Source organism: Enorma shizhengliae (assembly GCF_009676995.1).
Taxonomy (GTDB): domain Bacteria; phylum Actinomycetota; class Coriobacteriia; order Coriobacteriales; family Coriobacteriaceae; genus Enorma; species Enorma massiliensis.
Genome location: NZ_VTFZ01000005.1, coordinates 57,672 through 115,342 on the forward strand (window position 1 = coordinate 57,672; position 57,671 = coordinate 115,342).

Consider the following 57,671-nt stretch of genomic DNA (forward strand, 5'->3'; position numbering starts at 1 on the left):
GATGCAGGGGTGTCCGTCGCCTGACAATGGCCACTCTGAGCGGTGGTTGATGGATGAAGTTGCGCCCCGTCTGCGCAAGACGAGGATGCGTAATCGTGGTGTGACATACGTGCTCCGATGTAAGTGTGTTTATATGTCGCCCTTCGCATAAGGATAGCGCATTCCACCGCGCTCTGAGGCCCGAGTGGGATATTCATCGCTCCTCCCATGCGTCGCAACTCGCCCTTCATGCAACGGCTATACTTTTGGAAGCACAGCGCGCACCAAAGCAGGAGCAGCGCGTTCAGGCAAACCCAACGTGAGGAGCTTTCATGGCACAGACACTTGCACCCCAGGATACCTGCGTTCTCGTTACCGGCGGAGCTGGGTTCATCGGCTCCCACACCGTGGTTGAGCTGCTTCAGCGCAACTACAAGGTGGTCGTGGTCGACAACTTCTACAACGCGAGCCCCGTTGCCCTCGACCGCGTGCGCGAGATCGTTGGGCCCCAGGCCGCCGAAAACCTTGTCTTCTACGAGGCAGACGTGAATGATCGCGACGCCCTCACCAAGATCTTCGATGCCGAGCAGCCCTCCCGTGTCATCCACTTTGCCGGCTACAAGGCCGTGGGCGAAAGCGTGCAGAAGCCCATCGAGTACTATCAGAACAACATCGGCAACACGCTCACCCTTGTTGATGTCATGCGCGAGCACGGCTGCAAGGACATCATCTTCTCAAGCTCGTCGACCGTCTACGGCGACCCGGACAACCCGCCCGTGACCGAGCAGGACCCCAAGAAGCCCGCCACCAACCCCTACGGCTGGACCAAGTGGATGATCGAGCAGATCCTCATGGACCTGCACACCGCCGATCCGGAGTGGAACGTCGTGCTGCTGCGCTACTTCAACCCCATCGGAGCGCACCCCTCGGGCCTCATTGGCGAGGATCCCAAGGGCATCCCCAACAACCTCGTGCCCTACGTGGCGCAGGTGGCCGTGGGCAAGCGCCCGTTCGTGCAGGTCTTCGGCGACGACTACCCTACGCCCGATGGCACCGGCGTGCGCGACTACATCCATGTGGTCGACCTCGCCTGCGGCCATGTCGCAGCGCTTGAATGGATGAACGGCCGCTCCGAGGTGGGCATCTTCAACCTGGGCACGGGCACCGGATCCTCCGTGCTGGACGTGATTCACGCCTTCGAGAAGGCCTGCGGCAAAGAGCTGCCGTACCAGATCTGCCCGCGCCGCGCCGGCGACATTGCAGCCAACTGGTGCGATGCCACCAAGGCTGAGCAGGAGATGGGCTGGAGGGCGCAGTACAACATCGACGACATGTGCCGCGACTCCTGGAACTGGCAGTCCAAGAACCCCGACGGCTTCGCCACCGCCCAATAAGTCATATGGGGACGGGGTTGTTTTGGCTCAATGAGTCAAAACAACCCCGTCCCATTTTGCACCACGAATGAAAGCTTGCACTATGGCCAACGCCTTCGCCGCATACCTCGCCGAGCACCACCATGATCTGGACGCGTATCTGGATTCGTTCTTTACGGAACAAACCCAGCATGCGGACCTTGAGCGCTACCTGTACGCACCGCTCGCCGCCTTTTCCGCCAACGGCGGCAAGCGGCATCGCCCTCTCATCTGCATGCTCGCGGCACGCGCCGTGGGCGGTGATCCCGCTCGCGCCCGAAGCGCCGCGGCGGCAATCGAGCACTTCCAGAGCGCGGCCCTCATTCACGACGACATCGCCGACAAGGGCCAGCTGCGGCGCGGCAAGCCTTGCATGTACCTCACGGAAGGCGTAGGCCGCGCCATTAACTGTGGCGACTACGACATCACGCTTTCCACCGACGCCGTGCTCCGCGACGAAGCGCTCGACGCCCCCCTCAAGCTCCGCGTACTCGGCGAGCTGACCGCCATGATGCAGCGAACCGTCGAAGGGCAGGCACTCGACCTGGGCTGGGTGCAAAACGAGCGCTTCGACCTCACGGTTCAGGATTACCTCACCATGGCAACGCTCAAGACCGCGCACTACAGCGGCGCCGTGCCGCTCGCGGTAGGAGCGATGGTGGGTGGAGGAAGTGAGCAGCAGGTAGAAGCCTTGCGCAGCTTTGGCTTGGCTACCGGTCTGGCTTTCCAGATCCAAGACGACCTTTTGAACCTTGTGGGGGATGCGGGCGACAAGGATTTCCGCAACGACATCACCGAGGGCAAGCGGACCCTTGTAGCCGTTCATGCCTTGGAGCACGTCGAATCCGAGAGCCGGCGTGAGCTTGTTGAAATCTTGCGCAGCGGCACCCAAGATGCCGCCCTACTCGAACGCGTTGTGGAAATCTTCGACGAGACGGGCTCGATCGCCTTTGCCCACGACTATGCCCTCCGCCTGACCGAACGCGCCAAGGAGGAGCTCTCTGGCATCGAGCTCGAAAACGACTGCCGCGAGCTGCTCCTCTCCATGGCCGATTTCTTCGTCGAACGCCTCAGCTAGCGCGTGGGGCGCGTGGGATACGCGGGTCGCATGGGGGGTCGATGACTCACGCGACCCACGCGACGGAGGATGAATCGCGCACACCTGGTGTCTGCGTTTCATTTCTGAGCAGACGGACCGCTCGAGTTTCCGCGACCTGCACTTTGACGATTCAACACCGGGTGTCTGCGTTTCATGCTTAGCGCAGGCGCCGGCTCACGAGAACGCCCACTAGCGCTAGCACCACTGCGACTGCCAGCGAGATGCCCGTAACCAGATAATTGCCCGAGCCAAAGGACGATGCCGCAACCGTCGACGTGACGATCGAGGGGATGCGACCCACCGTGGTGATGAGCAGGACCGGAAGAAACCGCGCTCGGGTAAGGCCGGCGAAGTACGTGAGGAAATCCTTGGGCGTGCCCGGAATCAGGAAAACGATGAACATAACGAGCTCGAGCCGGCGCTCGTCGCGCAGCCACGAGAAGCGGTCGAGCATCGAGCGGTCGAAGAAGAGCCCCACGACGCGCCAACCCCAGCGATGGACGGCCCAGTATACCAGGCTTGTTGCGAGCGCACTCGCCACCAGGCAAAGCGCCGTGCCCTCCCAGAAACCGAAGGCATAGCCGCTCGCAAGCTCGATGGGCTCACCCGGAAGGAACGCGAGCACTACCTGGATCATATTGATACCGATCATCGCAAGGCGGCTCAGCACGCCCCATTGGTCCACGAAGGCGCGCACCGCTCGGGCATCCATGAGCCACGCGACAGCACCGGGCACGTAGCGCCAGCAGGCAATGCCGAGCAACGCACCCATGACAACCAGCACCGCAATCGCGATGACCCGTTTGCGCCGAAGAGCCGCAGGACCTCCCGCCTCAAGCTCCGCTGCCGCGCGAGCGGATCCGGGCGCCTGCGGGATGCCCGGCGCACGATTCTCCACCTGCTCCATCATCGGTTCTCCTCGTTCGTATCCACGGCGAACGTAGCCGTCACACAGGCGCCGCCGCCCTCAAGATTTCCCAGCTCAACTGCACCACCGTGCAAGCGCGCGAGCGTGCGCGCGATGTTGAGCCCCAGGCCGAAATGCTCGGCCGATTTGGCCTCGCTGTAGAAAGGATCGCACCCGTGGTGCAGCGCCTCCGCCGTGAAACCGTGGCCATCGTCCGTGACCACAAGCTCTAGGCGCACGTCGCCGCGCGCTCCTGCAGCGAGCGAGCTCTGCTCGGGCTGCAGCAAATCAACGCTCACCTCCACCTTCGAACGCGCATGGTCGCAGGCATTGCCCAGCAGATTGCCAAGCACCTCCTCAACCAATTGCATATCGATGGAGAGGGGCTCGGGGCACGACTCGGCAGCGCGTTCGGCATCCGGCACGACGACGTGCCCGTCACCCGCGCCGGCGGCACCCCCGGCATCCGGCGCGGCAACGCTCCCGTCACTCGCCCCGGCAGCGCGCATGGCGTCGCCCAACGAGAAGAGCAGCTTGCAGCCGTTCCCGCGCGTGGCAACATAGCCCGCCGCCTGGCGCTCGAGAATGCGGGCAACATCGGATGGGGCGCATGCCGACCGCATGACCTCGCGGTCTTCCAGCTTGGTAACACGGCTCATAAGCTGCGCGTAAGATTCCAGGCGGTCGGCTTGGCCGGAAAGCGTGTCGAGCGTCTTGCGCACGTCCTCCCCACTTCCCGCACGATTGGCCTTCATGCGCGCCATTTCGAGCGTTCCCTTGAGCACCGTCACCGGCGTGCGCAGATCGTGCGCGAACGCGGCGTTAAGACGCCTGCGGTCCTCGGCCGTGCGCCATAGCTCGCGCTGGGTGGCGAGCAGCGAAGACCGCATGCCCCCCATCGCCGTTCCGAGGCGCCCCAGCTCGCGCCCGCGCACAGCACCAATCTGAAAGTCGAGGTCCTGCCGTGCAATGCGGTCGGCCGCCGCCTCCAGCACGGAAAGCGGGCCCCCGATGTGGCGCCGATAAAACCGGCGGAACAGCAGCACCGCGAGGCCTCCAAAGGCAACGATGGGCACCCCCACGCCCGCCACCAGCCGCAGCGTCCAGCCAATCCAGGTGAGATAACTCGCCTCGTCGAGCGACACGTAGTAAGCGACATTCGAGAGCACGACATCTTCGCCAAGGTTCGTGTTCGCGAACTCCTCAACCGTTTGCAAGCGCTCGGCACGCTCGCGCGCGTCATACGCGGGAAGGTCGCTCACGCTCACCGTGGCCTCGGGATTGTATGGAGTGCCATCGGTCTGAAGGTAATCGTTCTCGGTATAGTTTCCGCCCCAATCGGACACACGGTACGAGGGATCGCTGCGAAGAAGCTCCATCGTCGCGTCCACAGCCTGCATATCGCGATTCCAGCCTCCGGCCACGACACCCGCGGACGAATAGCTCTGCGCCGAGTTGACAAACGCTACGAACACGACCTGCTCGTAGAAATCCTGCAGGTATACGGGCGTCGCTCGCAACAGCTCATCGGTCTGTGCGTCGTAGATGTACGGCCCCGCGTTCACCTCAACATGCTCCGACCGGTGCTCTTCCGACACCCGGTAGTACACCTCCATGAGCGCGTCGATAGCAACGAGCGTCACCGCGCTGGCCGCCACGAGCCACACGAGCGCATACACGAAAAACGCCCGCATGATCGAGGGGTTGCGCCACCAAACCCGCAGCCGGTCGCGCAGGCGGCGAAGACGGCCTCCGCGCTGCGAATCGCCGGCAGCAGAAGCCGTCGCCCGCTCCGCTTGGCCTTGCTCCCGCAGCCTATCGTCCTGTCTTCCGCTCATCGCGCAGCCCACCTATAGCCAACGCCCCACACCGTCTCGATGACTTCGCCATCCACTCCCGCCTCCGCAAACTTCTTGCGCACTCGACGAACATGCTCGCGAACGATGGATGGGTCGCCCGTTGCTCCCCACCCCCATACCTGCTCGTAGATGTGCACGCGGTCGTACACGCGCCCTGGGTTCTTGCTCAGCAGCGCGATGATGTCGAACTCCGTGCGTGTGAGGTCAAGCGCGATGCGAGCATCCCGGGCCGAGACCTCGACCGTACGCTCCGCATAATCGATCGTGAGGTCATGGAAGATGCGGACGCTCTGTGGCCTCGACGCGTCGCGCCGCGCCTCACGAGCCAGATGCGCACGCACGCGACCGCCCAGCACCTCGAGCGAGAACGGCTTGAGCACATAATCGTCGGCGCCGGCAGCGAACCCGTCGAGCTGGTCGACGTCCTCCACGCGCGCCGTAAGGAAAATGATCGGGCAGCTAAGGTGCTCGCGAATACGGCGGCAGAGCTCGAACCCGTCCATGCCGGGCATGTTCACGTCGAGCAAGGCGAGGTCGATCCCGGCGTGCTCCTCCGTCAAGCTGCGGTTGACCGCACGAAGCGCCTCCTCGGCGCTTTGCGCGCACACGGTTTCATACCCTTCCATGCGGAAGAACTCCTCAAGCATCTGCACGATCGAAAGCTCATCGTCCACGATAAGCAGTCGCTGCTCTGGCCCCATTCCCATCAACCCCACATCGAACTCACTGCATCCGGATGCCGGAACCCCTGTCTTGCCAGCGCGCCCAAGGGGCTCGCCACCTTTTCCGCCGCCGTCGTGCTAGGCCGCGGGTTTTGCCAACACGCCGTCGCACTTGGCAACGAGTCTCGCCCGCACGCCGTCGCGCTTGGCAACGGATCCCACCTGCGAGCCACGCGCTCGGCCGCGGGTTTTTGCCCGCACGCCGTCACACTCGGCCGCCGCCCGCGCACAAGCGACCAAGGCGCCCGCCGTGTCGCCGGGGTTTCCGCTATCATCATGCCAAGTAAATGTCGACAATCCATCTACCATTCCGATGTTTTTCAGGCGGAAGCACGCCCGCGGGCAGCGATGCGCGCAACTTGATAGACTATACAAAGAAGATGAACCAACGAAACCACGCCGCAGCGTCGGCGCAGGGCAAGCATAAAGAAAGAAGCAGCATGGAAGCAATCACCTCGGGCATGCAGGGACCGGCCGTCGAAGACGTGCAGGCGCGCCTCACCCGCTTGGGCTACACCATCGATGCCGCAGAGCTTGAGGCTCAGGAGTTCGGCCCCGCCACCGCAAAAGCGGTTCAGGAGTTCCGCGCGAACATGCAACTCGATGCGGGAGATACCGTGGATACCGCATGCTGGAGCTCCCTCGTCGACGCCTCGTACGCGCTCGGCGACCGCACCCTCTACCTGCGCCTTCCCAACTTCCATGGGGCCGATGTTATGGAGCTCCAGCACGCGCTCAACACCCTGGGCTTCTCGTGCGGGCGCGCAGACGGCTCGTTCGGCCCGCACACCGAGGCGGCCCTCCAGCAATTCCAGGAGAACGTAGGGCTCTTTGCCGACGGCATGGCCTTCCAGGACACCTTCAACTACATTCACCGGCTGCGCCACGTGTGGGAGGGCAAACCGCCCGTCGTGGACGCCGAGGAGCGCACCGGTTTCGCGCGCGCAGCGAGCGTGCTCGAGCGCAACCGAATCGCCGTCATGGGAGTGGACCCCATCGCGCGCAACGTCGCGTCGCGCATGTGGAACATCGCCACTGCGACGACAGACGGCAGCGGCATGCAGCTGTGCGACAGCGAAGCGCCCGACGACGTCGATATGATTTTCGAGCTCGCGAGCTCGGAGCTTCCCGAAGATGCCGCACCGCGCGCGACCATCGTGCTGGCAGACTGCCCCAATGTATCGCGGCGCATTCGTACCGCACTCGCTGCTTCCACCACGCGGCCAACGCTCATCCGGTTTGAGCTTACGGGGATCACGAGATACGGATCGTTCACCTCAAGCGATGCACAGGCACTTGCCGTGCAACTGCTCGATGGCGTTTGCGATGCGCTGAGCGATTAGGTACACTGATTGGGCTGAGCGCGCCTTTGGGGCGCCGGCTATGCTTTGGGGCATCGTCCAGCGGCAGGACCCCGGTTTTTGGTGCCGGTTACGGGGGTTCGAATCCCTCTGCCCCAGCCATGCAATACGTGCAGTTCAAAGTATCTAACATGCTTTGAACTGCTTTCTTATCTCGCTCATGCGAAACACCAATGCGAAATACTTGCGGTAAGCGTTTGGATTTGCCAACAGGCTCAGCTTCTATCGAGAGCCGCCGCAGCCCGATTTCCGCCACGGGGCTCGCTGATGCCGCGTACGGGTATCCGTCCGGCCCGGCGCATGTGCCCCAAAGCCCAAAACATGGCCGTCCCACAGCCCAGCATCCAAATTTGCGCTAAATCGGTCATGTATACTGGAATTCGAGGGTGCGTTTTTGTCATCGTGCAGGTAGACGGCCTCTCGCACCCCACACTACCTGGACGGTTACGAATATTGACCACCGTTTCCCAGATAAAAAGACCGACTTAGCGCAAATTTGACTACCCAAATCACGCCAATTAACCGAAGCATACTTTTCTATACATTTCGGAAATTTGTTACCTGCGTTTATGTTTCGTTCTATTCATCAAGATTCGAGAGCGGCTCACCTGTTCATGCTCCCTTTGCTGTAAAGCACAACGTAAGGGTTCACCACGCCGTCAACACAGCCTGCAAGATGGGCGCTCATCTCCTCTGGAAGCGCGACGCGCGACGCGCCCTCCTCGCTCGGCGCGCTCTCCCCATGCCATGCGCCCTCCTCGTGCGGCACACTCGCTCCGTCACTGGCATCTGCAGGGGCTCCCGCCGATGCAAGCACGCGCAAATCCTCGGACGAAGCCTCAACCTGCAAGGACCCCTCAATCAAGCGCGCCCGAACCTGATGAAGCCCATGCTCATGCAGATAGTCCTCGCAAGCGCGCACGGCGGCGAGCTTCCGCTCCGTAAGCGGCTCGCCGCACGGGATGCGCGTCGCCAAGCATGCGCCGGCCGGCATGCCCCACATCGGGATGCCCCATTCACGCAGCAGCGCACGCTCCTCATCCTTGTGCCAGCCAGTCTCTAGAAGCGGGGAACGCACCCCAAGCTCCTCGAGGGCGCGCATGCCAGGCCGATAATCGCCCGCATCGTCCGCGTTGCTACCATCCACGACCACCTCGATGCCGCGCGCCCGCGCCTCGGCCAAGATTGCCGAAAATCCAGCCAACTTACAGTAATAGCAGCGGTTCTCGTCGTTTCGAACAACGCTTTCCAAAGAGAAGGGATCGAGGGGAACCGCGATGAGCGGCAGCCCGAACGCCGACCCGCCAGATACTGCAGCCCGCTCAACCGACGCCAGCTCAGGCGTTGCCGAAAACGGAGTCTCGATATGCATGAGCACCGCTCGACTCGGCACCGCTCGCGCGCAAACCGCAGCCAAAAAGGTGCTGTCGACACCCCCGGAATATCCGACGGCAACCGATTTCCAAGAATCAAGCAGCTCTTCGAGCGCCTGCAGCTTTTCCCGCGTTTCGCGTTCCACGTCATCCTCCGACTTCTTCGCGGTTTCCGGTCCCTCTTGTACCCATCGCAGGCCTGCTCTGGCACAATAATGTGGTCATCTCGTCGACGGTCCGTCGGCCCGTCACATCGGCTCGCCCATGCAATCGATGCTGACCCGCCACACGACCGTAGCAGCACGCTCGCGCTGCCGCCGCTGGCCTAGCCAAACATTCGCAGCGACAGAGCATGAACCTTCGTGAAGGGAACCCCTATGATTAAAGCGGTGCTTTTCGATCTTGACGGCACCCTCGTTGACACCGAGCTGCTCAGTGCGCGCGCATGGCTGGCATCTGGCGAACGCCTGGGGCTCGATGTGAGCGAAGAGCTGATCAAAAGCTTCGTAGGACGCACGGCCGATGCCGTTACCAACATGCTCGTCGAACACCTGGGAATTACCGAAGCAACTGCCCACGAGCTCTTTTCGCTCCATCGGAGTATCAAAGAAGAGCTCATGGAAAACGAGCTCGCAGCCAAGCCCTTTGCCGCGAAGGCGCTCTCCGTGCTCAAGGATCATGGCTTCGCGCTGGGACTCGCCACTTCGTCGTATCGTCCGGTTGCGGAGCGTGAGCTCGAACCGTTCGGCATGCAGGCGTATTTTGACAGCATCACCTGTGGCGATGAGATTGAGCACGGCAAACCGGCCCCCGATATCTACCTGCTCGCCGCCGAACGCCTCGGCATGCGGCCCGAGGAGTGCGCAGTCGTCGAGGACTCCCCCAACGGGGTTCGCGCAGGAGCCGCAGCTGGCATGTCGGTCTTCTTGGTGCCGGATACGATTGAGCCCACGCCCGAGATTCGATCGATGTGCGTCGATGTGCTCGGCTCGCTCGATGAGCTCGCGGGCGCAATTAGGCTGCGCAACGAGGAGATTGCGTAACGCCAAACCCGCAAAAGCCGCTAAAGATACGAGCCCATGTCGAGCTCGGCAAACGCGCGGACCGCTCCGAGCCCAGAAAGCTCCGACCTATGCGCCGCCCCCTGCCCGACCGTGCTCGCTCGCTCCAGCAAAAAGGGCCGAACGAGCTCATGCGTGGCCTCGCCGCGCAGCACGGCAGAAGGCCTCACCGCAACCCGGCTTGTGCCGCTTCGGATGGCATCAGTGCTGGAGGCGCCGCCCGAACCTTGGGCGCCCCGCGCACCCTCCGCGCCGCGGGTACCACCCACACCCAGGGTGCCACTCACTCCCAGGGTGCCACTCACTCCCCGGGCGCCACCCGTGCCGTGGGCTTCGGCCGCACCGCGGGCACTCCCCCCGCCATTCCGGATGCCGATCACGCTGCCCTGAGCCCCGACCGCACCGCTCCGGCCGTTCTTCTCTTCCATAGCCGCGATTTGGCCCACGAGCATTTGGACCCCTTTGCGGCCAATCTCGTATCCAGCAGGCGAACAGGTGGTCAGCGGCACCGCCCCTCCCCAGGCAAGGGGGTTTCCATCGCACCCTGCTACCATGATGTCGCCCGGCACATCGCACCCTGCCGCCTGGACACCCTGGATGGCTCCCGCCGCGATAGCATCTGCCAGGCCTATGATCGCATCCGGCCGCTCGCGGCTCGCACGCTTCGCAAGCTTCTCCCCCAACCGAGCACCATCAGTAGATCCGCAACGGCTTCCCTCATCAAGCACTTCGAACGAGCATTCAGGGTGCTCGGCACCAACGGATTGTATGCCCGCAAGGCGCTCGGCAAGCGGAGGCAGCGAAGCATATCCGATCACGGCAACCCTGCGTGCCCCGCACGCGACGACATGCTCTGCAATCAAGCGGCCCTGAGCCCGATAGTCTGCCGAAACCGAGAGCACCTCACGCGGCGCACCCAGGGCACCTAGGTACACCACCGGCACCGAAGGCGCATGCTGGGGCGGAGACACCCGATACGTCGATGGCTGCACCAGCACGCCAGCAAGCTGCATACCAGTACAAAACCGCAGATAGCGCCTTTCAACCTCTGCGTTTTCGTTTGAATTCATGATGACAAGATCGAGGCCCGCGCGCTCGGCTTCGTTGCGGGCACCGCTTGCTATCTGGACGCTGCAACCATGGTTGAGGCGCGGCAAAACGAGCCCGATTACCGCGTTGGACCCCCCGGCCAGCAGGCGCGCGCTTTGGTTGGGAAGGTAGCCCAGGCGCTCGATGGCCTCTTCGATCAGCCGACGCGTCTCGGGGCGCACGCGCTCTGGGTGGTTGATCGCATTCGATACCGTTCCCAGCGAGACGCCCGCCTCGCGTGCCACGTCGCTGATGTTAACTCGCGCCATCTTGCTCCCGCTACTTTTCCACATCGTGTATTGCCGATTTCGGCATGGTATCTCAGTATAGCAACTCTTTGAAACGCTTTAATGGCGGACGGAGCCTTGGTATACAATGATGGCGCAACGCATACCGTCACCAAACTCCAAGTTCGTGACGAAACGACCGTAGGGAGGCCCATGCTCCTCGCCATAGATATGGGAAACACGCAAACGGCGCTCGGCCTCTTCGACGCCGACGAGCTCGTACGCTCTTGGCGCATGCCAACCGACCGCACGTTCACTGCGGACGAAATCCATGTTCGTCTGCTCGGCTACCTGCGCATGTACGGCCTTACCCTTGAATGCGTAGACGAAATCGCCTTCGCTGGCGTGGTCCCGCAGCTCACCCGCGAATGGCGCGCCTTCGCTCAGCGCATCGCAGCGAGAAGCATCGCCGTGGGAGCGGACACCGCCGCCGTTACATGCATCCACGCTCCACATCCCGAGGAGGTGGGCGCCGACCGTATCGCCAACGCCGTGGCCGCTGAAAAGCTCTACGGAGCGCCGTCGATCGTGGTCGACTTCGGCACGGCGACCAATATCGACGTGGTCGATTCCGACGGCTACTACATCGGCGGCGCAATCGCCCCGGGGCTGCGCATCTCGATGGACGCCCTCGTTGCCCGAGCCGCCCGAATTGCAAGCATCCCGCTGGAGACGCCGCCCCACGCCATCGGCCGTACCACCGAGGAGGCCGTGCAGAGCGGCGCCGTGCTCGGAACGGCTGCTATGGTCGAGGGGCTTGTTGGCCGTATCCGGGCCGAGCTGGGGGCGCCCGAAGCCCGCGTCATCGCGACCGGAGGGCTTGCGAACATCGTGGCAGATTCAACCAACGTATTCGATGTTGTCGACGGGCAGCTCACCCTCAAGGGCATCTGCGAGATAGCTCGACGCATGCGCGACCGCGTACCGCGCACGGCGTAAAACGGCCCGCATTCCTAGCCTGCTCGGGCAGACAGGCACGTGCCGCCGAATTAATCCAGTTTTTCAGACTCCCGCACCAAGGGAGCAATCAAACACCCATCGATACCTGCGGTATTGTGAGCATAAGGGCCGCGCCCATTGGACACGGCCCTCAGAAATCGGGTTTAATCGACGCGGCTGCCTTCAGTGTCACGCAACGGAGCCCTCGTCTCCCTGCATGGCGTCGTCCGCAGCAAGCCGATGCGCCATGACATCGCAGGCAAGCGCGCCCACCACCGTTTTAGCATCCTCGATTTTGCCATCGAGCACGGCATCCACGAGCTCCTGCACATCGACCAGCTCGACGTTCAGGAATTCGTCCTCGTCGGGCTGGGCCCCCTCAAACGAAAGCTGGGTAGCAAGGTAGATATGGATGAGCTCGTCGGTAAATCCACCCGAGGTGGCGATGGTCGTGAGGTAGGCGATGCGCCCCGCTACAAAGCCGGTCTCCTCCTTGAGCTCGCGCTTCGCGCAGTCGAGCGGCTCCTCGCCGGGGTCCATCTTGCCCGCGGGAATCTCCACCGTCACGCGGTCGAGCGCCGTGCGGTACTGGCGCACGAGCGCGATCTTTCCGTTCTCCGTGAGGGCAACGATGGCTACGGCCCCGCAATGGCGCACCACGTCGCGCACGGAACAACGACCGTTCGGAAGCTTGACCTCCATGCGTTCGACATCGAAGATCTTGCCGCTCCACATGGTCTCTTGCGTCAAGATTTGCTCGTGCAGCTCGGCGTCGTGCTCGCCTTCGTCGCCGGGAACCAGATGGCCTCCGTCTTCGGCAGAGGGCACCTCCTCTGGCATCGCGTCCGCATAAGCATCTTCCAGGTCGTCCGTAGTTGAGCTATCGACCATTTTTTCTTCGATCTCTGCCATGTGTCTCCCCTTCGCTCAGCGCGCGTGTAGTGCGCAGTCACGTCAGTTGTACCCAACAACGCATCACGCTACGCCGGCGCAGAGCCTTCTGAATACCCGCCGCATACAAGAGGAGAAAGGGCCCCGGGAGCAACCCGGAGCCCTTGATGAATCGCAGGCACCCGGTATGCGCGATTCATTCAAACGAAAGGAGGCCCCGAGGGAATCCCCCGGGGCCTCCTATAAGGAGCTAGAACTCAGGCCTTAGACCTCAGCGTAGACATCCTTGAGCTTCAGCAGGTGCTGATAGCGGGCCATTGCGGCCTCCTCGTTCTCCTTGAAGAGCACCTCGGCGCGCTCGGGGAACGAACGGGTGAGCGAAGCATAGCGGGCCTCGTTCATCAGGAACTCCTGATAACCGCCCTTCGGCTCCTTGGAGTCGAGGGCGAACTTCTTGCCCACCTCGGCGGCGGGGTTGAAGCGGAAGAGGTTCCAGTAGCCGCACTCCACGGCCTTCTTCATCTCGGCCTGGCAGTTCTGCATGCCACCCTTCTTGATGGAGTGCATCTCGCAGGGGCTGTAACCGATGATGAGGGACGGACCGTCGTAGGCCTCGGCCTCCTGGATGGCCTTGAGCGTCTGAGCGGGGTTGGCGCCCATGGCAACCTGGGCCACGTACACATAGCCATAGCTCATCGCGATCTCGGCAAGGCTCTTCTTCTTGGTGGTCTTGCCGGCCGCGTCGAACTGGGCCACCTGGCCGAGGTTCGAAGCCTTAGAGGCCTGGCCACCGGTGTTGGAATACACCTCGGTGTCGAACACGAAGACGTTGACGTCGTTGTTGCTGGCGAGCACGTGATCGAGGCCGCCGAAACCGATGTCATACGCCCAGCCGTCGCCGCCGAAGATCCAGAAGCTCTTCTTGGTGAGGAAGGACTTGTCGGCGAGGATCGCCTTGGCCTTGTCGCAGCCGCAAGCCTCGAGGGCCGCGATGTAGGCAGCAGCGGTGGTCTTGGATGCCTCGGCGTCCTTGCGAGCGTCGATCCAGGCCTTACCGGCAGCCTTCACGTCCTCGGGCGTACCCTCGGCAGCGATGAGCTCCTCGGTCAGCACCACGAGCTTGTTCTGAACGGCCTCGTAACCGAGCGCCATGCCCAGGCCGTGCTCGGCGTTGTCCTCGAAGAGGCTGTTGTTCCACGCCGGACCATGACCGTCCTTGTTGACCGTGTACGGCGAACGGCCAGCCGGGTTGCCCCAAATGGAGGAGCAGCCGGTAGCGTTGGAGATGAACATGCGGTCGCCGCAAACCTGGGTGACGAGGCGCGCATAGGCGGTCTCGGCGCAGCCGGCGCAGGAACCAGAGAACTCAAGCAGCGGCTGCTTGAACTGGCTGCCCTTGACGTTTGCAGCCTCGAGCACGGGCTTCGGCGAGACCTCGGCCACGCAGTAATCGAAGGTCTTCTGCTCCTCGAGCTCCTGCTCCTGCGGCACCATGGTGAGGGCACTCTTCGGGCAGACCTTGGCGCAGTTGGTGCAGCCCATGCAGTCGAGCGGGCTGATGGCCATGGTGAACTTGAGGCCGGTGTCCTTCGGCATCTTGATGTCGAGCGTGCGCATGCCCTCGGGCGCGTTCGCAATCTCCTCCTCGGTCAGGCCGAACGGGCGGATCGTGGCGTGCGGACACACATACGAGCACTGGTTGCACTGGATGCACTTGTCGGCGTCCCAATGCGGCACCATGACGGCGACGCCGCGCTTCTCGTACGCAGAGGCACCCTGCTCGAACTGGCCGTCGGCGTGATCGACGAACGCGGAGACGGGGAGCTCGTCGCCCTCCATGCGGTTGATGGGCTCCATGATGTTCTTGACCTGCTTGACGAGCTCGGGACGGCCCTTGAGCTCGGCGGCGGGAGCCTCGTCGGCGGCGTCGGCCCACTCGGCAGGAACCTCATGCTTCACGAAGGCGGTGGCGCCGGCATCGATGGCCTTCCAGTTGGCCTCGACGACGTCCTGGCCCTTCTTGGCGTAGGACTTCTCGGCAGCATCCTTCATGTACTTGATGGCATCCTCCTGCGGGAGCACGCCGGCGAGCGTGAAGAACGCGGACTGGAGGATGGTGTTGGTGCGCTTGCCCATGCCCACCTGAACCGCCAGGTCGATGGCGTTGATGGTGTAGAGCTGCACGTTGTTCTTGGCGATGTAGCGCTTCTCAGCCGCAGAGAGGTGCTTCGAGAGCTCGTCGAAGTCCCACTGGCAGTTGATCATGAGCGTGCCGCCGGGCTTCACACCCTGGGCGATCTTGAAGTGCTTGGTGATGTAGCTGGGGTTGTGGCACGCCACGAAGTCGGCCTTGGTGATGTAGTATGGGCTCTTGATGGGCTGATCGCCAAAGCGCAGGTGGCTGATGGTCACGCCGCCCGTCTTCTTGGAGTCGTACTGGAAGTAGGCCTGAACGTACTTGTCGGTGTGGTCGCCGATGATCTTGATCGAGTTCTTGTTGGCGCCCACGGTACCGTCGCCGCCAAGGCCCCAGAACTTGCACTCGATGGTGCCCTCGGCCGCGGTGTTGGGCGCGTCGGCGTCCATGGGGAGGGAGAGGTTGGTGACATCGTCGACGATGCCGATGGTGAACTCGCGCTTGGGCTCGTCGGCCTTGAGCTCCTCGTAGACCGAGAACGCAGCCGCGGGCGGCTCGTCCTTGGAACCGAGGCCGTAGCGGCCGCCGACAACCTTGATGCCGGTCTTGCCGGACTCATAGAGCGCAGAGACGACGTCCTCGTAGAGCGGCTCGCCGATGGAACCGGCCTCCTTGGTGCGGTCGAGCACGGCGATCTTCTTGACGGTCTCGGGCAGCGCAGCGATGAAGTGCTCGATGGACCACGGACGATACAGACGGACCTTGATCAGGCCGACCTTCTCGCCATGGGCGTTGAGGTAGTCGATGACCTCCTCGAGGGTATCGCAGAAGGAGCCCATGCAGACCACGACGCGGTCCGCATCCGGCGCGCCATAGTAGTCGAAGAGGTGATAGTTGGTGCCGAGCTTCTCGTTCACCTGGTTCATGTAGTCCTCGACCACCGCGGGCAGCTCGTCGTAGGTCGTGTTGCAGGCCTCACGGTGCTGGAAGAAGACGTCGCCGTCCTCGTGGGTGCCGCGGTTGTGCGGGTGCTCCGGGTTGAGGGCGTGGTCGCGGAACGCCTGGACGGCGTCCATGTCGCACATCTCGGCCAGATCGTCGAAGTCCCACACGGCGACCTTCTGGATCTCATGCGAGGTGCGGAAGCCGTCGAAGAAGTTCAGGAACGGCACGCGGCCCTTGATGGCGGAAAGGTGCGCCACGGCGGCGAGGTCCATGACCTCCTGGACGTTGGTCTCGGCGAGCATGGCGAAGCCGGTCTGGCGGCAGGCCATCACGTCGGAGTGATCGCCGAAGATGTTGAGCGCGTGGGAGGCAACCGTACGCGCGGAGACGTGGAACACGCCCGGCAGGTGCTCGCCAGCGATCTTGTACATGTTCGGGATCATGAGCAGCAGGCCCTGGGAAGCCGTGTAGGTGGTGGTCAGCGCACCGGCGCAGAGCGAGCCGTGGACGGTGCCCGCGGCGCCCGCCTCGGACTCCATCTCGATGACCTTCACCGGGGTTCCGAAGATGTTCTTCATCCCCTGGGCTGCCCACTGGTCGACATGGTCGGCCATGGGGCTGGACGGCGTGATGGGGTAAATCCCCGCAACTTCGGTGAACGCATACGATACGTATGCGGCGGCCTCGTTGCCGTCCATGGACTTGAACTTGCGCGCCATATACCCTCTCCTCTCATAGGTATACAGGTTCCCGGTGCCTGGTGCGCCGGGGCTTTTCCGCATTTCTTGGAAAATCGCTGGTACTAGGCCGTGTCTGCGCAATTGGCGCGGCCGCATGCGTCGGGCTTCGGCGATGAGGGGAAGCCGTCTGCTGGCGAAAATCCATATGCGTCGTTATTGTACCGCGTTCACGGCAGGCGTAATCGTGAATCTGAATAGGTGAGGTGAATTGGAGGGGCTGCGCCCATCGTGGCAGGTCCGGAGTTATCCCCCATCCACCGGACCGGCTCCGAAGCCACCCCCCCCCCGATCAGCGCTGCAAATCTGGAGTTATCCGCGCCCAACGTTGCAGATTTGGAGTTACCGCATGCCCAAGGCGGGCACGCTACCGCTCAACGTCGCCGATTTGGAGTTACACGGGGCCGAGATTCGCCGAGCGCGGCAAAATTGGAGTTACCGTCACCGGCCCGCCCTCCGAGTGCAGCAAATCTGGAGTTATGCATAGCGAGCGCGGCATATATGGAGTTAAGGCCACCTACAGAGGCCGATAACTCCTGATCTGCAGCGCTCGTTGCCCTTAACTCCAAATCTGAAACGGTGAGCAGAACGTAACTCCAAATATGCAGCGATAAAAACGCCGTGCAGGAAATCACGATCTGAGGTGCTCTGAATTGCCACGGACGAGGAGTGAGCACGCCTTACGCGCGGCGACCGATGAGTGAGCGGCAAAGCGGGGTGCCTCAGAGTGCGCGGCGGGCTTCGATGGCGCGGCCGAGGGTCAGCTCATCTGCGTATTCAAGGTCGCCGCCCACGGGCAGGCCACTCGCCAAGCGGCTCACCGTCACGCCCAGCGGCTTGATGGTGCGTGCGAGGTAGCTCGCGGTGGTCTCACCCTCGATGTTGGGGTTCGTAGCGATGATGACCTCTTGGATGTCTTCCTCGCCCAGGCGCATAAGCAGCTCGCGAATATGCAGCTGCTCCGGACCGATCTTGTCCATGGGGCTGATCACGCCGCCGAGCACGTGGTACAAGCCGTGGTAGCTGCCCGTGCGCTCGATGGCGGTCACATCACGCGGCTCGCCAACCACGCAGATGCGCGTGCGATCGCGCATGCTGTCCATGCAGATGGGGCACTCGTCGGCCGTAGCGTAGTTAAAGCAACGGCTACAGAAGTGCACGTGCTCTTTCACATCGAGGATGGCCTGCGCCAAACGGCGCGCCTCGTCGGCGTCGGCTTCGAGCAGGTGGTAGGCGATGCGCTGGGCACTCTTGGGACCGATGCCCGGCAAACGCCCCAGCTCATCGAGCAAGCGTTGCAAATCTTGGTTGCTCGCCATGGCATCCTTCCTCATCGGCTTCCACGAGCGACATTCGGTGTTACGGGGTCACACGCACCGTGTGCAAGCACATTCGCGACGGATATCAACGGTTATTTCGCAATGAACCTAGTGGAGCGGTGTCCTTGGCAAAAGAATTTGCAGGTAGAACACTTGTGCAGTTTCGTGCTACTCGACTAGTCCAAAAACAACCGTTGATTTCCGAATCGAGTGAACTTAGAACGGCATGCCCGGAATGTTGAGGCCTCCGGTAACGGCGCCCATCTGGCGGTTCGCAAGCTCGCCGACGCCGCGCAGGGCCTCGTTCACAGCTGCCATAACCATGTCCTCGAGCATCTCGACGTCCTCGGGGTCGATGGCTTCCGGATCGATCTTGAGCGAAGTGACCTGCATGTCGCCGCTCACGGTGACCTTGACCATGCCGCCGCCGGCCGACGCATCGACCGTGGACTGCGCGATGGTCTCTTGTGCGGCGGCGAGCTGTTCCTGCATCTTGCGAGCCTGCTTCATCATTTGCTGCATGTTCATCTGAGCCATGGGAACTCCTTTGATTGCGGTGCGGCGCGCATCTGGCAAACCGGGCGCGCCGCGAAATTTGACGTTGGCATCGTACCATGAACGAGCGCGCTACTCCGCGCCGCCCACCTGCGTCACCTTTACTCCGTCGCCGAATACGCTGCCCAGCACCGATGCAATATCGTCAGCGCCTTCGTCGCCCATGGAGACGGAGGGAGCCGGCATTGCAGGGGCCGAATCAGGGGCTGAGGGCACAGAGCCGGAAGGTCCGCCGGCCGCCGGCATCGGGGACGCGGCTGGCGTAGCCCAGGGAACAGATGACGGAGCGGCAGGTTGAGCGACATCGGAAGAAGATGCCTTCGGCTGCGAAGACGACGAGGACGCAGCCGCTTGCGCTGAGGGCGCCGCAGCAGCAGCGACCTGCGGCGCGCCAGCCGTGGAGGCTGCGGAAGAAACCGTCGTAGGAGCCGCTACCACAGAGGTTGCAGAAGAGCTAGCCGCAGGAGCGGGAAACGGTGATGCGGCAGCATCGAGATCCGCACCGGGCAAATCGAACGGGGGCAGGTCGTCGTCATATGCCATGGCGGCAGCGTCGTCGTAGGGCACCTGGTCGTCATCCCATGCAGGGGCCTCGGAGGCCGGTGCCTGGACGGGCTTTGCGAAAGCAGGGGCCGGTGCTTGGGCGGGCTCTGAGGGAGCGGGATCTAGCTTGCGCTCCGGCACCGAGGGGGATGGCTCAGGCGCTGGGCCAAGCTCCGCCGGGGCAGGAGCCCACGGAGCAGAATCTGGCGACAGCCCGGATGCGGGTTCCTGGGCGGCCGGCATGGCTGAGGGTTTTTTGGCCACTGGCTCGGACGCATCGGGCGATGCCGAAGCAGCAGGAGAGGAATGGGTCGCCGGGGCTGACGATTCCGCTGCAACCTGGGACGCCGCCGGGGCCTCTGCGACCTGGGGCCCCGGCGGCGCCGTGGCCTCGGGCCGTGCGGCCGATGCAGGTGCCTCCGGCACAGAAGCAGCAGGAGCTGAAGGCTGTGGGACGGAAGTTTTCGGCGCAGCGGCAGAACCATCCATCACGTAGTGCACCGCACGGTTACCAAAAACAGCGCACACCTGCGGAAGCACGACCTCTTGCGTGTCCGGCCGGCCGAGCATCGTGATCGCAAAGCCCGAACCGGGAGGGAAGCTCACCGTAAGCGCGGACCCGTCGTCGGATTGCGCGCGGGAGCTCTGCAGAAGCGCACCTCTCGAAGGCTGGGCCGCGGTAACCCGTTTCACCACATCGCTCCACTTGCGCTGCAGCTCGCCCGCATCGGTCACCGCGGGCGTGGGGGCCGCAGCCGACGCAGCGATCTCGGCCGCAGACGGGCGCGAGGAAGCGGCTGGGGCGGCGGCTGCCGAAGGGCGCGAGGGAGCTGCCGCTGCGGTCGGGGCAGCCTGCCCCGCTCCGCTCGCCGGGCGAACAGCTTCGGAACCGGAAGCGTGCTCAGCCCCGGGCCCTCCGGCACGTGCGGGCCCCCGCCCGGTAGCACGCGCGGCCTGAACTCCCTGATCAGAACGCACGTCGGCTTCCCGCCGTTCGGCGCGAACCGAAGGATCCATCACCCTAGAATCCTGCGGAACAACGGGGGCGACGGGCACCGCGCCACGCTCCTCAACATGTGCGGCGGCAGCCTCGGTCGGCGTGCTCACCGATGGGCGATGAGCCTCACCAGCAGCATGGGAAGCCTCGGCACGGGTGAACGCGTCGCCCTCAACCGGCGATGCCATCTGCTCCCCCGCAAATTCGGCGGTTTTTGCCCCCGCCGGCGCGAAAGCCTGCTCCGCCGCAGAGACGACTGCCCCGGCGGGAGCGGATACCTTATCGGGTTTGGAAGTTCCAGCCGAACCGGAAGCTCCCGCCAGCGCGGGAGCCTCAGCCGACACGGGCGCCCCGGCTGGCATGGGCGCCTTGGCCTCGTTCGGCACGGGCGCCTTCGTCACCGCCCCTCGCACGCCGGCAAGCGCAGCCACCCCGCTCGCATCAAGAGGCGCTGCGGGCACACCGGAAGCAATCCGGGACTCCAAGCGGTCAATTCGCTCGGCAAGCGCTTCGAGCGTTAGGTCGGATTCGGGGCGAGCAAGCCGGGTAAGTGCGATTTCGAGCACCAGGCGCGTATCTGCTGCCGTGCGCATCTCGAGCGCAGCGTCGTCAAGCACCGTGAGCGCGCGCGCCAGGCGGTCGGCCGTCCCGAACAGCCCGGCCTCCTCGGCCAGCGCTTCGACGTCCTCCGCCCCATCGAAGAGCTCGGGGCGCGCACCCGCCACGCTTACCATATATATATCTCGCGTGTGCGCCACGAGGTCGCGCGTAAGCTCCATGAGGTCCTCGCCGGTATCAACCTGCGTGCGCACGAGCCCGAAGAGCGTGGCCACGTCACGCGCCGCGATGGCCCGGCTGAACTCTGAGAGCACCGTGCCCGACACCTCACCCAGCAGTGCCCGAGCGTCCGATGCATGCACCGAGCCGTTGCCGAATACCGACAGCTGCTCCAGCGTAGACAGCGCGTCGCGCATGCCGCCGCGGGCGTGCTTCGCCACGATTTCGAGCGCCTCGGTATCGTAGTCGAAGCCCTCCTGTTCGCAGATGTAGGCGAGCCTGCCCACAATGTCATCGTTGCCGATACGGTGAAAATCGAACCGCTGGCAGCGCGAAAGGATGGTTTCGGGAATCTTTTGAGGATCGGTCGTGCAGAGCACGAACAGCACATGCTCGGGAGGCTCTTCGAGCGTCTTGAGCAGGGCGTTGAACGCCTGCGTGGTGAGCATGTGGACCTCGTCGATGATATAGATCTTGTATGCGCCGCGCACCGGGGCGAAGCTCACCGAGTTGATGATTTCCTCGCGGACGTTATCCACGCCGGTGCGGCTTGCAGCGTCGAGCTCGTAGACATCCGGATGCGTGCCCTCGGCGATGCGCTGGCATTCCTCGCACGAGCCATCCGGCATGCAGCCAGAGGCGCCCTCGGCGCGGGCGGCGGCGGCGCGCTCGCAGAGCAGCGCCTTGGCAAGGATGCGCGCCATGGTCGTCTTGCCCGTGCCGCGCGGGCCGCAGAACAGGTACGCGTGACTCAAGCGGCCCTCTGTGATGGCATGCTCCAGCGTTGAAACGATATGTCGCTGTCCCACCACGCTCTCGAACGTCAACGGGCGGTATTTACGATAGAGCGACTCCATGGATTCTCCTTCGTGCAGTACGGTCGACGGCGCCGAGGTGGCCGCTCGCCAACCGGGCAACGGCGTGCCTCCATGATACCCTCCCGCGCGGTCACGCAAGCGCGAGCCTGCCGCCACGCGATTCGGCTCGAAGGGCCGCCGACGCGCCCCTCCCGGCTCGCCCGGCAGCCCCTTCGGCCTGCCCGGCAGCCCCCAAGCCGCCGTCAGCCTTACAAGCCGTGGGACGCCAGCCGGCGGTCGATCTCCTTGAGCGTGACGCGCGCGGCAAAGAGCTGCCGGTACGTCGCGGTCTTCACCTTGTTCTGCGCCTGCAGGTCCTCCATGCGCGCGACCGTGCTCGAAAGCTCCTCGCGCACCTCGGCCGCAAAGGCCTCGTACGCCGCCAACCGTTCTTGGTCCGTCATGGTCCCTCCCGTCACGCAGCCTTCATAACGGCAGCTATTGTCGCATGGTAAAATGTGCGCCAAGGCATACCGCACTCACATCACAAACGCACCAAGGATGGCCATGCCGCTCTTCTCGCAACATACCCGCCCCCCGCGGGGCGCATCGCCGCATAGCGCGGCCCCCCGCCCGGCAATGCCCGGACGCGCCGCTGCTACCCGTCGCGCGCCCGCGCCGCAGCCGGCGCCGGGAGCCACGGCGTCCGCGCTGCTCAAGCGCTATCGGCCGATTGAAACCCGCGCCACCGGCGGCTTCGGCAGCGTGGAGGTCTGCCTCGACGCTCGCCTGCAGCGCCGCGTGGCCATCAAGCGCATTCCCCTCGCCGCACCGTTTGAGGTCGCATCCAACGACGCGCGCGCCGACGCCCTGGCCGAGGCCCGCACCGCGAGCCTCCTGCAGCACCCCAACATCGTCACGGTCATCGACTTCACCTACGACAGCGCTTACGCCTACCTCGTCATGGAGTACGTCGACGGCATGTCGCTCGAGGAGTTCCTCGCCACGGTAGACGGCAACTCGCTCACCTACGACGAGTGCGCCTGCATCGCGGACGCCCTCGCGCAGGCGCTCTCCTATGCCCACGAAAACGGCGTGTTGCACCTCGACATCAAGCCGGCGAACGTGCTCATCGACCGGAGCGGCCACGTCAAGCTCGCAGACTTTGGCATGGCAACGCTCACGAGCGCCGCTGGCTTCGGCGGGGCGCGGGGCGGCACCATCGGCTACATGCCTCCCGAACAGCTACGCGGCGACGCAGTAGATGAGCGCAGCGACGTGTTTGCACTCGCCGCCGTGCTCTATGAATCCCTCTGCGCCACGGCGCCGTTCCGCGCGGGCACCCCCGCCGACTCGCTCAAGCGCATAGACAAGGGCGTCATCGTGCCCTCGGGCCTCCTGCCGGACATTCCCGCAAACAGCGAGGAAGCCCTGCTCTGCGCTCTCTCGCCCGAACCGTCGGAACGCATGGCGAGTATTGCAGACTTTAGCGACTGGTTCCTCCCCCACCTGGGAGACGCGCGCGAGGGGCGAAAAAGCCTTGCGCGCATGATTGAGAAGCTCACCGCCGACGACGAGGGCGATTCCGGGGAAACCGAAGCCACGGGGCAACGCCGCGTATGGGAGCTCGATCCTGCCGAGGGCTACCTGGGAAGCCGCACCCCGCGGGCGCGGGCGCTTGCCACGAGCGTGATCGGAGGCGTGGGAACGGCAATCTGCTGCGCCCTAATCCTCATAACCCTCGGGCTCGACATCCAGGCGAGCGTTCTCGCCGCGATCGCCATCGGCGCCGCCGGCGGCATCGCCCCGCAGATTGGCTCGGCACTGGTAGCCACGGGCTTCCTCATGATGATCATGAGCACCACGAACCTCATCGCCGTTTTGCCCGCAGCCGCCGTGCTCTGCGCGATTTTCATTGGATGGTGGTACACGTGGGGCCGCACGCTCGGAGCGGCCTCGGTGGCGCTCGTGTGCATCATGGCGCTCGGCGCCGCCACGGGCGATCCCCTCGTGCTCGCAGGTCCGGTGGCGGCCTTTGCGGGATATTTCCTGCCCGCAGTGCCCGCTGCCATCAGCTGCTCGCTCGGAGTTGCCCTCAGCCGATGGCTCGACCTCGCGATCGAGAACGGCGGGGCGCTCGAGAGCGCCGCCGCCTTCGCTTCGCTCGCTGATGCGCCCTTCCTTGCGGGGCTCGCGCTCATCGCTGCGACCGCTGCGGCAACGAGCGCCGCGCTCTCCCGGCACGCCCGCAACATGCGCGATTCGCGCGGCGGCGGCATGCTCGGCATTGCCTGCGCGCTCGCGGGAATTATGGTTGTTTTGCTGCTCTGTCTTGCAAACCCTATGGAAATTGCCAGCGTGGACACTGCATCGATTGCCAAGATTCTCGGGGCGGGAGCTCTATCCTCTATAATCATCGGCATATGTGTATATCTGCTTGGCTATCGCAAGGACATCCCGGAGGGTGATCGATCGTGAACTTCCTGAACATCTTCGAGGACCACGTGGCGGGCATCTTCGGTGCCGCGCGCGCCCCGTTCTCGTTTAAGAAGCTCGCCAAGCAGGCGGCTCGCGAGATGGAAGATCAGACCCTCGTGGTCAACGGCGCCAACACCGCGCCGGCGCTCTACACGATCCTCATCTCTGCCGACGACGATTCACTTATGGCGCCGTTCTACCCGCAGCTCGCACGCGAGGTCACGAGCTTTGTGAAAGCCCAGGCCGACAAGAAGCGCTACGGGTTCGTGGGCGAGCCCCTCGTGCGCTTCATGATCGACCCCGCCCTCAAGCCGGGAAAGTTCTCGGTCTTTGCCGAGAACGTCGACGGCCCCACGCTCGCCCGACTCTATGAGGAAGAGCGCGCCTATCAGAACAGCCTGAGCCAGAACTACGGGCGCTCCGCCGTCAATCGCGCGCAGCAGGCGCCCATGCCGCGCCAGCAGCCCGCGCAGCCGCGCCAGGCCGCTCCGGCGCGCCAGGCCCAACCGCGCCAGGCGGCTGCTCCCGAGGTTCGAAGCGCAGCGCAGCCTATCTCCCTTGCAGGCAACGCCCCCAGCGCAGCAGGCTTGGGCGCCGCTGCCGGTGCGGGCGCTGCAGCAAGCGCTGCGGTGGGTGTCGCAGCGGGCGTCGCCGCGAGCAACATCCCCGATCCGTTCGCGAGCAACGATGCTGCATCCCCCATCCCCGTGCCCAAGACCGTGGGCCGCGAGGCCCTCGCCGGCATGGGCGGCGCAGCAGCAACCGGCGCGTCGCTTGGAATCGGTGCCGTCCCCGCCGCAAGCAACCGCGCTCCCCTGCCCGCGCAGGCGACCGCCCAGCTCGTCGACGTTGTGACGGGAGACGTATACCAGGTGAACGGCCCGGCCTGCATCGTTGGCCGCGAGCGCGCCGTGGCCGATGTGGCCCTGCGCGATCCCAACGTGAGCCGCCGCCACGCTCAGCTCACCTCTACCGGAAACGACTGGTCCATCGAGGACCTCAACTCCACCAACGGCACGTTGGTGAACAACCGTCGCATCACGCGGTGCCCGCTGCGCAACGGCGACCTGCTCACCTTCGGGCTCAGCACCTTCGAATTTAGGAGCTGATGCGAGTGATCGACGTCATCCTCTTCATCGGACGCATCGTTCTGGTCGTCCTGCTCTATATCTTCCTCTTCGCGGTCATGAAGACCGGCGTGGGGCTCGTGCGCGGCCAACGACGCGATTCCGCCATCTGGACCATCGACGTCGACAAGGGCCCGCGCGGTATCCGCGGCATTCACGTTGATATGCTCGGCCCCGTGATCGTGGGCCGTTCCCCCAGCTCCGATATCTGCATCAACGAGCCGTTCGTCTCGGCAAGCCACGCCCGCTTCTCCCTGCAGGGCCCGGCGCTCGTGATCGAAGACCTCAACTCGCTTAACGGCACCCTCGTCAACGGGCGCCAGCTGCTTGAACCCGCGACGCTCCGCGAAGGCGACGAGGTGCAGATCGGCGACGTCGTCATGAAGGTGAACCGTCGATGACGCCCGAGGAGCAGTATAGCGGGAACATCCCCTCCTTCCTTGAGCAGGCCGAGCACGCCCCTCTTGGCGCGCATATGGCGCCGCCCGAGGGGCTCGATGCCACCCGCGCAAACGCTCCCGCGCATACGGATGAACGCACCCGCGCCCATGCCGCAGAACCCGCGCCGGCACCTGCCCACATGGCAGATCACGGCCATGCCGCAAGCGGCAGCGCAGACGATGCGGTTGACCTTGAGTCGAGCACGCTCTTTGGCAACGCCCCCGCGGCGACCGCCGCGGCATCCGTCTCAGAGCCTGCGGATACCTCTTTCGAGGGGCAGCCAACCCCCTTTGCAGAGCAGCCCGCCCCCCAACATGAACACGTGCATGCCGAAGAAACAGCCAGCGCAGCTCAGCCGGGCCAGGAGGGCTCGTCGGAGCACGCACGGCCAGACACTACGGCGGAAATCGATGTCGCGGCCGTAGAGGCACGCCTCGACGACCCAGGCTCGACCCAGAGCTTCGCCCCCATCACGGAGGAACGCATCAACACCGACTCCACCTACGATGCCGGCACGAGCACCTCGCTCATGTGGGGCGCTCGCTCCGACGTGGGCTGCGTACGCACGCATAACGAGGACTCCTACCTGGTGCAGTCGCCGCTCTTCTGCGTGTGCGACGGCATGGGTGGCCACGCCGCCGGCGAGGTTGCCTCGTCGATCGCGGTCGAGACCATCGCGCGCCTGGCCCCGCAGGAAGCCGACCCCACGCACCTGGCCGCCGCCGTCGAAGCTGCTAATGCCGCCATCATCGAGGCCGCAGCCAACGGTCTGGGAAAGGCGGGCATGGGCTGCACCGCCACCGCAGCGTACATCGAGGGCAACGTCATCGCCATCGCGCACGTTGGCGATTCTCGCGCCTACCTCCTGCACGAGGGAACGCTCATCCGCATCACACATGACCACTCCTATGTTGAGGAGCTCGTCGATGCGGGCGAGATCACGGCGGACGAGGCCCGCGTGCACCCCAACCGGTCGGTCATCACGCGCGCGCTCGGGTCTGATCCGGCGATGTACGCAGACCACTTCCAGCTCAACATCGAGGAGGGCGACCGGCTCATTCTGTGCTCGGACGGCCTCTCGAGCATGATTTCGGATGGCGAGATCGAGACCATCGCCACCCAGTCCCCCACTGCGCAGATTTGCACCGACAACCTTGTTGACGCCGCGCTCAACGCGGGCGGTGCCGACAACGTAACCGTCGTCGTGGTTGATGTGGTAGACGACGGCCGTCTGCGCGACCTCGCCCGCCGCCGCAGGCGCAACCTGCTCATCGCCCTCACGGGCCTCATCGCCGCCATCGTGATCGCGTGCGCGGCGGCCGCCATCGTGATTACCAACTCCGTGTTCCTCGGCGTGCACGACGGCTGCGTGGCCATCTACACCGGAGTGCCCGGATCGTTCATGGGGATCGAACTCTCCCACCTGAACGATGAGACGGGCATCGATATAGACGACCTTCCCGAAGACACGCAGAACCGCCTGCGCGCCGGCATCAGCCAGTCGAGCATGGAGCAGGCGCGTCAAACGGTCTCCGAGTACCGTCAGCAAATCTACGAGGAGCAGACCCGAGCCGTCGAGGACGCCGCCGCCATCCACGGCGACGCCAGCGCCGAGAGCGCAGGCTCGTCGGGCGACGCCGCGCCTTCCGATGATACGGCTGCGGCAGATCCCGCCGCAGACGCCGTAGACCCCGCCGATGCCGAAGGAGGCGAAAGCTAATGGGTAGCCGCCGAAACACCGAGCTCATGCTGCTCATCGGAGCGGCCTTCCCGGTCACGCTCCTCTACGCCCTCTATGTGGTCACCACCGGAGCGGCCCTCTCGTTCACCACGCTCGCCGTACCGATCGGCCTCTTCGCCGCCTTCGCCGCGGCGCATATCGGCGTGCGCATCTTCGCGCCCGGCGCCGACCCGGCCATCCTGCCCATCGTCTTCGTGCTTTCCGGCGTGGGCATCACCTTCGTCACGCGCCTTGCGCCCGATTCGGCCCTCAACCAGCTTGTCTTCCTGTTTGTCTCCATCGCGCTCATGGTAGCGACGCTTGCCGTGGTTAAGAACCTCGACATGGTGAAGCGCTACAAATACACGCTCGGGCTCATCGGCATCATCCTGCTGCTCTTGCCCATCTTCATCGGCGAGGATCGCTGGGGCTCCAAGCTGTGGATCAACCTGGGCTTTATCACCATCCAGCCCGGCGAGTTCGCCAAGATCTGCATCGTGCTGTTCCTTGCGGGCTACCTCGCCGAGAACCGAGAGCTGCTCTCCATCGCCAACCACAACGTCATGGGCTTCAAGATTCCGCGCCTGCGCTTGCTCGCCCCGCTGTTCGTCGTATGGGGCGTATGCCTCGCCATCGTCGCCTTCGAGCGCGACCTCGGTTCGGCGCTTCTCTTCTACACGCTTTTCCTCATCATGCTCTATGTAGCAACCGGGCGCATATCGTATGTGATCATCGGCATCGTGCTGCTTGGCATCGGCGGATTTGGCATGTACCAGATCATGGCGCACGTGCGCACGCGCTTCGAGATCTGGCTCAATCCGTTCATCGACGCACAGAACAGCGGCTACCAGCTCGTGCAGTCGCTGTACTCGCTCGCCGACGGCGGGCTCGTGGGCCAGGGCATCGGCCGCGGCATGGCCGATCGCATCCCCGTCGTGGAATCCGACTTCATCTTCTCTGCCATCGGCGAGGAGTGCGGCCTGCTCGGTGGCGCGGCGGTTCTTCTGCTTTTCATGCTGTTCGCGGTACGCGGCCTCACCACCGCCGCGCGCGCCAAGAGCGACCTCGCCGCCTTCAGCGCCACCGGCCTCACTGCGGCCATCAGCTTCCAGGCGTTCCTCATCGTGGGCGGTGTGACCCGCCTCATCCCGCTCACCGGCGTGACCCTGCCCTTCATGAGCCAGGGCGGTTCATCGCTTTTGGCGAGCTTCATCATCGTGGCACTGCTGATGCGCGCGGGCGACGAGGCGACCGGCCGCGAGACCGAGCTTACCGGCACGGGCATCATGACCGCGCTCGGTGCCGACGCGGCCCCCGCGCGTGGCGGCTCCCCGGCGTTGAGCAGCGTGGGCACGCGCATCTTCGGCGGGCGCAGCGCCACCGGCAAACCGCTGGGTGGCTCGGGCTCCATCGGCGGATCGCACGCACGCCCCGGCTCCCGCATGCGCCGGCGCCTCCTCGACACGCCTGAATCCGGCGTGCTCGGGCGCGTGGCTCTCGCCAAACGCCTCACCCGCACGGTCTTCTTCTTCACGGCGCTCTTTGCGGTGCTCATCGGCAACCTTACCTACATCCAGGTCATCATGGCCGACACCTACAAGAGTATGCCGGGCAACAACCACACCATCGCCCGGCAGGCCTACGTGCAGCGCGGGTCCATCATCACCTCGGACGGCGTGACGCTCGCCGAGTCGATCCAGCAGGAAGACGGCACCTACGTGCGCTCCTACCCCAACGGTAACCTCGCGGCGCACACCGTGGGCTACTACTCCACGCGCTACGGCAGCTCGGGCGTGGAGAACTCCATGAACGATACGCTTACCGGCTCGGTCGACTACTCAAGCTGGGAGAACGCCCTGCTCTCTCTTGCGGGGGTTTCCCAACCCGGCAACTCGGTCATGCTGACCATCAACTCGCGCGTCCAACGAGCAGCCGAGCAGGCACTCGACGGGCTCTCGGGCTCGATCGTCGTGCTTGACCCGCGCACCGGCGCCGTGCTCGCCAAGGCGAGTGCGCCGACCTTCGACAACACCGACATCGCAAGCGTGCGCGAGAGCGGCAGCGAGGGCAGCGGCGAATACGACCGCGCCACGCAGGCCCTCTACACGCCTGGTTCGACCTTCAAGGTGGTCACGCTCTCTGCGGCGCTCGAGAGCGGGCAGGCCACGCTCGACACCACCTACGACGCGCCCTCCGAGATCGAGATCGGCGGGGCACCCATCACGAACATGCACGGTAGCTCGTACGGCAACATCAGCCTGCGCCGCGCCTTCGCATACTCGGCGAACACCGCGTTTGCCCAGCTCGCCAACGACCTCGGCGCCGACACGCTCGTGCAGTACGCGCGCGCTTTCGGCTACGGGCAGTCGCTCGGCCAGGACTTCACGACCACCGCTTCCATCATGCCCGATCCAAGCGAGATGACCGATTGGGAGCTTGGCTGGGCGGGCGCCGGCCAGCCCGTGGGCCAGGGACACACCCCCGGCCCGCAGACGACCTGCATGCAGAACGCGGTGATCGCCGCCGCCATTGCCAACGACGGCATCGTCATGAACCCGTATGTGGTCTCGCAGGTGCTTTCGCCCGAGGGCACGGTCGTGAGCACCACTCAGCCTCGCTCGCTGGGCCAGGCGGTGAGCTCCACCACGGCATCGCAGGTCAAGGAGGCCATGCTCGAGGTCGTTGAGAACGGCACCGGCTCCGCCGCCCAGGTTTCGGGCGTGCAGGTGGCCGGCAAGACCGGTACCGCCGAGGTCTCGAACAGCAACGTGAACTCGACGTTCATCGGCTTCGCACCGTACGACACCCCGACGGTGGCCATCGCCGTCGTGGTGGAGAACTACAACGAAAACGGTGTCTCGGCCGCCTCGGTCGCCGTCGAGGTCCTCGCCGCTGCGCTCGCGGCGCAAGGGTAAGGGGTGGCCATGGATGCACGAGAACGAGAGGCCGAACGCGGGGGACCCGCCGCGAGTTAAGGTGCTCGAGCCGAGGCGCTCGCACAGGCCCGGGTCGCAGGGAACCCGCGTAAGCACGCCCTTCTAGGTAATAATCGCCCGCGTGAGCGGCGTACGTAGATGTGATAGGAGCAAGAAATGCAGCAGCAGGTACTCGGGGGAAGGTACCTCCTCAAGGATAAAGTCGGAACGGGCGGCATGGCCACCGTCTACCGCGCACAAGACCAAGTGCTGAACCGCACGGTCGCAGTGAAGATCATGCTGCCCCAGTATGCGGGCGACGCGACCTTTGCCGCCCGCTTCAAGCAGGAGGCGCAGGCGGCGGCCGGCCTCTCGAGCCCGTACATCGTGGGCGTCTACGATTGGGGCAAGGACGGCGACACCTATTACATCGTTATGGAGTACCTGCGCGGCACCGACCTCAAGAGCGGCATCCGCAGCCACGGCGCGCTCGACCCCAAGAAGGTCGCCCAGATTGGCTCGCAGATCTGCGCCGCGCTCTCCGTGGCCCATAAGCACGAGATCATCCACCGCGACATCAAGCCGCAGAACATCATGGTGCTGCCCGACGGCAACATCAAGGTGATGGACTTCGGCATCGCCCGCGCCAAGAACAGCCACCTCACGCAAGATAACAACGTGCTCGGCACCGCACACTATGTCTCGCCCGAGCAGACGCGCGGCCAAGAGCTTGGGCCCACGAGCGACATCTATTCGCTCGGCGTGGTCATGTACGAGTGCGCCACGGGCCAGGTGCCCTTCGATGGCGACGACGCGATCTCTGTTGCTCTGAAGCAGGTTAACGAGCTACCCGTTCCCCCGTCGCAGCTCAACCCCAACCTCGACGCCGACCTTGAGCGCATCATCCTGCGCTGCATGGAGAAGGATCCCGCCAACCGCTTCCAGACGGCCGACGAGCTGCGCCAGACCCTGAATGCGTACCTCGCGGGGCGCCAGGTGGATGTCCCCGAGCCCACGCGCGTGATCGGTGCGGTACCCGCGGGCGGCGCCGGCGCTACCGAGACGCGCGTGATGAGCGACCAGACGCAGGCCATGGCGCGCCCGGCGGGCATCGGCAACACCGCGGTGCGCAGCGGGTCCGGCATGAGCTCGAGCGCCTCGGGCGGTGCCGACCCATACGGTGGAAAGAAAAAGGGCGGCAAGGGCAAGATCGTTGCCGGCGTGGTGGCCGCGCTCGCGATCATCGGCGTCATCGCCTTCGCTGCCTTCAGCGCCCTCAACAGCGGAGCGAAGACAGTCACCGTGCCCAACGTCTTGGGCTACACGCAGGAGGAGGCAACCGAGGAACTTCGGTCGCTTAACCTTGGCGTTAAAACCTCGTCCGGATATAGCGATGAGTACGAAGAGGGCGAGGTCATGAGCCAGACCCCGAGCGGCGGCCTTCAGGTCGAAGAGGGCTATGAGGTTGAGATTCAAATCTCGCGTGGCCCCGAACCGATAAAGACCACTACGGTACCCGATCTAAAGGGCAGGACGCGCGAAGAGGCAGAGAAGCTTCTTGAAGAAGCCGGCTTGGTGGGCGTTGCCTCCGAGGCGTCCAACGACGCTGAAGAGGGCACCGTCTTCGAGCAGAGCCCCGCTGAGGGCGAAGAGGTCGAGGAGGGTTCGACGGTCACCTACACCGTTTCCACCGGCCCCGGCACCGTGAGCATCCCCAATGTGGTTGGCGACGGCGAGAACAGCGCCCTCGGCGCGCTCGAGGATGCGGGCTTCTCGGTGTCTCGCGAATACGAGTACAGCAGCCGCGTCGATGCCGGTGTGGTCATAAGCCAGAGCCTCACCGGCTCTGCCATGCCTGGCACCACCATCACCATCACCATCTCGCGTGGGCCGGAGCCCGACACCAGCACCCCCGATACCCCCGCGACCTCGCCCGATTCTCCAACGACGGGAGAGGATGAGGAGGAGTCGGCTGGCGCCGCCTAGCAACTGCGTGGATGCACTGCATATGCCGGAAGGGGACGAGCAGGCTCGTCCCCTTTTTTCGTCCGCGTGGGGCGCTAAAGCCACCGCGCGCATGCGCACCTGCCTCTCACCCTCCGCTCCCGCGCATCCGACCTCCCGCGCGCCCGCCCACTCGCCCGCCCCTCCGGCCCGTCCTTTCCACTCGCCCGCGCACCCGCGCGCGCTCAGTTCTAGCCTGCGCATTTGTATAGATTTATTGCCGTCCTGCATACCGGGGCGGCGCATGCGATAATGACCGCCGCCCAAGGTCAAGCGTGCACACGCCCTTGAGGCCGCTCCAACCACCAAGCTCCTATACCCCTGCTCCAGCAAAGGAGGCCACCATGACCACCGCGCCCGGATCGCTCAGCGATCGCGCCCTCGAACTCGCACGGCTCACCCTCGTTCGCCGCATCATCACCGCTGGTGCCGTCGTGGCATCTGCACTGCTGCAGGCCTTTCTCATCCAGGCATTCGTGAACCCTGCAAACCTGCTCCCCAGTGGCTTCACCGGCATCGCGGTGCTCATCGACCGCATCACGGCGCTCTTCGGCGTGCGCATCTCCACCGACCTCGGCATGCTCGCGCTCAACATCCCACTCGCCTTCATCTGCTGGAGCCGCATCTCCAAGCGCTTCGTCTTCTTCTCCATGATGCAGGTCGCGCTTTCCGCTGCGTTCCTGCGCATCTTTGATTTTCAGCCGTTGCTCGACGACCAGATTATGCTCGTCGTCTTCGGAGGCTTTATCTCGGGGCTTTCTATCGCCATCGCGCTCAAAGCGGGCGCATCGACAGGCGGTACGGACTTCATCTCGCTGCTCGTGGCAAACCGCACCGGCAAGACCATCTGGGGCTTCATCTTTGCCAGCAACTGCGCCCTGCTCGTAGTGTTCGGCGCGCTCTTTGGCTGGGAGCATGCGGCGTACTCCATCGTGTTCCAGTTCATCGCAACCAAGACTATCGACAGCTTCTACCACCGTTACGACCGCGTGACGCTGCAAATCACCACGCGGCACGCCGACGCCGTGATGGACGCATACATCGCGAGCTTCCAACATGGCATCAGCTGCGCCGAGGTAATCGGCGGCTACAGCAGGCAGCGCATGTACCTGCTGCACACCGTTGTCTCGACCTACGAATCCGAGGACATCGTCCGTCTCGTGCGCGAGGTGGACCCCGGCGCCGTCATCAACGTGTTCCGCACGGACAACTTCGTCGGCGGCTGGTGGGGCGGCCACGTGGACGAGCCCGTGCCCACCGCTGTGCCCGACCCTGCCAAGCTCCGGGCCCGCGAGGCGGCGCGGCGCTCCCGCCAGGGACTCATGCAGGACGACGGGCGGTAGCAGGGCCGAAAGGACGCTGTTGTTCTGTTCGAGGACCCACCTCCCCGTCGCCAAGCAGCCGAGTAAGATAGAACGTGCGCCCGATGCCCCCGTAAGCGCATCGCTTTGTATAGGGTTATAGGACCTACTTTATGCGGCGGTGAAAAACCAGTTATTTCGCAATACTTTTGATCAGGCTATCTACCTGCAGTTTTATACTGTTCTTGCAGGTAGAAAGCCTGAGCTCGGTACTCAAAACTCCGCCGTTTTAACCGTTTTTTTCATTGACCCATAAGTAGCAAGCTCAGGCATGAATACTATTGCCGCAAGAATGCATATTCAGCGATAACTTCCGCGCTTCGCGGATGCCAATCGCGCCGGAAGTGCGCAGCGATTGCCGCAGCTGCCGCAGCCGCAAAGCATAGCTGCGGTACGCCGCGCGCCCTCGCTAGTCGTCATCCCCGCTGGGTCCCAACTGCTCCAGCACACGGAGTGCCGCGGCGACGGGCCCCGCCGGATCGTTGGCGTCGAGCCCCCGCCCCACACCGGTCCCGGCGCCCGCACCAGCCTTATACGGAACCGAAAGCTTGCGGCTCTTGGGAAAGTTCACCGCACCCAATCGATCGCGCAAGTCGAAGGCGACCGCCTTTGGCACATCAACCCCCTGGTACACAAGCCGTCCAGCCGAAAGTGCGATACTCTCAAGCCCCAGGCGCTCCGCACGGATGCGCAGGCGCGCCCGATCGAAGAGGTTCCGCGCCGCAAGCGGCAGTTCGCCATAGCGATCTTCGCACTCCCGCTGCGCCTCGTCCACCGCGGCAAGCGTATCGGCGGCAGCGACCTTGCGGTACACGAGCACGCGCCGATCGACCTCGGGTAGGTACTCCTCGTCCAAATAGTAATCTGCCGGCAGGTTGATAGCCACACTCGCCACCTCGACCTCGCCCGAAGTCTCGCCGCGCGCTTCCGCCACGGCCTGCCCGAGCATCTGCGTGAACAGGTCGAAGCCCACGCTCGACAGGTTGCCGTGCTGCTCCGCGCCCACAAGCGAGCCGGCGCCGCGAATCTCCAGATCACGCATGGCGATGCGCATGCCGCTTCCGAGCTCTTGGAACTCGCTCAGCGCTGTCAAGCGCTCCGTCGCCTCTTGGGTGAGTGGAAGCTCGCCAGGGAACATGAAGTAGGCGTAGGCCTGCGTGGCGCTGCGGCCCACGCGCCCCTTGAGCTGATAGAGCTGCGCGAGGCCCAGGCGCTGCGAGTCCTCGATGATCAGCGTGTTCGTACGGGGATTGTCGATGCCGCTCTCGATGATGGTCGTCGCCACCAGCACGTCGATACGCCCCATCGAGAAGTCGATCATCACGTCTTCAACCTCGCGCGGGCTCATCTTGCCGTGCGCCACGCCCACACGCGCCTCGGGCACGGCCTCGTGCACACGGTCAACCGCATCGTCGATGGTCTTCACGCGGTTGCTCACGTAGTACACCTGCCCCTTGCGCCCCAGCTCCAGGCGGATGGCGGCGCTCACCACATCCGGGTCGTACTCGCCCACGTGTACGATGACCGGCCGGCGCCCGGTGGGCGGCGTCGTGATAAGGCTCATGTCGCGCACGCCGCTGATCGCCATCTGCATGGTGCGCGGAATGGGCGTGGCCGAGAGCGTGAGCACGTCGATCTGCTCGCGCAGGTTCTTGAGCTGCTCCTTGTGCTGCACGCCAAAGCGCTGCTCCTCGTCGATGATGACGAGGCCGAGGTTCGCCGGGTTTACATCGCTCGATAACAGGCGGTGCGTGCCCACGAGCACGTCGAGCTTGCCTTCAGCAAAGGCCGCAAGCGCGCGCTTCTGCTGCCCGGGCGTGCGGAAACGGCTGAGGACCTCGACCTCCACGCCAAACGGGGCGAAGCGCTCGAAGAAGGTTTGGTAGTGCTGCTGGGCTAGAATCGTCGTTGGGCAGAGCACCATGACCTGCCGGCCGCTATCCACGCATTTGAACGCCGCACGCAAGGCGACCTCGGTCTTTCCGAAGCCCACGTCGCCGCAGAGCAGCCGGTCCATGGGCTTTGCCGCCTCCATATCCGCCTTGATGTCGGAGATGGCGTCTAGCTGGTCGTGCGTGGGCTCGTACGGGAAGCTCGCCTCCATCTCGAGCTGCTCGGGCGTGTCTGGCGGGCAGGCCACGCCCGTGATCGAGCTGCGACGCGTATACAGGTCCACGAGGTCGAAGGCGAGCTTCTTCGCCGACTTACGCGCCTTTTTGGTTGCCCGGCTCCAATCGGCGGTGTTGAGCCGCGTGAGCCTGGGGTTCTGCCCGTCTGGTCCAACGTAACGGCTGATGCGATCGACCTGCTCAAGCGGCACGTAAAGCTTATCGCCGTCCGCATATTCCAGAAGGAAGTAGTCGCGCTCCTTGCCGGCCACCTCTTGACGCACGATCGACGCGAAGTGCGCGATGCCATGCGTGGCATGCACAACGTAATCGCCCGGCTTGAAGGGGAAGGTGACCTCCGTAACGTCAACGCGCCGCGCCGTACGGCGGCCCCGGCGCGCGTCCATGCGCGCGTTGAGGTCGCTTATCGAGAACACCGCGAGATGCGCCTCGGGCACCACCACACCAGAAGGAAGCGGCAGATCGATGAAGGTCACGCGACCGCGCGTAAGCGTGGGAACGGCCACGCCACCCCCACGCTGATCCATTTTGGGACGGGGTCGTTTTGACTCATGCTTTGACTGCTGGGCACCGGGTGTCTGCGTTTCATGCGAACCGCGCGCCTCGTCCGGTGCGGCATGGCGGGTCTGCTCCGGCGCGCTCTCCGAGCGTTCGATGCGCTTAAGGTTGAGACGGTCGGCCACGCGCACAGAGATGGCGGGGCTCACCGCCCCTTCGTTCTCGGGGGCCGTCTGCAGCGATTCCTCGAAGGGGATGCCCTCATCGGTAAACGAGAGCTCGAGTGACTCGCGCGCGCCGCGATCCGGAGCGGCAAACACGCACGCAAAGCGATTCGCCGTGACCTCCTGAATGCGCGAGATGAACCTCGTGTCCGACCCAGCGATCGCAGGCTGCTCGATCTTGAGCTCGGCCGTAACCGCGCCGCCCGCGCGGATGATGGAAACGTAGTTCAAACGTTGCTGTCTGCCAAAATCGAGCTGCTGCGGGCGCACGTAGAGCCCGTCGAGATGACTCACCCCCGCTTCTCCAGCGCGCCGTTCAAGCTCCTCATAGGCGCGCGTGCAATCGTCGAACAGGGAACGCGGCTCGGAAAGCACCACGAGCGCGTCTGGGCTCATGTGCGCAAGCGGGCTCGCGGTCCCCTCGTACATGATGGGCAGGAAGCGATCAAGCTCCGGCGTTACCACCCGCGCGTCAACGAGTTCGAGAAGCGCCGCGATCGCGGTGTCGTCGCGCGAAGCCTGATACAGCGCGACATGCATGCGATGCACCGCGTCGTCGGTAAGCGCAAGTTCCCTACAGGGGAAAACCTCGACCTGCTGCTCGTCGCCGATGGTCTGGCCCGTCGAGGTGACCATCCTGCGAATACGATCGATCTCATCGCCGAAGAACTCGATGCGCACCGCCTCCCGCGCCTGCGCAGGAAAGATATCTACGCTGTCGCCGTGAACGCGGAAAAGCCCCGGCACATCGGCCGCGTCGGACGCGGTGTACCCCATGCCCACAAGCGTGCGCGGCACATCTTCGAACGGTCGCTCCTCGCCCACGGCAAACGTGGTCGAGGCCCAGTACCGGCTTTCGGCCGGCGGAACGCAGCGCAAAAGAGCGCGTGCGGAAGCAACCATGATGCACGCCTCGCCCCGCGCGATGCGACCGAGCGCAGCGCATCGAGCCGCCACAATCGCGTCGTCGGGCTGCTTGTCCTGCCAGGGATAATCGGTGCGCTCTGGAAACCGCGCCACGTGTTCGAGCCCCACGTAGGCCGCGAGCGCCCGGGCGGCGCGGTCGGCGGCCTCCTCACCGGAAACGATATAGACCACAGGCCGTGGCCGACGAGCGAACTGCGCGGCGAGCATGAGCGCTCGGCCGGACTGCGAGACGGCGAGCGTGGTGTCCTTTCCCGCATCGAGCGCGGCCTCGATCACTTGCGGCGCCCCGGCGGTATAGAGCTGTGCGGCAATGCGATGGATGAGCATGGAGCTCCTATCTGCAACGCATGCGAGCAGCTTCGCAGCCCCTCGACATGCAAAACGGCACGTACGCGATACATTGCGCACGCGCGTCGGATCATACATTCAGCGACAAGGCCCGCTTCAGGCCCTGCAGCATGCTCATAGTATAAATTGCCGCAATAAAGCGCGCTCGCGTCACGCATGCCGTCACGGGTGCTCCAAAGGAGCATGCGTGCTCGCCGCTCATCTGCGCTCGCCACTCTGGGCCCGCCGCGCTGGGCCCGCCGCCCATGCGCTCGCCGCACCGAGCCCGCCGCTCATCTGCGCTCATCCACCAAGCCACTAAGCTAGCCCTAGCCCTGCTCCAGCGCTATGGTGCCCAACGGCTCCCTCACCTCACGAGCCGATATGCATTTGCCATCTGCGCTCCGCTCTCGGCATAGCGAGGAACGCTCTCTATGAAGCCTTCCCGCCTCAAGCGCAGTATTGCCCTGTCGACCGAGCGAACGGAGCATCCGAGCGCCTTGGCAAGCTCCTGCTTGGTGAACAGGCTCGATCCACCATGCTCGCTATCTCGCGCAACGAGGTCATAGACGCGCTCCCACACGAACGCGTGCCGATTGCCCTTCCGTGCAGCCACACCATCAAGAGAAACCATCGAATCTCTCGCAATCCTCGCATACTCATCCAGAAAAAAGGCGCACGGCCATCACTGCATGCAATGACCGTGCGCCCGACAGCTCCCTCATCGGAGCGCAGCGTGTTCGAATTACCGCAGATTAACGGCGCTTCTTACCCAGGATCGCTCCAATACCTGCAAGGCCCGCACCCGCGGCACCCGTCACTGCAACGGCAATGCCAGCAAGGTCGCTCGTCTGGGGCATGGTCTCGCCAGCTGCGGTCGGAGTTTCGGTCGACGTAGCGTCGTCCGTGCCATCATCCGTGGTGCCCTCGCCCGGCTGCTCGGCATTCTGCTGCCACTTGGCGTAGAGCGTCATGTCGGCAGTGACCGGAGTGGAGAAGTCGAACTCCTGCGTGAGCTGGGTATCCGTATACCAGCCCAGGAACGTCCAGCCCTCGCACACCGGATCTGCCGGACGGGCAACGGTCTCGCCATCGGCAACCTCAACGACCTGGTTCGTGGTGCTCTCCAGGCAATCATCGAAGGTCACCTTGTGGGTCTGGGTAGCCGGCGTCTTCTCATAGTGAGCGATGTAGGTGAGCTCGGTCACATCATCGGGCACGGAAACGACCACCTGACCGAGAAGCTCGGGCGAGTAGACGCTGCCGCCCTCCTCAGCCCACCCGAGGAAGGTGTAGCCGTCGAGCTCAGGAGCATCGATGGGGCCAGACCAGTCGGACGTGCCGTTCAGAACGGCGCCGTCGCCCAGATAGGTGCCGAACTCATCGTAGAAATGCACGGTAACGTAGCGTGCATCCTCGGGCACCTGCTCCCACTGAGCGTAGAGGTTGACCTCGGTCACGCTCTCGTCGGCGGCGTAGACCAGGTTGTCGAGCTGGGCGTCGGTGTAGACCGCGTCGTCGCCCTCGAACTTCCAGCCGAGGAAGGTGTAGCCGTCCTTCTGCGGGCTGGCGACCCCGCTCCACTGGGAGGTGCCGTTGAAGACGGAGCCGGTGCCCAGGAGCTCGTCGCCGTCGTAGTAGTTGACCTTGATCTCGCGCTGCTCGGGCAGGTTCTCCTCCCACTGAGCGTAGAGGTTGACCTCGGTCACGCTCTCGTCGGCGGCGTAGACCAGGTTGTCGAGCTGGGCGTCGGTGTAGACCGCGTCGTCGCCCTCGAACTTCCAGCCGAGGAAGGTGCAGCCGTCCTTCTGCGGGCTGGCGACCCCGCTCCACTGGGAGGTGCCGTTGAAGACGGAGCCGGTGCCCAGGAGCTCGTCGCCGTCGTAGTAGTTGACCTTGATCTCGCGCTGCTCGGGAGTAGCCTCTTCCCAGATCGCCTTGAACGTGAGCTCCGTGGTGCCCTCATCGGCGGCGATAACCAGACTCTCCAAATCGGTCACGATATCGGACGCACCCTCCTGCTGCCAACCGACGAAGACGTAGCCGTCCTTCTCGGGGTTGGTCAGCACGCCAGACCAGTTGGAGGTCCCGTTCTGCACCACGACGTCGCGGATGGGAGCGCCATCGGTGTCAACAAGATGCACCGTGATGTACTCATTCACGGGATCCTCGGGATCAACGGGCTCCTCGGGGTCCTCGGCTGGAACGCCGGTTACCGTGCAGCTTTCCGTGAAGATGTAGCCAGCGAGCTTATCGCTGCCAAACTCATGAACGGTGCCCTGGGAATCGGTCCAAGACCAAGTGTAGTTCTCGGGAAGGCCAAGACCGGCCGCGTCGATGTTGCCATTCTCGTCTGCGACAGTGGCAACAGAGGTGTTGTCGTATTGGAAGGTGACGTTGATCTGCTCGGCAGGCTCCTCGGGCTCGCCCTCATCGCCGCCTTGCTCCACCGCCCTGTACTCCGCCGTGATGGAGGTAACGCTGCCCCAATTCTCAGCCAGCTCATCGAGAGACTTACCAGCGGTAGTACTACCATTCTCCCAGACAACACTCCACGTGCCCAGGAATTCGTAACCCTCGGGAACGTTATCCTTCGCAAGGTCGCTAACGTAACCGGCGTTATCGGGCATCCCCCAATTACCATAATTCGCGCCATCGATAATTACCTTGACGCTATGAGCCTGCGCCTGCGTTGCGGCCGCGCCGTTGTTGCTCTGAGCAAAGGCCGTGGCCATCGGGCCCACCACAGGGCTCAAGGCCAGCACAGCCCCCAGGCCTGCTGTGATTGCGATGTGTTTGCCGTTGAACTTCATGCTGCCATTCCTCCTTGTTCGCTGCTAAAAAGGCAGACTTTTTTGGAGGGTGGGCATATAGTGGGCTAAGCACAACCTGGAGCGGTGTATGGGAATTCGGAAATAGGGGCCTAGCGGCGGAGACGCCGAAGACCATTCGGAAGACTGCACAGCTTCCGTCGGGTGGTAAAAAAGTCTACCTTTTTATACAAGGTTTTCACGTTATTTCAGATTTACGCCCCGGCAATCAGACTTTTTGCCTCAGAGATTGCATGGCAACGTGACGCAGCTCGGCCCCTCTGCAATCCTTCCCGTCAGCCGTTTGTCCCCTCATCGAGAAGAACGCGGCCCTAACCCTGTTCGCGCGCCAGCCACTTATCGAGCGTTCGACGGCATACGCCAAGACGCCGCGCAGCCTCGGTCTTGGACACCTCCCCCGCTCGAACAGCCGCGAACATCTCGAGCGCACCTTCCGGAAGCGGCTTCTCAGGCCTACCGAACCGCATGCCACGTGCCCGCGCCGCAGCTATGCCCTCAGCTTGTCGACGCTTGATGTTCTCGCGCTCGACCTGCGCCACATAGCTCAACAATTGCAAGAGCAGATCGGATATGAAGGTCCGGGTTACATCTTCCCCAAGGCCTGCTTGGCCCCGTGTATCGAGCAGCGGCATGTCGAGCACCACGATGTCGACGCTCCTGTCTTGGGTAAGCTTTCTCCACTGGCGCAAGATTTCCTCGTAGTTGCGACCCAGACGATCGATGCTTGTGACCACCACGACATCTCCGGGCCTGAGCCGGCGCATCAGCGTTCCATACCGGGGCCGGTCAAAGCTCATTCCCGTATATCGGTCAACATATATATGGCTGTCCTTAACCGGGAACGCCCGCAGCGCATCCAGCTGCCGATCAACGTTTTGATCGGGGCTCGAAACGCGCGCGTATCCATACTCCATGTACTCGCCTCCTTAGGCATTGGCACTACTTGAAACGGATTGTTACCCCGCGCCGTGCCCCAACCAGAAGCGCTTCGCACAAGCCACATGTCGCGTTCCGAGCAGAAACGCCCCGCGCGAGCTATAAGGCACGGGCAAACCGAAGCCGCCCAGACGAACCCAAGACGCGCCGCGTATAATGAACCGGAAAACCAAAACGGGAGGATATACGGCATGGACTTGTCGCTCATTTGCGCGCTTATCGCTGCGCTTGCAGCCGTTGTGGCGGCCGGCGCGGCAATCATCTGCCTTATGGAGGCGCGCCGAGAGTCGGCGCGGGCCGAAGACGCCCGAAACACCGCGGGCGCGAACATGCAGGAGTTGACGCACCATGCGCAGGAAACGCAGCGCGCGCTCGACAGCGCCCAGCAATCCCTCGGCGCGCTCGTTCAGCATGCAGCTGCCACGACTCCGCTCATGCAGCAGCGCTTCGATACAGTCTCGCAGCAGATCGCTCGCACCGGGGATCAGATGGACGCTCTTCGCCGCGAGACCACGCAGCAGCTCGGGCAAAACCGCGAGAACATCGAGGGCCGTCTCGACCAAGTGCGCGAAACCGTGGACCGTCAGCTGGGCCAGATGCGAACGACCGTTGACCGGCAACTGGGCGACATCCGCACCGACAACGCGCGCCAGCTCGACCAGGTGCGCGCCACGGTAGATGAAAAGCTCTCCCGCACGCTCAACGATCGGCTCTCGGCATCGTTCAAACAGGTGAGCGATCAGCTCGAAGCTGTTTATAAGGGCCTCGGCGATATGCAGAGCATCGCCTCTGGCGTGGGCGACCTCAAGCGCGTGCTGAGCAACGTGAAAACACGCGGCATGCTTGGCGAGGTGCAGCTTGGCGCCATCCTCTCGGACATCCTCGCCCCCGAACAATACCTGGAAAACGTGACGACGAAACCTGGAAGCTCCGAGCGTGTCGAATTTGCCGTGAAGCTTCCCGTGGAGAGCGGCGACCCCATTCTGCTGCCCATCGACGCCAAATTTCCCGGCGACACCTACGAGCACCTGCGCGACGCCCTCGACGACGGCGACGCTGAATCAATCGCCGCGGCACGGCGCGCGCTCGAGACGCGCATTAAGGGCGAGGCGAAAGAGATCTCGAGCAAGTATCTCAGCGTGCCCGAAACCACCAACTTCGCCATCATGTTTTTGCCCTTCGAAGGGCTCTATGCCGAGGTAGTCGATCGTCCCGGACTGGTCGAGGTACTGCAGCGAGACTACCATGTCAACGTGGCGGGCCCCTCCACCATGGCGGCGCTCTTGAACAGCCTGCAGATGAGCTACCAGACGTTCCGCCTGCAAAAACGCACCGACGACGTGCTTCGCGTGCTCGCTGCCGTTAAGGCGGAGCTTCCCAACTACCAAGAAGCGCTTCGCCGCGCCCGTAAGCAGATTGACACAGCGGGCCGCACGGTCGACAGCATCATCACGACGCGCACCAATGTCATTGAGCGCAAGCTCAACGACATCAGCGCCCTCGCCGACGACGATGCCGCCGAGGTCCTTGGGATTGAAGCGAGTATCGAGCACGGTGATTCCTACACCAAGGCTCTGGATGAGAGCGCAATCCTGGAACCCATCCATTCAAACACGGAGGCGATAGACGCTACCGATAGGAACGAGCGCGGAGACGACGCAACCTCCTAACGCCCTATCGATGCCGAATCCCATTCATGCCGCACACAGTTATACCGATGCGCGGCTCTTCGCCTCCACCACGATGCGTCGCAGCTCCTCCGACCGAGTGTGGCCGTGTGCCCTTGCCCGATCGTCCACATAGTCGCCTACTCGCAACAGGCGAAGCACATTGGTAAGATGGCCATGTCATCACAACCTTGCTGAGCACGATGCCTTGCATGTTTGGCAGTGACGCAGAGAGGACTCGCCATGCCCCGTGAAACCAACGCCGCCAAGCGCGAGCGCGCAATTGAGGTCTGTGAACGGCTTGACCGGCGCTACGGCCCCGTCGAGTGCTTTCTCGACCACGAGAACCCCTTCCGCCTCGTCATTTCGGTCCTCCTTTCTGCCCAAACCACCGATGCGCAGGTGAACAAAGTTACGCCGGAGCTTTTCCGCCGTTGGCCTACTCCCGAGGCCATGGCTGGTGCCACACCCACAGAGATCGCCGAGGTAATCAAGTCGCTCGGCTTCTATAAAACGAAGGCCAAGCACTGCGTCGAGGCCGCTCAGATGATCGTTGCCGATTTCGGCGGCCACGTTCCGGCCGATATGAAAGAGCTCGTCAAGCTCCCTGGAGTGGGGAGAAAGACGGCCAACATCGTGCTCAATGTGAGCTTTGGCATCGTTGAGGGAATCGCGGTCGACACGCACGTCAATCGCATCGCCCACCGGCTCAAGCTCTCGCCCAAGACCCATGAGAAGGAACCGCTCAAAACGGAACAGGACCTTCTCAAGATCCTTCCCAAAGAGTATTGGCGCAACGTGAATCACCAATGGATCAAGTTCGGACGCGAAATCTGCGATGCACGCAAGCCGCTCTGCAGCGAATGCCCCCTCTCGGATATCTGCCCCAGCGTGCGCTGCTAGCCCCTAGTTCACGCTCTTGCCCCGGACACGCTGCGGCCCCAGTTCACGCCCTTAGCCCCTACTCACATCGCCATCACCGAGCGCACAAACGACTCAACGCGCGAGGGCATGGCAGCGAGCACGTCGAGCACCTCTTCCGGCGTGGCCCCGTTGATGATGCAAGTCAGAACATACGACCCGACAAACACCGCCGCGAGCCCAAGGGGAATGAGCACGATGAGCGCGAGCACGCGCAGACAAGCACCGATGCGACGACGGCGCGCCCGGCGGCGTTGGAAGGCGAGCTCTTCGCGGTACGCATCTTGCGCGACCGAATAGCCGTCGCTCGTTTGAGACGGCGCGCGCGGGGTCTCGTGTTCACCTCGATGCTCGGAATACGTTTCGCACGCGCGGCGCCGCTCGGAAGATTCCTCATGCCCGGTCCGCTGCACGGCGGGCGCATCGTGCCCGGCCTGCCGGTCGACGGGCACCCGGTACTCGGCCTGCTGCACGACAGGCGCCCCAAGCCCGGCCTGCTGCGCGGCATACTGCTCTTGCATGGCGCGCAGCCATGCGTCTTGGGAGCGACGCTCGCGCTCCAAGCGATCATTTACTTGTTTGGGAGTCTCGATAAAAAGGTCCATGCAACATCCTCCTCGGAGAGGCATGCATGGAAAGGTAGGCCAAGCATGGCACGGAGCTCAGCCCACGTCAAGCGTGCCCAGCGTCGAAATCGACAAACGGCATGCCCTGCGGACGCCGAGCGAAAGTTCGCTCCATCAACCACGATTCGAGTACGGCCGCGGTGGCAACCCCTGCCAGGCCGCGTCACACGGCAGATACGCCTCATAAGCAGGTCGCGCCATGCAGGAAATAGCTGTGCGCAAATAGGGCACAACGCAAACGCCATCACGCGAAGGGCCGCCCAGGCAAAAGGGCGCCAAGCAAAAGGCCGCCCATGCAACAAACGGCATGGACGGCCTCAGAACCTAGGCGACGCGTTGGAACGCCAAGCCTACGCTAGTAGTTGATCGCCTGCTCCTCGAAGTAGCTCTGCGGATGGTTGCAGACAGGGCAAAGCTGCGGAGCCGTGGGGCCAACATGCAGGTGGCCGCAGTTCAGGCACTTCCAAACCTTGACGCCCTCGCGCTCGAAGACCTCGCCCTTCTCAACGCGCTCGGCGAGCTTAAGATAGCGCTCCTCGTGCGCCTTCTCCACCGCGCCAACGCCCTTGAACTTGGCGGCGATCTCCTTGAAGCCCTCCTCCTCGGCGGTCTGCGCGAACTCGGCGTACATCGTGGTCCACTCGTAGTTCTCGCCAGCAGCGGCGTCCTTCAGGTTGTCGAGCGTGCCCGGCACCGCACCGCCGTGCAGATACTTGAACCACAGCTTGGCGTGCTCGGACTCGTTCTTGGCGGTCTCCATGAAGATGTCGGAGATCTGGACGTAGCCGTCCTTCTTGGCCTGCGAAGAGTAGTAACGATACTTGGTGTGCGCCTGCGACTCACCGGCGAACGCGGTCTCGAGGTTCTTCTTAGTCTGCGAGTTCTCGAAATCCATTGGACTCTCTCCCCTCCTGCTGGCATCAGCAGTCGTTGTTCGCGCACCCACGGCGCGCCTATGATGAGGTTATACCCTCTGCGGTAGATTATACTCTTACTTATTAGGAATTAATTCTAATAAGATGAAAGAATCGCATACATTACGCCAGTCAGATGAAGCTTATTCAACTTTTGGGCACTTCCTTCCTGCCTTATGAAGTATGAGCGACTTTTTTGTTAGAGAAACCGCAGGTACATTGCTCGCAGAAAACTTGTCTACTTTACAGGCACCTCGTGAAGTGCCCAAAAGTTGAAAGTGGTCGGCGTCCATGCAACGCCACAGCACGATAAAACCCAACATGCTCCCGCAGCCGAACGTAGATTTCGAATTTCTCACAGCAAAAGCGCTGGTAAAGCGTTGACGAGATACTTCCCGCTTCAATCGAAGGTATAAAACCGGGTTTCAAGCCGGCGAGCAGCAACCTCTACGCGATCATCCAAACGCGCTCGCCATCGCTCTCGACGGCCAAGCAGAACCCTTCCTGCTCCAAGGCGGCGAGAATCGAAGCGACGAACCCGGAGTCAACCGGGCCGCGCCCCGCCTTGGTTTCAAAGCGGTCGAGCTCGCGCACAACATCCTGCAAGGTAAGGCCCGCTGGCTCTGCATCGCGCGCATCGAGCAGCATCCGGACAACCTCTGCGCGCTTCTGGCGACGCGATCCCTCGAAACGGGACTGTCGCGTATACGCCGCGGAGCGACGCGAGGGGTTGGGTAGCGTCTTTTTAAGATACGCTCCGTAGTCGAGCAGCGCATAATACCAGGCCCGAGGCGTGTCTTCAGCATCCTGGGGAACGGCAAACCGCTCCGCCCCAGAAGCCCTGTCCGTCCGCGCCGCAATACCTTCCGGGGCAAGGGGGCAGGTCGCCTCCACCAACGGCGTGAGCTCCCGGTCGGGCACCGCAGGAACATCGGGGAAGAAGTGATGCAGGAACACCGTACGAACGTTGGTCTCGAGGTACACACCGGGCAGGTCGAACGCGAAAGCCCTGATGCCCTGCGCCGTCGCGGGACCTATGCCCGGCAGCGCAACGAGCTCCTTCGTTTCGCGGGGAAATGCGCCGTCATAGCGCTCCATGATTTCCTGCGCCGCCCGCTTGAGCGCCAGCGCGCGGCGGTTGTATCCCATACCCTGCCATGCCTCGAGCACATCGGAGGTGGGGGCTTCGGCCAGCGCCTCGACACTCGGAAAGCGCTCGAGCCACGCCGGCATGCGCGTCTCGACGCGTGCCACCTGGGTCTGCTGAAGCATGACCTCCGAGAGCCAGATATGATAGGGGTCGCGCGTGCGGCGCCATGGAAGGTCTCGGTACAACCGCGCACCCTCGGCGCGGATGAGCGAGCGAAATTCCTCTGAAACCATGTACCAGCCTATGCGCCGGTATGACGGCGAAGCGACGCGCAATCGGCATACGAGGCAAATGCGCTGCGATCGGTGAACTTCGCGTCAACGGCGGGGAACCGGCTCCACGTCACAACGTCGTGCAGCGTGATGGAGCTGAGGTAATCGCGCATAAGGGCCTCGGCTCCCAGCCAAAGCGGATGAAAACAGCAGGTAGACATACGCGAGCAGTCGGCGTCAGGCGCGGTGCACTCGTTGATGCAGAATGGTCCTTGCACGGCTTCGACGATATCGCACAGCGTGATCGCGGCAGGATCGGCCTTAAGACGCATGCCGCCATGGACGCCGCGCAGGCTCTCCACAATGCCGGCCTGAGCAAGCCCATGCTGGATAGACCGCGCGAAGGAGTAGGGAACATCCACTTGTTCGGCGGCCACGCGCACAGAAAGCAGGTCGCTCTCGCTCGTAGCCAGAATCGACAGAATGCGCAGCGCGTAGTCCGTCTTCCTCGAGATGTCCATCATAGCCCCTTTTGATGTCGAACGCCTGATAACTTGTCTTACCATGTTATACGACTGCGCAGGCGAAAAAGCCGAGCATAGACTATAGCATGTTACCTACATCGCACAGCGGGGCGTATTAAAAGCAAAAGCCCCGCACATGACGGGGCTCTCTAAGCAATGGCGGGAAGTACGGGGCTCGAACCCGCGACCTCCGACGTGACAGGCCGGCGCTCTAACCAAACTGAGCTAACTCCCCTCAGCAAATGCTGCGTGAGCAAGTGTACCAAGAGCAGACGAGCCGCGCAAGGGTATTTTTGAAGAAAAGTGCGCTGATGTAAAAAAGCCTCCATAAGCGCAGCTCAGAGGAGGGACTGCAACTAAAAACAGTTATTGCGCACGGTGAGGAGAACGCTGTGGCTGCGGCTGCACGGAGAATGGCCGACATACCTGCGAGGCGGACTGCCGGCTGCGCCCACAAACTTACTCCAGATCGATGATCTTAAGCGAAAGGACCTCGCCCGCAGAAACCATCATGCGCGCCATCGTTGCCCCGCGGGACCCGCGCGGAAACGTTGCCGACCCCGGGTTCACCACCAAGCAACCGCCCATCTCGAGCACGCGCGAGCGGTGCGTGTGGCCGCACACGGCAACGTCCACATCGTCAACGGGAAGATCCTCGCGATAATGGGCCACGGCAAACCGAAGCCCCTCATAGGTGAACAGGGCCAGACGCTGCACCTCGGGGCCGTAGTCGCGGTAGTAATCGTTGTTGCCCAGCACGCCGCGAATCGGCGCAATGGTGCAGAGGTGCTCCCAATCCATTTCGGACGTGATGTCCCCTGCATGAATGATGAGGTCGGCACCTTCAAGCTGTTCGAGCAATGCAGGCGACAGGTGCCCATGGGTATCGGAGATGATATCGATCCGCTTTGCCTCGTGCTCTGCCCCAACACGCCCCGACTCGGTCACCGTTGCCCCTTCCACAAGCACTCCCTACAGACTCAGCGCCTTTTTAAGCGGCACCACACGACGACGAGAAACTGGTACGCGCTCCTCCATACCCGTAATGCCCAGCTGGATGGCACCCGAGGGCACTGTCTCGACGTCTTCGACGCACGCAAGATTCACGATATAGCGACGATGCACGCGGAAGAACCCGAAGTCACAGAGCTTCGCCTCAAACTGAGCGAGCGACGTCGTGGAAAGGAAGCGGTCGTCGTCGGTAAAGATGCAAGAGTAGTCGTCCTTCGCCATGATGTAGCGGATCTGGTCCACCGGAATGAGCACCTTACGCCCGCCCTTTTCGACCGGGATGCGCTCGATGGAAACCTTGCTCTCGGTCTGCGGCTTCACACGCGTGAGGACCTTTTCGATAGCCTGGTCGAGCCGCGCCTCTTCGACGGGCTTCAGCAGGTAGTCGACCGCATCGACATCGAATGCCTCCACCGCGTGGTCGCTGTACGCGGTCACGAACACGATCGCGGGAGGGTTCTTGAGCTTGTGGAGCGCCTCCGCCAGCTGCAGACCCGATGCCCCGGGCATCGAGATATCGAGAAACACCACGTCGGCGCGGCTCTCCATCAGCATCTCGATAGCAGACCGAACACTCGACGCCTCGGTAATCGAGCTGATCTTGCCCGTTTGCTCGAGCAGAAATTTAAGCTCGGAACGGGCAGGAGCCTCGTCATCGACGATCATCGCACGTAGCATACGTTGTATTCCCTTCGTCCGCGCAAACCGCTAGGCATGAACCGTGCGCCCAAACGGAACCGGATGTTCTCATTCTACCCATCAACGAAGATACTCCCCAGCAAATCCAGATGCAAGGTAATCGTCGTCCCCTCCCCTGGGTGCGATTCAACGTGCGCAGAGGAGTTGGGGCCGTAGAATCGCTGAATTCGCTCGAAGATGTTGTGCATGGCCACGCCAGCGCCGCCGCCTTGGGGAGCGTTTACATCGACCGGCCGCTCCGTCACCTCGAAAAGGTGCGCCGCGGTCTGCTCGCTCATGCCCACGCCGTCGTCGGATACCTCGATTGAAATCGCCCCCTCGCCGCACGAACGCACCGCGACGCGAATATGCAGCGTGCCCTCGTCCTTCATACCATGACGCACTGCGTTTTCAACGAGCGGCTGAATAACGAAGGAGGGCACCGGCGACTCCTCGACGCCGTCTTCCACGATGAATTCGGCTGCGATGCGGTCGTCGCCAAACCGCGCGTACTCGAACATGAGATACCGCTTGGTCTGCGCGATCTCGCGCGATACGGGGATAAGCGAGCCGGAATTATCGAGCGTCGAGCGGTAGAACGAAGAGAACTCGCGCAGCAGCTCGCGCGCGCGGGCCGGATCGGTGCGCGTGAAGGAAGCGATGGTGTTGAGCGTGTTGAAGAGAAAATGCGGGTTGATCTGCGCTTGGAGGGCGCGCACCTCGGCGCGTGCGGTGAGCTCCTCCTGGAGCTCGAGCTCGTGGATGGCGAGCTGCGTCGAAATGAGGTCGGCAAAGCCCGACACGAGCGCATACTGCGTGCGGTTGACCGCGTGCGGGCTGCGGAAATAGAACTTGAGCGCGCCCACGGTGTGGTCGCTCACCTTGAGCGGAGCCACGATGCCCGCAGGAATCAGCCGGGCTCGCCCGTTCTCGGCACGCACCTCCACCGCCTGGGTGAACGACTGGATAATGCCGTGCTCAATCACGTAATGCGTCGCAGGCGTATGGATGGCAGAGCCGGAAGGAAAATCCTCCGCCATGTCGCCCACGCAGGCGAGAACGCGGCTCTCGTCGGTCACTGCGATGGTGCTCGCATGCGTCTCGGGCAGCAGGTGCCTGCAGATGGCCTCCGCGCTTTCGGGAGTAAGGCCGCCGCGCATGTCTTCGAGCATGTCCGAAGCGAGCGAGAGCGTCTCCTCGGTGTATTGGGAACGCAGGCGGTCCGGGTTGAGCAGGCGATAGGCGAAGACCACCAGGAAGATGGCGAGTAGCACGCACACGATGGTCACCGGCACCGACTCCGCTCCCGCAATGACCAACCAGAGCAGGTAGAACGCCACCACGGACGCACCGATCACGGCAAGCATCCAGAGCAGCGAGAGGATATCGGTATGCCCTCCCGCCACACGGGCCCGAAGGTTCATCAAGCCTCCTTGAAGAGTTCCGCGAGCTGCGCGTCGCGCCACAAGCCCTCCATGATGGCGGGCCAGAAGCTTTGGAAGCGCAGATACTTTCCAGTGTTCTCGCGTGCATACCGCAGCGCGTTGCTGCGTCCATGGCACCATATGCCCCAGTAGGCGCGATGCTCCCGCGTGAAGAACGTGCGCACGATGGCGGTCTTGCGCACGCGCGAGTCGAGTTCCGACGAGATCCACGGACCGGGATACGGCATGAGCGAGGCGGGCGTCACCGAGTTGAGGTCGTTCTGACGGTTCGCATCGGCGAGCTTCGCCCGTTCATAATACCAGCGGTACACGTCCTGCATAAAGCGCGGTGCGCGCTGTTCGACCGCAGGGGGAAGATGGCGTACCGACCACCGGTTGTCGAACCAGACATCGAGACCGTGCAGACGAAGATTGAAAAGGTAGTCGAGGTCCTCGCCGCGCGTGATGAACGGGTCGAACGCCACGCGCATGTACGCGCGGGCATGCACGGCAAAGCATCCGCCGCACACATAGTTGGAACGCGAGATGCGCGTCCCGCCGAGCGCCCGACGCATCCATTGGTTGAATTCCACGCGCTTGGTCCACCAGCGGTTCGTGATGCCCGCTTTTGAGGTATCGGCAAGCGGCGAGTTTTCCTCATTGAAGAAATATCCGCTCTTAGCAAGGATGGGAAGGCCTTGGCGCGTCTCGTGCCCAAGAGCGTATACCGCGCGCTTCATGAAATCCGCGGTGGTAACGACCTCGTCGTCGTCCAAGAACACCACGATGTCGTGGCCCAGCACCGCTGCGACCGCGAGCCCCATGTTCCGGATGGCCCCATAGCCGCGCAGCGAAACGCATTCCCCCAGCCCGCGGGGGGCGAGCTCGCCCACGCGGTCGATGACCTGCATTGCCTCGACGTTCGTCACAACGGTAATGGCAAGCGATGGGTGGTCCTGGGCGATGCGCCGCACGCGCATGCTAACGTCGGAGGTGGCGGATAGCGGGCACACCACGAGCAGGACGATGGGCGCGACATCGTCCACATTCTCAAGCGATGCAAGGCAGCGATCGAGCTCGGTATCTTCGCGGTTAAGATCGGTCGAATGATCATAGGCGCCGGGGGCCTGCTGTTCGGCCCGCACATCTGCCCAGTACGTTGGGATCACGATAACCGGCCCCACGTCCATCACGACCTCTCGTCTCTGGTTCTGCACCTGCCCCAGGTACAGAGCCTCATCGAGCACGCCGGCTTTCCGCACGCGTGCGAGATATCGCCGCGAGAAGCGATTGGCTGCCCCGAGCGATCCCCCAATCGCTAATGCGAGGCGCCCCGCGCTTCCGCAAAGGGCGAATCCGCCTTGAAGTACGGCGTGCGAGCAAGCGACTTACTCAACGGATATCCCAGCACATACATGATAACCGCTTCGCCAGCGCCCGTGGTCACCAGTCCAAAGAGATACATGAGAGGCCAGGCGCCATCGAGGGATATGGACGTGAAGGGAATCGTGTAGAAGCCGGTTGCCTGCAAAAGAATGGGCAGATAGGCAGGGACGATGAGGGCGTTGGCAATCACCGGGCCGGCGAGCGCCACGAGAGGATGCTTCCTCATCTTCCAGGTAAAGCAGGCGCCCGCAAACGTGGCGAGCGAGCCGAAGACCACATCGAGCAGGCCGAGCATGCCCGTGCCGGAAAGCGCGATGTTGGCGACGTTGGCGATAGCGCACCCAAGCGTAAGGCCCGGAATGGCAGCCGGGGTGAAGAGCGCGAGCGCGCAGAGCGCCTCGGACACGCGGAATTGGATGGGACCCCAGGCCAGGCTGCCAAGGAAGAGCAGCGCGATGAGCGTGCATGCCGCGTACACGGCGGCGATGACCCCTATACGGGCGACTTCATTCGATTTCATGAGCATTCACCTTCTATGTTGGAGGGCTTTACTTGAATGCTCATCAGACGCGCTGGCGGGTGGTCTCTTTTGGGACGGGTCTGTTTTGATCCATTTGGGCCACCTCGGCCGTGGTGGGTCAAAACGGACCCGTCCCAAAACGACTCAAATGGGTCAAAACAGACCCGTCCCAAAAGAGACCACCAGGGCCGTCGCGCCCGGCCCTACGCCAGGCCCTTGATTCGGGAGAGCCTGATGAGCATGACAAAGCCCACGACCAACAGGATCCCGATGGAAAGCACTCCTAAAGAAGCATCCCCCGTGAGCGATGTCACGACAGATACTAGCAGAGTTCCCATGACGCTCGCATAGCGCCCGAAGATATCAAAGAAGCCGTAATACTCGTTCGAACGCTCCTTGGGGATGAGCTTGCCGAAATAGCTGCGCGAGAGCGCCTGGATACCGCCCTGGAACATACCCACCACCACAGCGAGAATCCAGAACTCCACCTCGCTCTTGAGGAAGAACGCCGCGAAGAGCACGATGCCCACGTAGGCAGCAACCGCGATGAGAATCATGCGCAGGGTTCCATACTTCTTGGCAAGCGATCCATACGCAATCGCGGAGGGGAACGCCACAAACTGCGTGACGAGCAGGGCCAGGATGAGCGCGGTCGAATCGAGGCCGAGCGACGTACCGTAGGTTGTCGCCATCGAGATGACCGTATGCACGCCGTCGATGTAGAAGAAGAAGGCGATCATGTAGATGAGAATCGCCCGGTCCTGAGCGATGCGGCGCATCGTGGTGCCGAGGCCGCGGATGGTCTTGACCACCTCTCCGCCGAACGTCTCGCCAGGTGCGAGCTCCTTGGCGTAACGCTGCTTATACGTGCGCACGAGCGGCACGGTGAACGCAAGCCACCAAATGCCCGTGATGATAAACGAAACCTGCACGCAGAACAGCATGTCGAGGCCGAGGGCCGAGGGCCCAACCAAAATGAGCAGGATGCACACGATGAACGGCACGCACGACCCGATGTAGCCCCACGCGTACCCGGAGGAAGACACGGTGTCCATGCGATCGTCGGTGGTGATATCGGGGAGCATGGCGTCGTAGAACGTCATCGACGAGTTGAGCCCGATGGTGCACAACACGTACACCACGAGGAACGGCATGGCACCCATGGGGATAGCCTGCGCGAAGCAGAGCACGAGACCCGTGAGGAAGAAGCCGAGGAAGAACTTGATCTTGTTACCCGCATAATCGGCGAGCGACCCCAACACGGGCATGAGCAGCGCCACCACGAGCGACGCCACCGTCTGGGCGTTTGCCCATGCGGTCACGAGCTCCGCAGAGGAGGCCCCCGTGTTGATCGCGTCGAAGTAGATGGGCACGACCGACGTGTTGAAGAGGACGAGGGCAGAATTGCCCACGTCGTACATGACCCAGTTGCGTTCCTGCTTGGTGTATTTCATGACTGCTTCCTTCCCCATGCGCACGCGCGAGGCGCATGCAAAACAGCCTTATATGGTACGGCACCAGCAGCGATTACGCGGTCAAGATTTGGTAAAGGTGAGATTGCAAAAACAGGACAGAGGGAATTTTGCATAGATGGCCATCTATGCAAAATTCCCTCTGTCCTGTTTTTGCAAACCAGCGCCTAACCGCCCTAATCGTCCTGGTCAAGCTCCTCGTCATCGGGCAGGGGGCGACCCGAATAGTTCACGCGGTTCGTGACCTCTTCCATGGGAACCCCGTCCACGAAGGCGCGCGCAGCACCTTCGTAATCGTCCAGCGCCCGGTCGAACACCTCGGGGAAGCTCTCGAACGAGACCGCCCTGGTGAACGGATTCTCCCACTCCAAGTGCCCCATGTTACCCGCACGAAGCGGAGGCTCGGTAGTCACCCGGTGCGCGAGCGAAGCCAGCAGCGAATGGCCGCGCACGGCTCCCTCGATGAGCCCGAGAACCTGCGAGATCGGTGCGTTCGCCGGCTCGACGAGCTGGTAGACGAGCTTCATGTCGGCCACGGCGCCGCCGTACTCGGGAGCTCCCACCGAAAGACCGAATACGCTGAGCGCTGTATGGCTCATAAGCGTTCCGGCAACCTTGTTGATACGATCGGTCGTCACGAGCTCGCATGCAGGCGGGCAGTCCTCCGTAGTTGCGCCCCCGCGCTTAATCTGGAGCATAAGGACGTCCAGGTCGCTTTCGATGATGGCATGCACCTGGCTCCCCGCATCTTCGAGCGTCTCATCGACCTCCTGCACGCCCCATTGCTGGGCGTAGACAAACGGATGGGCATTACGGTCGAGCACGTAATGAGAGAGCATGCCCAAAGCGAAGGCACGGCCAATCTGGGCATCGTGCTGGCGCAGACGCGACACCCCGTCGCGCAGCGCCGCGAACTGCTGGGAGATGCGGCAACGATGCATGGCCTGGGCGAGCCCCATGCACTCGGCGATATGCGGCGTGCGCACGCGGAAGAAGAATGGATCAGGGCCTTGGTTTGCCAGCAGAAACGCCATGCGCTCATCATCGCTTCCGATGATTCCCGCCGGTAACCTATCGATGCTTTCCTCGCCAAAAAGGTGATGGGTGATGAGTGCAGGCATGTCGCCCCTTCCCGCGCACCGCGGCAGCGGGCGTATTCCCATGCTGCCATGCGCCTCCGAGTCGTTCTGTTCCATTATGCCCAACGCGAACCGCAAGATACCCGCCAATGCCCGGGGAAACATACCGCTCATACGATGCCCGCCGGAATTGCCGGGAAACCCTGCGACGATGCGATACCATGGTGCGTAAACATGCAAATGTTGGGAGGGAGGTGCGTCGCCGTGCCACAGGGACAACGCGACGAAGCGGATAGCCATCCACAGGGCCAGGCACCCCACGGCTCGGATACGGGCGTTGGGATGCCCACGCCCCGATCGGCACGCCTCGCCTCCTATCGCCCGCCGCACCAAAACGCGGCCTTCCCTCACGAACAGGAGCCGGCGGGGGCGCCCGCCCCTAGAGAACGTCAAGCCGAACGCCAGCCCGGCGCTCCCGGCCATCGCAGCGGGCATAGCGCCATGCATCACGGCCGCTCCACCAAAGGCAGCGGGGCTGCATCCCGCCACGAACGCAGAGGTCGTCCCTCCCCCAACGACGCCATGCCCCGCCGCGTCCAGCGAGGCGAAGCCGGAAGCCTGTGCCAGGAATCGCCCGGCGGCGGAGGGGTCCGACGTCGCCGGGAGCAACGCGGCGATGCTGGAAGCCCTCGCAGCCCGGAATCGCGCGGCGGGCGCATCCCGGCACGCGAACGCAACCATGTTCCCGGGCGCAACGGGCACGCGCCCATGCGCAATGCCGGGCGGGCTGCTGGGCGGGCAGTAGACCCCCGAAGAGGCCCCACCGGATCCTATCCCCCTACCGCCAACAGGGCCGTGCGCATCTTAGGCACCATCGCCATGATCGCGGCCGCCCTCGTAGGCGCGCTGGGAAGCGCCGTGAGCAAGCTGTTCGACCGCTTGTTTGGCCGGCGAAACCCTCACGCTGTATTCTCATCGTGCCGCCGCTGGTCGGTCGGTGCGCCGCGCTCTGGGCGCAGCACGTTCGCACGGGGCTCCTATCGGGGCAGCTCGTGGAGTAGACGGGGGCGCCGTCAACCCGTTCGGCTGCGCGCCGTGCTCGCGCCGTCCTGCATAGGTGCTCTGGTGCTCACGCTCGCCTCAACCGTTTTCTTCGTGCCTTCGGCTGGCGCGGACGCCGCTACCGAGGCGAAGCTTCTCGACCTCACCCCCATGAGCATAGGGCAGCTCCCTGCGTCCACGCAGCGCTCATCGTGGCAACAGGGCAGCATGCCCTACCTTTTCCAGACCGACCCGCTCTGGGCCCAGAAGCCCTACGCGGGAGCCACCGTGGCGCTCAACGGCTGCGGCCCCACCTGCCTCACCATGGTCTACATTTACCTAACAGGCAACACCGACCTCACGCCCGCCGACATGTGCGCACGCGCCGACGCAGGCAGTTACGCGCCAACCGGCGCAACGGAGTGGCGCTTCATGACCGAGATGCCGAGCAAGCTTGGGTTCTCCAGCCGAGAACTCGAACTCACGCCAAACGCGATATCTACGGCGCTCGAAGCGGGGCAGCCGGTCATCTGCGCCGTGGCTCCTGGCGACTTCACCTCGGTGGGCCACTTCATCGTACTTTCCGGCATCGACGATGCAGGCATGCTCACGGTTCACGACCCCAACAGCAGCCTGCGGAGCGCGCAGAAGTGGAGCGTCGACCGCATTTTGGGCCAGACCACCGCATGCTGGGCCTTCACCGCATAGCAAGCGGCCCCGAGATGTGCCGAGGCCGTTTTGCGGGGCTCGCGCCCGCCAACGCGAAGCGGGCGGCCCCGATATGAACCGGAGCCACCCGCCTAATCGTTATGCAGAACCAGCTCAACAGCCGGTGCGCGGCGCGCTAGTACACTCCGGGCCAGAGGTACCAGGAATTGCCAATCTTGATCGCGCACAAGCCGATATTCCCCATATCCTCGCTCTCGGTTTCACCGGCGCTATAGCCTTCATAACCCTCGTTAAAGGTAACGGAGACCTCGCCAGTAAGATAGTAGCCCTCGGTAACGACGTCGTCGCATCCGCTTGACGCAAGGGTATCGTTGATGCTCTCTATGTCGTAGCTATCGAGCCTATCGCCCAGCTCCACGTCGATCGAGATGGCGAACATGTCCGTATAGCTTGAAAGCGTTGACCCATAGTATTCCATGCTACCGCCGAGCGAGCTGCCCATGTACTGGGTCAACTCTTCACGCGTGCGGCCGCTCTCCTCGAGCGATGCGTCTACGAACTCAGGCGGAAAAAGGTCGATGATGCCGCCGCCGAACTTCTCGAACGCAACAGAATCGAAGTCGCTCTGCATAAGGTCGTCGAAGAGGGCGTCTGTCTGGTCGGCGATACCCTG

Annotated in this window: 43 protein-coding genes and 2 tRNA genes (2 of these 45 cut by a window edge); 16 read left to right on the forward strand and 29 right to left on the reverse strand. The window is 63.4% G+C overall.

Features of this window, described 5'->3' with window-relative positions; all coding sequences use genetic code 11:
- On the reverse strand, positions 1–107 hold the 5' portion of the coding sequence (locus GJE22_RS04920) for a coiled-coil domain-containing protein (RefSeq protein WP_186297415.1). The gene continues 1,198 nt to the left of window position 1, outside the view; the window shows 107 of its 1,305 coding nt (coding positions 1–107); the start codon lies at positions 105–107; its stop codon lies beyond the left edge, outside the window.
- Between the two features lie 204 nt (positions 108–311).
- On the opposite strand from GJE22_RS04920, the gene galE reads away from it, so the two are divergent.
- Both galE and GJE22_RS04930 read left to right on the forward strand, forming a co-directional pair.
- A complete protein-coding gene (galE, locus tag GJE22_RS04925) occupies positions 312–1,373 on the forward strand; it encodes a UDP-glucose 4-epimerase GalE (RefSeq protein WP_144688235.1) in 1,062 nt (353 codons plus the stop codon).
- A gap of 82 nt (positions 1,374–1,455) precedes the next feature.
- Positions 1,456–2,469 (forward strand): polyprenyl synthetase family protein, encoded by a 1,014-nt coding sequence (locus tag GJE22_RS04930; protein ID WP_144688234.1) that lies wholly within the window; start codon positions 1,456–1,458, stop codon positions 2,467–2,469.
- Positions 2,470–2,647: 178 nt separating this feature from the next.
- On the opposite strand, the gene GJE22_RS04935 is transcribed toward GJE22_RS04930, so the two are convergent.
- The 3 genes from GJE22_RS04935 to GJE22_RS04945 are packed head-to-tail and all read right to left on the reverse strand — an operon-like array spanning position 2,648 to position 5,957.
- Positions 2,648–3,400 (reverse strand): TVP38/TMEM64 family protein, encoded by a 753-nt coding sequence (locus tag GJE22_RS04935; RefSeq protein ID WP_235895818.1) that lies wholly within the window; start codon positions 3,398–3,400, stop codon positions 2,648–2,650.
- A complete protein-coding gene (locus GJE22_RS04940; protein WP_144688233.1) occupies positions 3,397–5,235 on the reverse strand; it encodes a HAMP domain-containing sensor histidine kinase in 1,839 nt (612 codons plus the stop codon). Before GJE22_RS04940 ends, GJE22_RS04935 begins: the two co-directional genes overlap by 4 nt.
- Entirely contained in the window at positions 5,232–5,957 is a 726-nt protein-coding gene (locus GJE22_RS04945; protein WP_186297414.1) for a response regulator transcription factor, read from the reverse strand. The genes GJE22_RS04940 and GJE22_RS04945 overlap by 4 nt, the downstream gene beginning before the upstream one ends.
- Before the next feature lie 461 nt (positions 5,958–6,418).
- Here GJE22_RS04945 and GJE22_RS04950 point away from each other — a divergent pair, with 461 nt between their 5' ends.
- On the forward strand, positions 6,419–7,321 hold the full coding sequence (locus GJE22_RS04950; RefSeq protein ID WP_186297413.1) for a peptidoglycan-binding domain-containing protein: 903 nt from the start codon (positions 6,419–6,421) through the stop codon (positions 7,319–7,321).
- Positions 7,322–7,367: 46 nt separating this feature from the next.
- Positions 7,368–7,441, forward strand: a tRNA-Gln gene (locus GJE22_RS04955).
- Positions 7,442–7,943: 502 nt separating this feature from the next.
- Here the strand turns inward: GJE22_RS04955 and GJE22_RS04960 are convergent.
- On the reverse strand, positions 7,944–8,858 hold the full coding sequence (locus GJE22_RS04960) for an ATP-dependent sacrificial sulfur transferase LarE (protein WP_144688232.1): 915 nt from the start codon (positions 8,856–8,858) through the stop codon (positions 7,944–7,946).
- 231 nt (positions 8,859–9,089) lie between these two features.
- Here GJE22_RS04960 and GJE22_RS04965 point away from each other — a divergent pair, with 231 nt between their 5' ends.
- Positions 9,090–9,755, forward strand: a complete 666-nt coding sequence (locus GJE22_RS04965) for an HAD family hydrolase (protein WP_144688231.1) — start codon at positions 9,090–9,092, stop codon at positions 9,753–9,755.
- Positions 9,756–9,775: 20 nt separating this feature from the next.
- On the opposite strand, the gene GJE22_RS04970 is transcribed toward GJE22_RS04965, so the two are convergent.
- Positions 9,776–11,131, reverse strand: coding sequence for a LacI family DNA-binding transcriptional regulator (locus GJE22_RS04970; RefSeq protein ID WP_235895817.1), 1,356 nt, complete (start codon positions 11,129–11,131; stop codon positions 9,776–9,778).
- Between the two features lie 171 nt (positions 11,132–11,302).
- Between GJE22_RS04970 and GJE22_RS04975 the strand changes: the two genes are divergently transcribed.
- Positions 11,303–12,088, forward strand: coding sequence for a type III pantothenate kinase (locus GJE22_RS04975; RefSeq protein ID WP_144688230.1), 786 nt, complete (start codon positions 11,303–11,305; stop codon positions 12,086–12,088).
- A 189-nt stretch (positions 12,089–12,277) separates the two neighbouring features.
- On the opposite strand, the gene GJE22_RS04980 is transcribed toward GJE22_RS04975, so the two are convergent.
- The 6 genes from GJE22_RS04980 to GJE22_RS05005 form a co-directional block, all read right to left on the reverse strand.
- Entirely contained in the window at positions 12,278–13,000 is a 723-nt protein-coding gene (locus GJE22_RS04980) for an NUDIX domain-containing protein (RefSeq protein WP_186297412.1), read from the reverse strand.
- 243 nt (positions 13,001–13,243) lie between these two features.
- Positions 13,244–16,780 (reverse strand): pyruvate:ferredoxin (flavodoxin) oxidoreductase, encoded by a 3,537-nt coding sequence (gene nifJ / locus GJE22_RS04985; RefSeq protein WP_144688229.1) that lies wholly within the window; start codon positions 16,778–16,780, stop codon positions 13,244–13,246.
- A gap of 740 nt (positions 16,781–17,520) precedes the next feature.
- Positions 17,521–18,117 carry a recombination mediator RecR gene (gene recR, locus GJE22_RS04990; RefSeq protein WP_144688228.1) on the reverse strand — a complete coding sequence of 199 codons (597 nt, stop codon included), beginning with the start codon at positions 18,115–18,117 and terminating at the stop codon, positions 17,521–17,523.
- 216 nt (positions 18,118–18,333) lie between these two features.
- A complete protein-coding gene (locus tag GJE22_RS04995; RefSeq protein ID WP_019128736.1) occupies positions 18,334–18,654 on the reverse strand; it encodes a YbaB/EbfC family nucleoid-associated protein in 321 nt (106 codons plus the stop codon).
- Positions 18,655–18,744: 90 nt separating this feature from the next.
- Positions 18,745–21,846, reverse strand: a complete 3,102-nt coding sequence (dnaX, locus tag GJE22_RS09955) for a DNA polymerase III subunit gamma/tau (protein ID WP_218957891.1) — start codon at positions 21,844–21,846, stop codon at positions 18,745–18,747.
- Positions 21,847–22,055: 209 nt separating this feature from the next.
- A complete protein-coding gene (locus GJE22_RS05005; RefSeq protein WP_019128734.1) occupies positions 22,056–22,250 on the reverse strand; it encodes a hypothetical protein in 195 nt (64 codons plus the stop codon).
- Between the two features lie 175 nt (positions 22,251–22,425).
- On the opposite strand from GJE22_RS05005, the gene GJE22_RS05010 reads away from it, so the two are divergent.
- From GJE22_RS05010 to GJE22_RS05040, 7 genes are all read left to right on the forward strand, one after another.
- Positions 22,426–24,264 (forward strand): serine/threonine-protein kinase, encoded by a 1,839-nt coding sequence (locus tag GJE22_RS05010; protein WP_186297411.1) that lies wholly within the window; start codon positions 22,426–22,428, stop codon positions 24,262–24,264.
- Positions 24,261–25,373 (forward strand): DUF3662 and FHA domain-containing protein, encoded by a 1,113-nt coding sequence (locus GJE22_RS05015; RefSeq protein ID WP_144688226.1) that lies wholly within the window; start codon positions 24,261–24,263, stop codon positions 25,371–25,373. Before GJE22_RS05010 ends, GJE22_RS05015 begins: the two co-directional genes overlap by 4 nt.
- A 5-nt stretch (positions 25,374–25,378) precedes the next feature.
- Positions 25,379–25,792 carry an FHA domain-containing protein gene (locus GJE22_RS05020; protein ID WP_019128731.1) on the forward strand — a complete coding sequence of 138 codons (414 nt, stop codon included), beginning with the start codon at positions 25,379–25,381 and terminating at the stop codon, positions 25,790–25,792.
- On the forward strand, positions 25,789–27,552 hold the full coding sequence (locus GJE22_RS05025; protein WP_144688225.1) for a Stp1/IreP family PP2C-type Ser/Thr phosphatase: 1,764 nt from the start codon (positions 25,789–25,791) through the stop codon (positions 27,550–27,552). Before GJE22_RS05020 ends, GJE22_RS05025 begins: the two co-directional genes overlap by 4 nt.
- On the forward strand, positions 27,552–30,467 hold the full coding sequence (locus GJE22_RS05030; RefSeq protein ID WP_144688224.1) for an FtsW/RodA/SpoVE family cell cycle protein: 2,916 nt from the start codon (positions 27,552–27,554) through the stop codon (positions 30,465–30,467). The genes GJE22_RS05025 and GJE22_RS05030 overlap by 1 nt, the downstream gene beginning before the upstream one ends.
- A gap of 177 nt (positions 30,468–30,644) precedes the next feature.
- Entirely contained in the window at positions 30,645–32,453 is a 1,809-nt protein-coding gene (pknB, locus tag GJE22_RS05035) for a Stk1 family PASTA domain-containing Ser/Thr kinase (RefSeq protein WP_144688223.1), read from the forward strand.
- Between the two features lie 362 nt (positions 32,454–32,815).
- Positions 32,816–33,814, forward strand: coding sequence for a YitT family protein (locus GJE22_RS05040; RefSeq protein ID WP_144688222.1), 999 nt, complete (start codon positions 32,816–32,818; stop codon positions 33,812–33,814).
- Between the two features lie 427 nt (positions 33,815–34,241).
- On the opposite strand, the gene mfd is transcribed toward GJE22_RS05040, so the two are convergent.
- The 4 genes from mfd to GJE22_RS05060 form a co-directional block, all read right to left on the reverse strand.
- A complete protein-coding gene (gene mfd / locus GJE22_RS05045; RefSeq protein WP_144688221.1) occupies positions 34,242–37,937 on the reverse strand; it encodes a transcription-repair coupling factor in 3,696 nt (1,231 codons plus the stop codon).
- A 367-nt stretch (positions 37,938–38,304) separates the two neighbouring features.
- Positions 38,305–38,571, reverse strand: coding sequence for a helix-turn-helix domain-containing protein (locus tag GJE22_RS05050; RefSeq protein WP_019128725.1), 267 nt, complete (start codon positions 38,569–38,571; stop codon positions 38,305–38,307).
- Between the two features lie 121 nt (positions 38,572–38,692).
- Positions 38,693–40,750 (reverse strand): InlB B-repeat-containing protein, encoded by a 2,058-nt coding sequence (locus tag GJE22_RS05055; protein ID WP_144688220.1) that lies wholly within the window; start codon positions 40,748–40,750, stop codon positions 38,693–38,695.
- Positions 40,751–41,079: 329 nt separating this feature from the next.
- Positions 41,080–41,682, reverse strand: coding sequence for a recombinase family protein (locus GJE22_RS05060; RefSeq protein WP_144688219.1), 603 nt, complete (start codon positions 41,680–41,682; stop codon positions 41,080–41,082).
- 213 nt (positions 41,683–41,895) lie between these two features.
- Here GJE22_RS05060 and rmuC point away from each other — a divergent pair, with 213 nt between their 5' ends.
- Together rmuC and nth are read left to right on the forward strand one after the other, a co-directional pair.
- Positions 41,896–43,374, forward strand: coding sequence for a DNA recombination protein RmuC (gene rmuC / locus GJE22_RS05065; RefSeq protein ID WP_144688218.1), 1,479 nt, complete (start codon positions 41,896–41,898; stop codon positions 43,372–43,374).
- Between the two features lie 240 nt (positions 43,375–43,614).
- Positions 43,615–44,274: an endonuclease III gene (gene nth / locus GJE22_RS05070; protein WP_144688217.1), complete on the forward strand. Its 660-nt coding sequence runs from the start codon at positions 43,615–43,617 to the stop codon at positions 44,272–44,274.
- A 62-nt stretch (positions 44,275–44,336) separates the two neighbouring features.
- Here the strand turns inward: nth and GJE22_RS05075 are convergent, their stop codons facing one another.
- The 12 genes from GJE22_RS05075 to GJE22_RS05130 form a co-directional block, all read right to left on the reverse strand.
- On the reverse strand, positions 44,337–44,897 hold the full coding sequence (locus tag GJE22_RS05075) for a hypothetical protein (RefSeq protein WP_144688216.1): 561 nt from the start codon (positions 44,895–44,897) through the stop codon (positions 44,337–44,339).
- 376 nt (positions 44,898–45,273) lie between these two features.
- Positions 45,274–45,813, reverse strand: a complete 540-nt coding sequence (gene rbr, locus GJE22_RS05080; RefSeq protein ID WP_019128718.1) for a rubrerythrin — start codon at positions 45,811–45,813, stop codon at positions 45,274–45,276.
- 466 nt (positions 45,814–46,279) lie between these two features.
- Positions 46,280–47,215, reverse strand: a complete 936-nt coding sequence (locus GJE22_RS05085) for an HhH-GPD family protein (protein WP_144688215.1) — start codon at positions 47,213–47,215, stop codon at positions 46,280–46,282.
- Between the two features lie 8 nt (positions 47,216–47,223).
- Complete coding sequence (locus GJE22_RS05090; RefSeq protein WP_019128716.1) at positions 47,224–47,715, reverse strand: RrF2 family transcriptional regulator; 492 nt, start codon at positions 47,713–47,715, stop codon at positions 47,224–47,226.
- A gap of 160 nt (positions 47,716–47,875) precedes the next feature.
- A tRNA-Asp gene (locus tag GJE22_RS05095) sits at positions 47,876–47,953 on the reverse strand.
- Positions 47,954–48,177: 224 nt separating this feature from the next.
- Entirely contained in the window at positions 48,178–48,681 is a 504-nt protein-coding gene (locus tag GJE22_RS05100) for a metallophosphoesterase family protein (RefSeq protein WP_235895816.1), read from the reverse strand.
- Between the two features lie 9 nt (positions 48,682–48,690).
- The gene (locus GJE22_RS05105) at positions 48,691–49,407 is read right to left on the reverse strand and encodes a LytR/AlgR family response regulator transcription factor (protein WP_144688214.1); all 717 of its coding nucleotides are present in this window, start codon (positions 49,405–49,407) and stop codon (positions 48,691–48,693) included.
- A gap of 74 nt (positions 49,408–49,481) precedes the next feature.
- Positions 49,482–50,831 (reverse strand): histidine kinase, encoded by a 1,350-nt coding sequence (locus tag GJE22_RS05110; RefSeq protein ID WP_144688213.1) that lies wholly within the window; start codon positions 50,829–50,831, stop codon positions 49,482–49,484.
- Positions 50,831–52,015, reverse strand: a complete 1,185-nt coding sequence (locus GJE22_RS05115) for a glycosyltransferase (protein ID WP_186297417.1) — start codon at positions 52,013–52,015, stop codon at positions 50,831–50,833. Before GJE22_RS05115 ends, GJE22_RS05110 begins: the two co-directional genes overlap by 1 nt.
- Before the next feature lie 134 nt (positions 52,016–52,149).
- Positions 52,150–52,743 (reverse strand): QueT transporter family protein, encoded by a 594-nt coding sequence (locus tag GJE22_RS05120; RefSeq protein WP_019128711.1) that lies wholly within the window; start codon positions 52,741–52,743, stop codon positions 52,150–52,152.
- A gap of 197 nt (positions 52,744–52,940) precedes the next feature.
- Positions 52,941–54,191, reverse strand: coding sequence for an MFS transporter (locus GJE22_RS05125; protein ID WP_144688212.1), 1,251 nt, complete (start codon positions 54,189–54,191; stop codon positions 52,941–52,943).
- 194 nt (positions 54,192–54,385) lie between these two features.
- Positions 54,386–55,330, reverse strand: a complete 945-nt coding sequence (locus GJE22_RS05130) for a zinc dependent phospholipase C family protein (protein ID WP_144688211.1) — start codon at positions 55,328–55,330, stop codon at positions 54,386–54,388.
- 1,083 nt (positions 55,331–56,413) lie between these two features.
- Between GJE22_RS05130 and GJE22_RS10070 the strand changes: the two genes are divergently transcribed.
- Positions 56,414–57,037, forward strand: coding sequence for a C39 family peptidase (locus GJE22_RS10070; protein ID WP_235895815.1), 624 nt, complete (start codon positions 56,414–56,416; stop codon positions 57,035–57,037).
- A gap of 136 nt (positions 57,038–57,173) precedes the next feature.
- On the opposite strand, the gene GJE22_RS05140 is transcribed toward GJE22_RS10070, so the two are convergent.
- Positions 57,174–57,671 carry the 3' portion of a hypothetical protein gene (locus GJE22_RS05140; protein ID WP_235895814.1) on the reverse strand. The gene runs 108 nt beyond the window's last position, so only the last 498 of its 606 coding nucleotides appear in the window; its start codon lies off the right edge, out of view; the stop codon is at positions 57,174–57,176.

Excerpts from the sequence above, each read along its gene's own strand:
- galE (WP_144688235.1), top strand. The coding sequence starts at position 312 with ATGGCACAGACACTTGCACCCCAGGATACCTGCGTTCTCGTTACCGGC.
- GJE22_RS04930 (WP_144688234.1), top strand. The coding sequence starts at position 1,456 with ATGGCCAACGCCTTCGCCGCATACCTCGCCGAGCACCACCATGATCTG.
- GJE22_RS04935 (WP_235895818.1), bottom strand. The coding sequence starts at position 3,400 with ATGATGGAGCAGGTGGAGAATCGTGCGCCGGGCATCCCGCAGGCGCCC.
- GJE22_RS04940 (WP_144688233.1), bottom strand. The coding sequence starts at position 5,235 with ATGAGCGGAAGACAGGACGATAGGCTGCGGGAGCAAGGCCAAGCGGAG.
- GJE22_RS04945 (WP_186297414.1), bottom strand. The coding sequence starts at position 5,957 with ATGGGGCCAGAGCAGCGACTGCTTATCGTGGACGATGAGCTTTCGATC.
- GJE22_RS04950 (WP_186297413.1), top strand. The coding sequence starts at position 6,419 with ATGGAAGCAATCACCTCGGGCATGCAGGGACCGGCCGTCGAAGACGTG.
- GJE22_RS04965 (WP_144688231.1), top strand. The coding sequence starts at position 9,090 with ATGATTAAAGCGGTGCTTTTCGATCTTGACGGCACCCTCGTTGACACC.
- GJE22_RS04970 (WP_235895817.1), bottom strand. The coding sequence starts at position 11,131 with ATGGCGCGAGTTAACATCAGCGACGTGGCACGCGAGGCGGGCGTCTCG.
- GJE22_RS04975 (WP_144688230.1), top strand. The coding sequence starts at position 11,303 with ATGCTCCTCGCCATAGATATGGGAAACACGCAAACGGCGCTCGGCCTC.
- GJE22_RS04980 (WP_186297412.1), bottom strand. The coding sequence starts at position 13,000 with ATGGCAGAGATCGAAGAAAAAATGGTCGATAGCTCAACTACGGACGAC.
- nifJ (WP_144688229.1), bottom strand. The coding sequence starts at position 16,780 with ATGGCGCGCAAGTTCAAGTCCATGGACGGCAACGAGGCCGCCGCATAC.
- recR (WP_144688228.1), bottom strand. The coding sequence starts at position 18,117 with ATGGCGAGCAACCAAGATTTGCAACGCTTGCTCGATGAGCTGGGGCGT.
- GJE22_RS04995 (WP_019128736.1), bottom strand. The coding sequence starts at position 18,654 with ATGGCTCAGATGAACATGCAGCAAATGATGAAGCAGGCTCGCAAGATG.
- dnaX (WP_218957891.1), bottom strand. The coding sequence starts at position 21,846 with ATGGAGTCGCTCTATCGTAAATACCGCCCGTTGACGTTCGAGAGCGTG.
- GJE22_RS05005 (WP_019128734.1), bottom strand. The coding sequence starts at position 22,250 with ATGACGGACCAAGAACGGTTGGCGGCGTACGAGGCCTTTGCGGCCGAG.
- GJE22_RS05010 (WP_186297411.1), top strand. The coding sequence starts at position 22,426 with ATGCCCGGACGCGCCGCTGCTACCCGTCGCGCGCCCGCGCCGCAGCCG.
- GJE22_RS05025 (WP_144688225.1), top strand. The coding sequence starts at position 25,789 with ATGACGCCCGAGGAGCAGTATAGCGGGAACATCCCCTCCTTCCTTGAG.
- GJE22_RS05030 (WP_144688224.1), top strand. The coding sequence starts at position 27,552 with ATGGGTAGCCGCCGAAACACCGAGCTCATGCTGCTCATCGGAGCGGCC.
- pknB (WP_144688223.1), top strand. The coding sequence starts at position 30,645 with ATGCAGCAGCAGGTACTCGGGGGAAGGTACCTCCTCAAGGATAAAGTC.
- GJE22_RS05040 (WP_144688222.1), top strand. The coding sequence starts at position 32,816 with ATGACCACCGCGCCCGGATCGCTCAGCGATCGCGCCCTCGAACTCGCA.
- mfd (WP_144688221.1), bottom strand. The coding sequence starts at position 37,937 with ATGCTCATCCATCGCATTGCCGCACAGCTCTATACCGCCGGGGCGCCG.
- GJE22_RS05050 (WP_019128725.1), bottom strand. The coding sequence starts at position 38,571 with ATGGTTTCTCTTGATGGTGTGGCTGCACGGAAGGGCAATCGGCACGCG.
- GJE22_RS05055 (WP_144688220.1), bottom strand. The coding sequence starts at position 40,750 with ATGAAGTTCAACGGCAAACACATCGCAATCACAGCAGGCCTGGGGGCT.
- GJE22_RS05060 (WP_144688219.1), bottom strand. The coding sequence starts at position 41,682 with ATGGAGTATGGATACGCGCGCGTTTCGAGCCCCGATCAAAACGTTGAT.
- rmuC (WP_144688218.1), top strand. The coding sequence starts at position 41,896 with ATGGACTTGTCGCTCATTTGCGCGCTTATCGCTGCGCTTGCAGCCGTT.
- nth (WP_144688217.1), top strand. The coding sequence starts at position 43,615 with ATGCCCCGTGAAACCAACGCCGCCAAGCGCGAGCGCGCAATTGAGGTC.
- GJE22_RS05075 (WP_144688216.1), bottom strand. The coding sequence starts at position 44,897 with ATGGACCTTTTTATCGAGACTCCCAAACAAGTAAATGATCGCTTGGAG.
- rbr (WP_019128718.1), bottom strand. The coding sequence starts at position 45,813 with ATGGATTTCGAGAACTCGCAGACTAAGAAGAACCTCGAGACCGCGTTC.
- GJE22_RS05085 (WP_144688215.1), bottom strand. The coding sequence starts at position 47,215 with ATGGTTTCAGAGGAATTTCGCTCGCTCATCCGCGCCGAGGGTGCGCGG.
- GJE22_RS05090 (WP_019128716.1), bottom strand. The coding sequence starts at position 47,715 with ATGGACATCTCGAGGAAGACGGACTACGCGCTGCGCATTCTGTCGATT.
- GJE22_RS05105 (WP_144688214.1), bottom strand. The coding sequence starts at position 49,407 with ATGCTACGTGCGATGATCGTCGATGACGAGGCTCCTGCCCGTTCCGAG.
- GJE22_RS05110 (WP_144688213.1), bottom strand. The coding sequence starts at position 50,831 with ATGAACCTTCGGGCCCGTGTGGCGGGAGGGCATACCGATATCCTCTCG.
- GJE22_RS05120 (WP_019128711.1), bottom strand. The coding sequence starts at position 52,743 with ATGCTCATGAAATCGAATGAAGTCGCCCGTATAGGGGTCATCGCCGCC.
- GJE22_RS05125 (WP_144688212.1), bottom strand. The coding sequence starts at position 54,191 with ATGAAATACACCAAGCAGGAACGCAACTGGGTCATGTACGACGTGGGC.
- GJE22_RS05130 (WP_144688211.1), bottom strand. The coding sequence starts at position 55,330 with ATGCCTGCACTCATCACCCATCACCTTTTTGGCGAGGAAAGCATCGAT.